Annotated in this window: 48 protein-coding genes and 9 pseudogenes (1 of these 57 cut by a window edge); 31 read left to right on the top strand and 26 right to left on the bottom strand. The window is 68.6% G+C overall.

What is annotated here, in order from left to right; all coding sequences use genetic code 11:
• Both KDK95_RS06735 and KDK95_RS06730 read left to right on the top strand, forming a co-directional pair.
• Positions 1–1,440: the 3' portion of a thiamine pyrophosphate-dependent enzyme gene (locus tag KDK95_RS06735; protein ID WP_212517144.1), read on the top strand. The gene continues 87 nt to the left of window position 1, outside the view; the window shows 1,440 of its 1,527 coding nt (coding positions 88–1,527); its start codon lies off the left edge, out of view; its stop codon occupies positions 1,438–1,440.
• Entirely contained in the window at positions 1,437–2,483 is a 1,047-nt protein-coding gene (locus KDK95_RS06730; protein WP_212517143.1) for a UTP--glucose-1-phosphate uridylyltransferase, read from the top strand. Before KDK95_RS06735 ends, KDK95_RS06730 begins: the two co-directional genes overlap by 4 nt.
• Positions 2,484–2,530: 47 nt before the next feature.
• Here KDK95_RS06730 and KDK95_RS06725 read toward each other — a convergent pair whose 3' ends face one another.
• From KDK95_RS06725 to KDK95_RS37610, 3 genes are all read right to left on the bottom strand, one after another.
• Positions 2,531–3,373 (bottom strand): LmbU family transcriptional regulator, encoded by an 843-nt coding sequence (locus KDK95_RS06725; protein ID WP_212517142.1) that lies wholly within the window; start codon positions 3,371–3,373, stop codon positions 2,531–2,533.
• A 467-nt stretch (positions 3,374–3,840) separates the two neighbouring features.
• On the bottom strand, positions 3,841–5,604 hold the full coding sequence (locus KDK95_RS37615) for an ABC transporter ATP-binding protein (RefSeq protein WP_212517141.1): 1,764 nt from the start codon (positions 5,602–5,604) through the stop codon (positions 3,841–3,843).
• Positions 5,601–7,466: an ABC transporter ATP-binding protein gene (locus tag KDK95_RS37610; protein WP_212517140.1), complete on the bottom strand. Its 1,866-nt coding sequence runs from the start codon at positions 7,464–7,466 to the stop codon at positions 5,601–5,603. The genes KDK95_RS37615 and KDK95_RS37610 overlap by 4 nt, the downstream gene beginning before the upstream one ends.
• 487 nt (positions 7,467–7,953) lie before the next feature.
• Here KDK95_RS37610 and KDK95_RS06710 point away from each other — a divergent pair, with 487 nt between their 5' ends.
• The 8 genes from KDK95_RS06710 (at position 7,954) to KDK95_RS06675 (ending at position 16,033) form a co-directional block, all read left to right on the top strand.
• Positions 7,954–9,000 carry a pyridoxal phosphate-dependent aminotransferase gene (locus KDK95_RS06710; protein ID WP_249160489.1) on the top strand — a complete coding sequence of 349 codons (1,047 nt, stop codon included), beginning with the start codon at positions 7,954–7,956 and terminating at the stop codon, positions 8,998–9,000.
• Between the two features lie 4 nt (positions 9,001–9,004).
• Complete coding sequence (locus tag KDK95_RS06705) at positions 9,005–10,714, top strand: thiamine pyrophosphate-binding protein (protein WP_212517138.1); 1,710 nt, start codon at positions 9,005–9,007, stop codon at positions 10,712–10,714.
• Positions 10,715–10,717: 3 nt separating this feature from the next.
• A complete protein-coding gene (locus KDK95_RS06700; protein ID WP_212517137.1) occupies positions 10,718–11,455 on the top strand; it encodes an SDR family NAD(P)-dependent oxidoreductase in 738 nt (245 codons plus the stop codon).
• A 3-nt stretch (positions 11,456–11,458) separates the two neighbouring features.
• Positions 11,459–11,812, top strand: coding sequence for a cupin domain-containing protein (locus tag KDK95_RS06695; protein ID WP_212517136.1), 354 nt, complete (start codon positions 11,459–11,461; stop codon positions 11,810–11,812).
• Positions 11,809–12,528 carry a hypothetical protein gene (locus tag KDK95_RS06690; RefSeq protein ID WP_212517135.1) on the top strand — a complete coding sequence of 240 codons (720 nt, stop codon included), beginning with the start codon at positions 11,809–11,811 and terminating at the stop codon, positions 12,526–12,528. Before KDK95_RS06695 ends, KDK95_RS06690 begins: the two co-directional genes overlap by 4 nt.
• 44 nt (positions 12,529–12,572) lie before the next feature.
• Positions 12,573–13,997, top strand: coding sequence for a 4-hydroxyphenylacetate 3-hydroxylase N-terminal domain-containing protein (locus tag KDK95_RS06685; protein ID WP_212517134.1), 1,425 nt, complete (start codon positions 12,573–12,575; stop codon positions 13,995–13,997).
• Between the two features lie 254 nt (positions 13,998–14,251).
• Positions 14,252–15,259, top strand: a complete 1,008-nt coding sequence (locus tag KDK95_RS06680; protein WP_212517133.1) for a radical SAM protein — start codon at positions 14,252–14,254, stop codon at positions 15,257–15,259.
• Between the two features lie 12 nt (positions 15,260–15,271).
• On the top strand, positions 15,272–16,033 hold the full coding sequence (locus tag KDK95_RS06675) for an SDR family NAD(P)-dependent oxidoreductase (protein WP_212517132.1): 762 nt from the start codon (positions 15,272–15,274) through the stop codon (positions 16,031–16,033).
• A gap of 81 nt (positions 16,034–16,114) precedes the next feature.
• Here KDK95_RS06675 and KDK95_RS38800 read toward each other — a convergent pair.
• Positions 16,115–16,231, bottom strand: a pseudogene (locus tag KDK95_RS38800) (IS982 family transposase); the annotation flags it as partial.
• 138 nt (positions 16,232–16,369) lie between these two features.
• Between KDK95_RS38800 and KDK95_RS06670 the strand changes: the two are divergent.
• On the top strand, positions 16,370–17,407 hold the full coding sequence (locus tag KDK95_RS06670) for a zinc-dependent alcohol dehydrogenase (RefSeq protein ID WP_212517131.1): 1,038 nt from the start codon (positions 16,370–16,372) through the stop codon (positions 17,405–17,407).
• A 139-nt stretch (positions 17,408–17,546) separates the two neighbouring features.
• Here KDK95_RS06670 and KDK95_RS06665 read toward each other — a convergent pair whose 3' ends face one another.
• A complete protein-coding gene (locus KDK95_RS06665) occupies positions 17,547–17,759 on the bottom strand; it encodes a hypothetical protein (RefSeq protein ID WP_212517130.1) in 213 nt (70 codons plus the stop codon).
• 81 nt (positions 17,760–17,840) lie between these two features.
• Here KDK95_RS06665 and KDK95_RS06660 point away from each other — a divergent pair, with 81 nt between their 5' ends.
• Positions 17,841–18,194, top strand: a complete 354-nt coding sequence (locus KDK95_RS06660; protein ID WP_212517129.1) for a hypothetical protein — start codon at positions 17,841–17,843, stop codon at positions 18,192–18,194.
• Positions 18,195–18,222: 28 nt separating this feature from the next.
• Here KDK95_RS06660 and KDK95_RS06655 read toward each other — a convergent pair whose 3' ends face one another.
• Positions 18,223–18,993: an SDR family NAD(P)-dependent oxidoreductase gene (locus tag KDK95_RS06655; RefSeq protein WP_212517128.1), complete on the bottom strand. Its 771-nt coding sequence runs from the start codon at positions 18,991–18,993 to the stop codon at positions 18,223–18,225.
• A gap of 275 nt (positions 18,994–19,268) precedes the next feature.
• On the opposite strand from KDK95_RS06655, the gene KDK95_RS06650 reads away from it, so the two are divergent.
• Both KDK95_RS06650 and KDK95_RS06645 read left to right on the top strand, forming a co-directional pair.
• Entirely contained in the window at positions 19,269–20,126 is an 858-nt protein-coding gene (locus tag KDK95_RS06650; protein WP_212517127.1) for an NAD-dependent epimerase/dehydratase family protein, read from the top strand.
• 122 nt (positions 20,127–20,248) lie between these two features.
• Complete coding sequence (locus KDK95_RS06645) at positions 20,249–21,136, top strand: LysR family transcriptional regulator (RefSeq protein WP_212517126.1); 888 nt, start codon at positions 20,249–20,251, stop codon at positions 21,134–21,136.
• Positions 21,137–21,470: 334 nt separating this feature from the next.
• On the opposite strand, the gene istB is transcribed toward KDK95_RS06645, so the two are convergent.
• The 4 genes from istB to KDK95_RS06625 are packed head-to-tail and all read right to left on the bottom strand — an operon-like array spanning position 21,471 to position 24,716.
• Positions 21,471–22,244: an IS21-like element helper ATPase IstB gene (gene istB / locus KDK95_RS06640; protein ID WP_212517125.1), complete on the bottom strand. Its 774-nt coding sequence runs from the start codon at positions 22,242–22,244 to the stop codon at positions 21,471–21,473.
• On the bottom strand, positions 22,244–22,435 hold the full coding sequence (locus KDK95_RS06635; protein WP_212517124.1) for a hypothetical protein: 192 nt from the start codon (positions 22,433–22,435) through the stop codon (positions 22,244–22,246). Before KDK95_RS06635 ends, istB begins: the two co-directional genes overlap by 1 nt.
• Positions 22,432–23,928 carry an IS21 family transposase gene (istA, locus tag KDK95_RS06630; RefSeq protein WP_212517175.1) on the bottom strand — a complete coding sequence of 499 codons (1,497 nt, stop codon included), beginning with the start codon at positions 23,926–23,928 and terminating at the stop codon, positions 22,432–22,434. The genes KDK95_RS06635 and istA overlap by 4 nt, the downstream gene beginning before the upstream one ends.
• The gene (locus KDK95_RS06625; RefSeq protein WP_212516610.1) at positions 23,910–24,716 is read right to left on the bottom strand and encodes a transposase family protein; all 807 of its coding nucleotides are present in this window, start codon (positions 24,714–24,716) and stop codon (positions 23,910–23,912) included. Before KDK95_RS06625 ends, istA begins: the two co-directional genes overlap by 19 nt.
• 643 nt (positions 24,717–25,359) lie before the next feature.
• On the opposite strand from KDK95_RS06625, the gene KDK95_RS06620 reads away from it, so the two are divergent.
• Positions 25,360–26,487, top strand: coding sequence for a glycosyl hydrolase family 8 (locus KDK95_RS06620; protein WP_212517123.1), 1,128 nt, complete (start codon positions 25,360–25,362; stop codon positions 26,485–26,487).
• Positions 26,488–26,538: 51 nt separating this feature from the next.
• Here KDK95_RS06620 and KDK95_RS38795 read toward each other — a convergent pair whose 3' ends face one another.
• Entirely contained in the window at positions 26,539–26,754 is a 216-nt protein-coding gene (locus KDK95_RS38795; protein WP_443612917.1) for a DUF7455 domain-containing protein, read from the bottom strand.
• 376 nt (positions 26,755–27,130) lie between these two features.
• Between KDK95_RS38795 and KDK95_RS06615 the strand changes: the two genes are divergently transcribed.
• Positions 27,131–28,141: a PucR family transcriptional regulator gene (locus KDK95_RS06615; RefSeq protein ID WP_212517122.1), complete on the top strand. Its 1,011-nt coding sequence runs from the start codon at positions 27,131–27,133 to the stop codon at positions 28,139–28,141.
• 62 nt (positions 28,142–28,203) lie between these two features.
• Entirely contained in the window at positions 28,204–28,887 is a 684-nt protein-coding gene (locus KDK95_RS06610; protein ID WP_212517121.1) for a TetR/AcrR family transcriptional regulator, read from the top strand.
• 98 nt (positions 28,888–28,985) lie between these two features.
• Here the strand turns inward: KDK95_RS06610 and mhpA are convergent, their stop codons facing one another.
• From mhpA to KDK95_RS06590, 4 genes are all read right to left on the bottom strand, one after another.
• The gene (mhpA, locus tag KDK95_RS06605) at positions 28,986–30,506 is read right to left on the bottom strand and encodes a bifunctional 3-(3-hydroxy-phenyl)propionate/3-hydroxycinnamic acid hydroxylase MhpA (RefSeq protein WP_372463272.1); all 1,521 of its coding nucleotides are present in this window, start codon (positions 30,504–30,506) and stop codon (positions 28,986–28,988) included.
• Positions 30,507–30,662: 156 nt separating this feature from the next.
• Positions 30,663–32,534: an acyl-CoA synthetase gene (locus KDK95_RS06600; protein ID WP_372463274.1), complete on the bottom strand. Its 1,872-nt coding sequence runs from the start codon at positions 32,532–32,534 to the stop codon at positions 30,663–30,665.
• A 26-nt stretch (positions 32,535–32,560) separates the two neighbouring features.
• Entirely contained in the window at positions 32,561–33,502 is a 942-nt protein-coding gene (locus KDK95_RS06595) for a fumarylacetoacetate hydrolase family protein (protein ID WP_212517118.1), read from the bottom strand.
• Positions 33,503–33,578: 76 nt separating this feature from the next.
• Complete coding sequence (locus KDK95_RS06590) at positions 33,579–34,709, bottom strand: VOC family protein (protein ID WP_212517117.1); 1,131 nt, start codon at positions 34,707–34,709, stop codon at positions 33,579–33,581.
• A gap of 133 nt (positions 34,710–34,842) precedes the next feature.
• On the opposite strand from KDK95_RS06590, the gene KDK95_RS06585 reads away from it, so the two are divergent.
• Positions 34,843–35,496: a TetR/AcrR family transcriptional regulator gene (locus KDK95_RS06585; RefSeq protein WP_212517116.1), complete on the top strand. Its 654-nt coding sequence runs from the start codon at positions 34,843–34,845 to the stop codon at positions 35,494–35,496.
• 191 nt (positions 35,497–35,687) lie between these two features.
• On the opposite strand, the pseudogene KDK95_RS06580 reads toward KDK95_RS06585, so the two are convergent.
• Positions 35,688–36,094, bottom strand: a pseudogene (locus KDK95_RS06580) (ricin-type beta-trefoil lectin domain protein); the annotation flags it as partial.
• Between the two features lie 15 nt (positions 36,095–36,109).
• Positions 36,110–36,831: pseudogene (locus KDK95_RS06575) on the bottom strand (IS5 family transposase); the annotation flags it as partial.
• On the opposite strand from KDK95_RS06575, the pseudogene KDK95_RS06565 reads away from it, so the two are divergent.
• Both KDK95_RS06565 and KDK95_RS06560 read left to right on the top strand, forming a co-directional pair.
• A pseudogene (locus KDK95_RS06565) lies at positions 36,823–38,307 on the top strand (IS1182 family transposase); the annotation flags it as partial. The pseudogenes KDK95_RS06575 and KDK95_RS06565 sit on opposite strands and share 9 nt — an antisense overlap.
• 205 nt (positions 38,308–38,512) lie before the next feature.
• The gene (locus tag KDK95_RS06560; RefSeq protein ID WP_212517115.1) at positions 38,513–38,908 is read left to right on the top strand and encodes an alpha-L-fucosidase; all 396 of its coding nucleotides are present in this window, start codon (positions 38,513–38,515) and stop codon (positions 38,906–38,908) included.
• A gap of 110 nt (positions 38,909–39,018) precedes the next feature.
• Here KDK95_RS06560 and KDK95_RS36740 read toward each other — a convergent pair whose 3' ends face one another.
• Both KDK95_RS36740 and KDK95_RS06555 read right to left on the bottom strand, forming a co-directional pair.
• Complete coding sequence (locus KDK95_RS36740; protein ID WP_282971246.1) at positions 39,019–39,147, bottom strand: hypothetical protein; 129 nt, start codon at positions 39,145–39,147, stop codon at positions 39,019–39,021.
• 179 nt (positions 39,148–39,326) lie between these two features.
• The gene (locus KDK95_RS06555; protein ID WP_212517114.1) at positions 39,327–40,112 is read right to left on the bottom strand and encodes a TetR/AcrR family transcriptional regulator; all 786 of its coding nucleotides are present in this window, start codon (positions 40,110–40,112) and stop codon (positions 39,327–39,329) included.
• 128 nt (positions 40,113–40,240) lie between these two features.
• On the opposite strand from KDK95_RS06555, the gene KDK95_RS06550 reads away from it, so the two are divergent.
• The 3 genes from KDK95_RS06550 (at position 40,241) to KDK95_RS06540 (ending at position 47,020) form a co-directional block, all read left to right on the top strand.
• Complete coding sequence (locus KDK95_RS06550) at positions 40,241–40,834, top strand: flavodoxin family protein (RefSeq protein WP_212517113.1); 594 nt, start codon at positions 40,241–40,243, stop codon at positions 40,832–40,834.
• 57 nt (positions 40,835–40,891) lie between these two features.
• The gene (locus tag KDK95_RS06545) at positions 40,892–42,373 is read left to right on the top strand and encodes an aldehyde dehydrogenase family protein (protein WP_212517112.1); all 1,482 of its coding nucleotides are present in this window, start codon (positions 40,892–40,894) and stop codon (positions 42,371–42,373) included.
• A 1,239-nt stretch (positions 42,374–43,612) separates the two neighbouring features.
• Positions 43,613–47,020: an arabinofuranosidase catalytic domain-containing protein gene (locus KDK95_RS06540; RefSeq protein ID WP_212517174.1), complete on the top strand. Its 3,408-nt coding sequence runs from the start codon at positions 43,613–43,615 to the stop codon at positions 47,018–47,020.
• A gap of 82 nt (positions 47,021–47,102) precedes the next feature.
• Here KDK95_RS06540 and KDK95_RS06535 read toward each other — a convergent pair.
• Positions 47,103–47,606: pseudogene (locus tag KDK95_RS06535) on the bottom strand (IS5 family transposase); the annotation flags it as partial.
• Between the two features lie 79 nt (positions 47,607–47,685).
• Here KDK95_RS06535 and KDK95_RS06530 point away from each other — a divergent pair.
• A pseudogene (locus tag KDK95_RS06530) lies at positions 47,686–47,970 on the top strand (transposase domain-containing protein); the annotation flags it as partial.
• Position 47,971: 1 nt separating this feature from the next.
• On the opposite strand, the pseudogene KDK95_RS36735 reads toward KDK95_RS06530, so the two are convergent.
• Positions 47,972–48,262 (bottom strand): annotated as a pseudogene (locus KDK95_RS36735) (LysR family transcriptional regulator); the annotation flags it as partial.
• A 110-nt stretch (positions 48,263–48,372) separates the two neighbouring features.
• Between KDK95_RS36735 and KDK95_RS06520 the strand changes: the two are divergent.
• The 6 genes and pseudogenes from KDK95_RS06520 (at position 48,373) to KDK95_RS06500 (ending at position 52,067) form a co-directional block, all read left to right on the top strand.
• Positions 48,373–48,909 carry an ATP-binding protein gene (locus KDK95_RS06520; protein ID WP_212517109.1) on the top strand — a complete coding sequence of 179 codons (537 nt, stop codon included), beginning with the start codon at positions 48,373–48,375 and terminating at the stop codon, positions 48,907–48,909.
• 25 nt (positions 48,910–48,934) lie between these two features.
• Positions 48,935–49,525 carry an NADPH-dependent FMN reductase gene (locus KDK95_RS06515; RefSeq protein WP_212517108.1) on the top strand — a complete coding sequence of 197 codons (591 nt, stop codon included), beginning with the start codon at positions 48,935–48,937 and terminating at the stop codon, positions 49,523–49,525.
• 3 nt (positions 49,526–49,528) lie between these two features.
• Positions 49,529–50,077, top strand: coding sequence for a hypothetical protein (locus tag KDK95_RS06510; protein WP_212517177.1), 549 nt, complete (start codon positions 49,529–49,531; stop codon positions 50,075–50,077).
• Positions 50,047–50,637 (top strand): annotated as a pseudogene (locus tag KDK95_RS35575) (amidohydrolase family protein); the annotation flags it as partial. The gene KDK95_RS06510 and the pseudogene KDK95_RS35575, both read left to right, overlap by 31 nt.
• Before the next feature lie 74 nt (positions 50,638–50,711).
• A pseudogene (locus KDK95_RS06505) lies at positions 50,712–51,065 on the top strand (transposase); the annotation flags it as partial.
• Positions 51,066–51,077: 12 nt separating this feature from the next.
• Positions 51,078–52,067, top strand: coding sequence for an amidohydrolase family protein (locus KDK95_RS06500; protein ID WP_212517107.1), 990 nt, complete (start codon positions 51,078–51,080; stop codon positions 52,065–52,067).
• A 125-nt stretch (positions 52,068–52,192) separates the two neighbouring features.
• Here the strand turns inward: KDK95_RS06500 and KDK95_RS06495 are convergent, their stop codons facing one another.
• The 3 genes from KDK95_RS06495 to KDK95_RS06485 form a co-directional block, all read right to left on the bottom strand.
• Positions 52,193–53,074 carry an LLM class flavin-dependent oxidoreductase gene (locus KDK95_RS06495; protein WP_212517106.1) on the bottom strand — a complete coding sequence of 294 codons (882 nt, stop codon included), beginning with the start codon at positions 53,072–53,074 and terminating at the stop codon, positions 52,193–52,195.
• 95 nt (positions 53,075–53,169) lie between these two features.
• Complete coding sequence (locus KDK95_RS06490; RefSeq protein ID WP_212517105.1) at positions 53,170–54,099, bottom strand: alpha/beta hydrolase family protein; 930 nt, start codon at positions 54,097–54,099, stop codon at positions 53,170–53,172.
• 155 nt (positions 54,100–54,254) lie between these two features.
• On the bottom strand, positions 54,255–54,842 hold the full coding sequence (locus tag KDK95_RS06485; protein WP_212517104.1) for a TetR/AcrR family transcriptional regulator: 588 nt from the start codon (positions 54,840–54,842) through the stop codon (positions 54,255–54,257).
• Between the two features lie 224 nt (positions 54,843–55,066).
• Here KDK95_RS06485 and KDK95_RS38150 point away from each other — a divergent pair, with 224 nt between their 5' ends.
• On the top strand, positions 55,067–55,486 hold the full coding sequence (locus tag KDK95_RS38150) for a hypothetical protein (RefSeq protein WP_372463273.1): 420 nt from the start codon (positions 55,067–55,069) through the stop codon (positions 55,484–55,486).
• On the opposite strand, the gene KDK95_RS06475 is transcribed toward KDK95_RS38150, so the two are convergent.
• Both KDK95_RS06475 and KDK95_RS06470 read right to left on the bottom strand, forming a co-directional pair.
• A complete protein-coding gene (locus tag KDK95_RS06475; RefSeq protein ID WP_212517102.1) occupies positions 55,441–56,052 on the bottom strand; it encodes an aldo/keto reductase in 612 nt (203 codons plus the stop codon). The two genes, KDK95_RS38150 and KDK95_RS06475, sit on opposite strands and share 46 nt — an antisense overlap.
• Before the next feature lie 91 nt (positions 56,053–56,143).
• Positions 56,144–56,383, bottom strand: a 240-nt coding sequence (locus tag KDK95_RS06470; protein WP_212517101.1) for a hypothetical protein, incomplete at its 5' end; no start/stop codon positions are given.

Here is a 56,383-nt window from a genome sequence, read left to right as displayed (position 1 = left end):
GCGGTAGCGGGTGCGCCGAGCACGCACGTCGCCGAGATTCTGGCCGAGCACGGCGCGGAGCGCTTCGAGTGGGCGGTCAACGAGAAGTCCGCCGTCGAGGAGGCCGTCGGCCTGTCCGCCGCGGGCGTGCGCTCCGCCGTGGTGTTCAAGCACAACGGCCTGAACATCGCGCTGGACTCGCTGCTGAACGCCACGGTGCACTCGACCGGTGCCGCCGTGCTGCTCGTGGTGGGCGACGACCCGGACGCCAACGGCTCGACGTCGGTGCAGGACTCGCGGCGGTTGGCCGAGATAGCCGGGGTGCCGGTGCTGGAACCGACGTTGCTCGGCGATGCGGATCACCTGGTTGAGAGCGCCGTCGAACTCTCCGAGCAGGCTGGGGTGCCGGTGCTGATCCGGATCACCCCGACGCTGCACCGGGACTGCAGCGCTCGGCCCGAAGCTGCTCCCGCCTCGCCGATCAGGGTGCCGACCCGTTCGCCGGCTCCTCGCCTCGACCCGGACGTGGCGCACAAGCTGACGAAATTCGGCCGCCATCAACGCCGCTTTTTGGTCACCGCGCCGCTGATCCGCTCCTTCGTCGACCGGGCCGGTCTGATCCTCGACCGTTGCGGCGGGGACTGCCGGACGGCGGTGATCGCCGTCGGCGGAACCGCGATCACCGCCGTCGAGATGAACTGCTGCGTGCTCGCGGTCGAAGCGACGGTTCCGCTGCCCGCCTCCGTGGTGGCGTGGGCGGAGGCGCACGACCGCACGATCGTGGTCGAGGAGCCGGACCCGGTGGCCGAGCAGTGGCTGGCCGGCCGGATGGCCGATCCGGGCCGGCTGCGCGGTCGGCTCACCGGCCATCTGCCGTTGTGGGGGACGGTCACCAGGGCCGACCTGTTGAAGGTGATCGAGACCGATCAGACCTGCTCGTGGACGGATATCGAGCGCAAGTCCGCCGTGGTCCCGCCACTCGGCCCGTACGAGCAGGTCTTCCACGCCATCGCGGAACTGCATCGCGGCGGCGCGTTCGTGGCGGCCGATGTGGGTTCCTCGATCAGGCTGTGCTACCCGCCGTACGACGCGGTGGACGTCGCGCTGAGTCTCGGCTCGGCCATCGCGGTGGCGGGCGGGGCGGCTCGCGCGGGCCGCCGGTCCATCGCGGTGATCGGCGACTACGCGGTCGTGCACAGCGGGCTCGGCGGGCTCGTGTCCGCCGCCGAGCACGGTCTGCCGCTGCTGAGCGTGGTGCTCGTGAACGGGGTGCAGGCCAAGACCGGCGGGCAGCCACTGCCCGCGGTCGACCTGGCCGGGCTGATCCGGGCCTGCGGCATCGCGGTGTGCGACGCCTGGCACGTCGACGAGCAGGGCGAGCAGGGCGCGGACCGTCTCCGGACCCTGCTCGACGGCCCGCTGCCGGCGGTGGCCATGGTGCAGAGCACGGTGCGACCGTGAACGTGGCAGAGGACTTCAGTGAAGCGGTTGCCCGCGGACGGCTTTCGGCGGCGGCCAACGTGGTGCTCGGCGCGTTGGCGCCCCCGGAGCCGGAGGACGTCGTCGACCTGCCGCCGCCGGGCTCGGCGGAGCACGCGGCCGCCGAAGCGGCCGGCACCGCGGCCCTGAGCCGCGGCGAGGTCGCGGTGGTCGTGCTCGGCGGGGGGATGGCGACACGCTTCGGCGGCGCGGTCAAGGCCACGGTCCCGGTGCTCGACGGTCAGACGTTCCTTGAGATCAAGCTTCGACAAGCGCAAGCCGCCGCCGACCGGTACGGCGGCGCGGTGCCGGTCGCCGTGATGACCGGGTGGGCGACGCACGAACCGATCCGTGCGCACGTGGCCGAACTCGGACTGCCCGAACCCTTTCTGTTCCAGCAGGGTTTCGCACTCCGGCTGACCCCGGACGGCGAGGTGTTCCGGACCGGCGACGGGGAGGTCTCGCCGTATCCCACCGGGCACGGCGAACTGCCGGGGGCGCTGGTCCGGTCCGGTGTGCTGGACCGGCTGCGCGGGTCCGGCGTACGCCACCTGCTGATCTCGAATCTCGACAACCTGCTGGCCCGGCCGGATCCGCTGGTCGTCGGCAGCCACCTGCTCCGGGGGCGCAGGGTGAGCGTGGAAGTGGTCCGTCCGCCCAACCCGGCGAGCTCCGGCGCGCGGGTGGTGCGGCTCGACGGCCGTCCGCTGCTGCTGGACGCCGCGGAACTCGGCGGGCGCGCGGAACTGCTCCCGCCGTTGCCGCTCAACACGAACACGTTCATCCTCGACACCGACGTCACCGACGACGATCTGCCCTTGCCGTGGCGCTATTACGAGAAGGACGTCGAGGGGCGGGTGGCGGTGCAGATCGAGTGTCCGCTGCACCACCTGGCGACCCTGCTCCCGGCCGCCTTCCTGGGCGTTTCGGAGCGGCGCTTCCTGCCGCTGAAGACGCGCGCTGAGATGGTCAGGCACGAGGCGGTCCTGCGCACCGCCCTGGAGGATCTGCACGGAACGCACTGAGGGGCGTTCCCGGCTGCCGCCGAAACGCCCCGCGGCGTACATCAGCCCTATGCGTCGGGCCGCTCCCGGTCACCGCCTTTCCCGACGGCGCTGCGCGCGGCCTCCTTCAGCAGGATCCTGGCGGCCCAGGTGTCGACCGGCACCTGGGCGCAGTCGGCGGCCTGGCGGATGGCGGCGAGTTGCTGGTGCGTCAACCGCACGCTCAGCCGTTCGGCCGGCGGGGGGTCGTCCGCCTCGTGGGGGAGCGGCGGCAGGCGGCCGGGCGCGATCGCGTGCGGCGCCCCGTCGCGGTGCCGGGCAATCGGTGACTCCTCTCGCTCGCGCAGGCTCTCCCGGACGATGCGCCGGAGTTTATTGCGCGACCAGGACAGCGTCGCCGCCTTGCGCAGCCAGAAGTCCTGCTCGGGTGCCGCCAGCGCGGCGACCTCGGCGTGGTGGCCGAAGCTGAGCGTCTCGTGCCGGCGGTCCGGCGGGAACCTGCGCGCGACCCAGGCGTAGTTGCGCAGCGTCTTGTAGTCGAGCGAGGTCTGCTCGATCGCGTTCCGGTACCGGCCGGTGAAGGCCGCTTCCCCGTAGATCAGCCAGTCGCCCAACCACCAGGCTGCGGAACTGGTCGTCGTCGACAGGTCTCGCCCGATGCCGATCCATCGCTCCAGCGTGAGCTTGTGCGGTAGCCGGAGGCTGGTCAGCGAGGCGGTCGGGCACCGGACCGAATCGCCCGGCAGGGCATCGACGGTCCCCGGCGGGTGCCGAGCCTCCTTGCCCGCCGCACAGTGCTCCGGGCCCCGCGGCGCCCCATGCGTGGCCCGCACGCCCCGCGGCCGCGTGCGAAGGATTTCGGGGGAGAGGATTCCGCGGTCCGCGGCCTGAACTGCCATGCGGGTGGCCACAAGCTGTTCTCCTGACTTCCCATCAATTCGAAATGATCGTCGACATGTGTACGGATGGCATAGGAATTCAAGGAAACGCGCCGAATCGGGGGCGTGACACGTTGTGGGCAAGCCCCGACAGAGCTCATGGTGTGTGTATTCCAGCCGTGGATGTACCTCCCCGTCTGAGGATGATGAGTCCTGAGTTGCCTGAGAACCCCGTCGTGCGCCCGTGGGATGGCCAGCAAGACTCCCCCCCTGGTCATCATTCTATAATCCCCACCGTCGTCAAGGTTGTCTAGTGGGGTGCGTGTGGCGAAAACGCCCTTGCCTGAGGGTCCGAGCCGGGAAAGATCATAAACAGCACACTTACTCGGTCCCGTGTCCCGCCGGCGGGACACGGGTTAGGTTCCGGAACCAACCGGCTCGCGGTGGACACTCGCCGAATGGCGGGAAGGCCATGCGCGAAAGGGGTGGAAATGAAGCCGTCAGACGTCGGCGTAGGCCCGGGCCTGCATGGTGTAGAGCTCGGCGTACGTGCCGCCGGCGCGCATGAGCTCGTCGTGCGTGCCGGCCGCGGCGACCCTTCCGCGCTCCATCACGACGATGAGGTCGGCCATCCGTACGGTCGAGAACCGGTGCGAGACGTAGACGGTGATCGCGCTGCGGCGCTCCTGCGCCCCCGCGGCCACCGCGAACCGCTCGAAGAGGGCGTGCTCGGCCGTCGGGTCGAGTGCGGCCGCCGGCTCGTCCAGCATCAGCAACGCCGGGGACTCCGGCACCAGCGCACGCGCCAGGCCGACGCGCTGCCACTGGCCGCCGGACAGTTCCGCGCCGTCGGTGTAGTGGGTGCCCAGGATGCCGTCCAAGCCGTCGGGCAGGCGGTCGACCAACTCCGTGGTGTCCGCCCGCTCCAAGGCGGCGTGCACCGCGCCGTCGTCCGCGGGCTCGGCGCCCCGGCACTTCCCGATGCCGATGCTGTCGCGCAACGACAACTCGACCCTGGCGAAGTCCTGGAAGAGGGCTGCCACCGACATCTCGCCCGTGTCGACCGCGTGCCCGTTGAGCGAAATCCGGCCGGAGGTCGGCTGGTACAACCCGCACATGAGTTTGACGAGGGTCGTCTTGCCGGCGCCGTTCTCGCCGACCACCGCGACCCTCGCGCCGGGCGGGATCGACAGGTTCACGTCCCTCAGAACCGGCTCGGCGCCCCCGTGGTAGCTGAACGTGACGTGCTCGAGGCGCAGTCCGGCCCCGGGGATCGGCTCACGGTGCGCGGGGGCCGGGCCGGGCTCCGCGTCGGCCAGCCGGGTGATCCGCCCGATCGTCACCGACGACTGCTGCAGCACGGCCAGCAGGGTCACCGCAGTACTGATCTGCATGGTGGTCTGCACCGCGAGCGCGAGCACCAAGACGAAATCGCCGACCGTGGCCGTGTCGCCGGCGATCTGCCGGAACACGAAGATCAGCGCGCCCGCATATCCGAGGGCGAAGCCGAGCTGACCCAGGCTCTTGATCAGCGCCGCCCGGCTCTGGCCGCGCCACATCTGCCGGGTGGTCGCGTCCCACTCCGCCGTGTGCCGCTCCACCACCTCGTCCTCCAGGCCCAGGAGCCGCAGCTCGACCAGGCTCTCCGGGGTGGTCGCCAGGCGCAGGAAGTGCCGGGCCCGGCGGGCCGGCTCGGCGGCCCGCTCCTCCGAGAGGTTGACGGCCCGCTGCGCCCGCGCGCTTGCGAGGATCAGCAGTACCGACAGGCACGGCACCAGGACGAGCACCCAGTTCAGCCGGGCCAGCAGAAACGTGCTCACACACAGCTGGACCAGGAGGCCGCCGAACTGGAGGGTGGCCTCGAGCGCGCGGTTGAGGTTCCACGCCCGGGACTGAGTGACCTGCAGGTCGTTGGCGTAGTCCGGCTGCTCCCGGCGGGCCAGCGACACCACGGAGTTGGTGGCGGTGAACAGGCGGTGCTGCAGGTGGACCTGGGTCATCTCGCCGAGCTCGAAGTACGACAGATGGGCGAAGTGGGTGCCCATCAGCTCGAGCATCAGCAGCACGGCGAGGAGGAGGCCGAGCAGCGTGGCCCGGTCCGCTTCGCCGGCGAGCAGGCTGTTGGTGAACGCACGCAGGCCGAGCGCGGCCAGCGGCGTGGCGAGGAAGCCGCCGCCCAGCAGCACGGCCGCCTTGACCATCTTGACCCGGTCCATCCGCCAGGCCATGCGCAGGATCTCCCCGGCGCTGCGGATGCTGTTCACCGGTCATCCCCCCGGCCGAGCGCCGCGGTGAACCTCTCGCGCTGCACGCGGAACATCGAGGCGTAGGTGCCGTCCGCGTCGAGCAGCTCGTCGTGGCTGCCCGATTCGCCGATCCGGCCCTCGGACAGCACCGCGATCCGGTCGGCGCGGCGGACGGTGGAGAAGCGGTGCGAGATCACCAAAGTGGTCAGTCCCTCGGTCAGCTCCAGGAATCGTTCGTAGAAGTCGACCTCCGCGCGCACGTCGAGCTGGGCGGTCGGCTCGTCCAGCACGAGCACGGTGGCACCCTGTCCGACCGCGTAGAACGCGCGGGCGAGGGCGATGCGCTGCCACTGCCCGCCGGACAGGCCGGTGCCCCGGGTGTACTCCGGCGACAGGACGGTGTCCAAGCCGTGCGGCAGGCGGTCGGCGATGTCGGTCGCGCTGGCCCGGGCCAGCGCCGCGTGCATCGCGTCCAGGTCGACCGGACGGTGCGCGGCCCCCAGCAACAGGTTCTCCCGCAGCGTCAGGTCGAACCGAACGGAATTCTGGAAGATGACGGCCACCTCACGCCGCCACCCGGCGGGGTCGAGTCCGGCCAGGTCGCGTCCGTCGACCGTGATACGGCCGCCGGTCGGCGCGTACAGCCCGGAAAGCAGCTTCACGACCGTGGTCTTGCCGGCGCCGTTGACCCCGACCAGAGCGGTCGAGCGGCCGGCCGGCAGTTCGAAGTCGAGTCCGCGCAGCACCTCGGCGCCGCGTCGGCCGTAGCCGAACCTGACCTCGCGGAACCGGATCGCGTGCAACGCGCCCGGTTCGACCGCCGCCGCCGTCGGCCGCGCGCCGGGCTCGGGCCGGGCGACCGGACGGCCGACCGACGCGCGGAACTCGGCGATCGTGGACTGGCACTGCATCCCGTACTGCGTCTGCATGTCGCATTCGGGGAAGTAGGTGCCGAAGCGCAGCGGCACCAGGATCGCCTGGATCGCGACGGCCAGGAACACCACGCCCTGCGCGGGCTCGAAACCCTGCCCGAGCAGGACGAAGGCCGTCACCGCGATGAGGAAGCCGATGCCGGTGTAGACCAGGAACGGGCGGAAGAGCACCGCGCGCCGGCGACGCCACAGCGGGACCAGGTATCCCTCGACCTCCCGGTCGTAGCGCTGCCGCAGCCAGGGCAGCAGGTTGAGGACCCTGATCTCCTTGGCCGCGCGTGGCTCGATGCCGAGCATCTCGATGTAGTTCATTCGGCGCCGGGCACCGGCGAGCTTCGCCCGCTCGGCGGCGAACTTGTCCAAGGACCCACGCTGTCCGTACCGGAGGATGACCGCGCCGATGAGCAGCAGAACCGCCACCCCGACCGAGATGGTGACCGCGACCAGTACCACGGCGCTGACGAGTTGCAGGTAGCGCCCGGCAAGCTGGGGCAGCGCGGCGGCGGCGACGCCCGGCGTCGGAGCGTTGCGGACGAAGGCGTCGCTCACCTCTGCGACCGCGTCTACGGCTCGCTCGTCCTCCACGTGCTCCAGTGGGGATCGCAGCGCGGTGCGCAGGACGTCCGCGAGGGTGTGCCGGTCGATCCGGCGCGCGGCCAGGACCGCGACCGCTTCCTGGAGCGGCGTGAGCGCCTGCTGCAGGACCAGCGCGGCGAAGCCGATCTTGAGGTCGGTGCCTGCCCTCGAGAGGATCTCGGCCGGGCTGATGCGCGCGACCGGGCCGGCGGTGAGCGTGCGCACCACCAGGCCCATCGCCACGGTGAACACCGACGGCAGCACACCGTACGCGAGGGCCAGCACCCCCATGGGCAGGTAGGCCGTGGGTCCGGCCAGCGGAATCAGTCGTGCCAGGCGAAGCCAGGCCAGGACGCGATCTCTCTTCCCCACCCGCGTATTCCTCCAGCATCCCGGTAGATAACGAGCCCATCGCCGCCGACGATGTCGGGTGATCCGGAAATCACTTGGGAAGCGTAGCGGCTGCGATGACGGGCTCATAGTCGGAGGCCGGCCGTTCCCGGTTCGCTACTGTCACAGGATTTTGGTCCGGTTGGACGGTGCGGGCCTCGGACCCGAAGTCAAGGCGCCGAAGCCATGGGTCAACCGATGGCTACCAGCGGCAGCCGCGAGGTTCACAGGGGCCTAAGTGAGTGATATTCTCCGCTAGAGCCCGGGGGCAGTAAGGGCTCTCCTATCTGGCCTCTCGTCCCGTGGCGTCACCATCTCCAAGCTCTGCGAACGCCCGGGTTCACCCGCTCGAAGTCGCCGAGTTAACCTGATTGACCGTCGCCTCGCACCGTTTTCTTCGCCGGTAATTGGAGGATTGGATGATGACGACCAGCGATCGGATACCGCGAGACTGCACCGCGTGGTGTCCATGCAGGTCATAGCTTCACCCAGCGACCCGATCGCGCGGCTCAACCTGAGCGAGAGCGGGTTCGGCTGCAGCCCCCGGGCCCGGCAGGCGGCGCTCGACGAGGCCGACAGACTCAATCGCTACCCCGATGCCGCGGCGGCGCGGCTTGTGGCCGCTATCGCCGGACGCGAGAATCTGACGCCGAATCACGTGATCGTCGGAAACGGCATCGATGAACTCCTGTTGATTTCGGCTCTGGCTTTGGTCGATCCGTCCGCCGGGGCAATTGTCGGCGACCGAACATATCCCGGACACGTGAACGCCGTCCGCGCGGCCAGGCAATCCCCGATCATTCTTCCGTTACGGGATCTGAGGATGGACACCGAGGCCAGCGCGAGTGCGATGCGCTCTCGGAGCGTCGTCTACATATGTAATCCGCATAATCCGACGGGCGTTGCGCTGGATCCGGCCGAGATCGAGTATCTGGCCCGGGTCGCGCACCAGCGCGGCGCTGTTCTCGTCATCGACGAGGCATACATCGAATTCACGGATCCGGACGAAGCCACGTCGGCGATAACGCACGTGCGGGCCGGCCTGCCGGTGATCGTCCTGCGCACCTTCTCCAAGATCCACGGTCTCGCCGGCCTGCGCTGCGGCTACGCGATGACGCGGCCCGACATCTGCGAGCGGATGCGGCGCCTCAAGGATGTGCTGGTCTTCAACGTCAACCGGGTAGCGCTGGCCGCAGCCGAGGCGAGTCTGGCCGACGCCGAGTTCACCGACGTCGTCCGCGGGCACACTCGCACAGCCGTCCGCAGCTTCGAGGCATGGCTGACGACCCAGCCATGGGCCGAGGTGAATCCGTCGGTTACCAACTTCACGCTGGTCAAGCTGCCCTGGCCGGCCCACGTCGTCAGCGAGAGGCTGGCCGTTCACGGCGTGCTCGTCCGCGATCTCACCGACATGGGGTGGCCGGACCACGTGCGCATCAGCGCCGGACACGCGGACGAGATGGACAGCATCCGGACGGCGCTGGAAAAGGTCGCGCAGGAACTGGAAACGGGGTGAGCACGTGATATTGACGGGCTATCTGCACCAGCAATTGGCCGCTGCGGGGGTGACCCGGGCCTTCGGCGTGCCGGGCTACTTCGTGATGCCGGTATGGCACGCGTTCCGGAAAGATCCCCAGATCATCCTGGCCCGCCACGAGGGCGGCGCCGCGTTCATGGCCGACGGTTACGCCCGTGCGACCGGAAACCTCGGCGTCGTCCTGACGACGTCCGGCCCCGGCGTCACCAATACGGCGACCGGCGTGGCATCGGCCTATCAGGATTCCGTGCCCATGCTGGTCATCTCGGGCCAGGGCTCGCCCACGACCTTCGGCCGCGGAGTGTTCCAGGAGTCTTTCCTGCTGGACCGATCGGCCTCCCCGGCCGCCCTGCTCGCGCCCATCACCAAGACCGCGCTGGAGATCGTCGCCCCGGAGAACGCCGCGTTCATGATCGACACCGCGATCACGTTGGCGCTCAGCGGACGCCGGGGCCCCGTGCACCTGAGCATCCCCCTGGACCAGCAGCAGCTCGACATCCCGGTTCCGCCGTCGCGGTCGGCCTCCCCGCCGACCGTCGGCGACGTGCCGGCCGCGCCATGCGTCCTCGCTGCGGCGGAACTGCTTCGCTCAGCGCGCCGCCCGCTGATTCTCGCCGGCTGGGGCAGCATGCTCGCCCGCGCGCAACCGGAGATCGCTCGACTGTCCACGCAGTTGGGAGCGGTCGTCGTGACGTCGACGAAGGCAGTGTCCTGCCTGCCTCGCGATCACCCCATGCTGCTCGGCCACTTCGGTCCGGGTCAACGGTCTGACATCGCCCAAGCGGTGTCGTCCTACCAGCCGGACGTCGTCCTTGTCGTCGGCGCCAGCCTGTCGCGCTACTACGCGAACCCGCTGGCAGCGGTCCTCGAGAACGCCGCGACGATTCGCATCGACATCTCCGCCGAGCAGGTCGGCTTCCGGATGCGGGCCGATATCGGCATCGTCGGAGACGCGCGGGAAGCCGTGTCGGCGCTGACGTCGGCCATAGCCGCAGGCGGTACCGACACCGCCGCAGAGCCGGATTGCTCCGCAGCCGAGCTTGTGTCGGCCTTCCAGAAGCGCGCCGAGCGAGCAGCGCTGCGTCAGAAGCCCGAGTCGCACGGGATGCCGTCCGTGGCCGGCACGATTTCCCGGCTGAGCCGGATGCTGCCTCCGGACGCCGTGGTCATCCCGGACGCCGGCAACCACTGGCTCGACACGATCTCGCTGTGCCGCGCCGGCCGAACCGGTGGAGTACAGCTCAACTGCGGCGTGGGCGCCATGGGCTGGGCGATCGGCGCGTCGGTCGGCATGGCCATGGCGGCCGGTCAGGAAGGCGCCGCAGGGCGAGGGCCGCTCACAGTCTGCGTCACCGGGGACGGCTCCATGCTCATGCACGGCGCCGAACTGACCGTCGCCGCCGAGCACGAACTCAACCTCCTCGTCGTCGTCTTCAACAACCGCAGCCACGGCCGCGTCCGCCTCGGCCAGCGGTTGGACTTCGATCGCGAACCCATGGGAACCGACATCCCCAGCATCGACTTCGCCCAGTGGATGAGCGCGATGGGGCTTCGCACCTTCCGTATCGACCACGCCGACCAGGTCGACGAGGTGCTGGCGGCCGCGCTGGCGACGCGCGGAACGGTCGGCGTAGAGGTGCTCTGTCATCCGGACGAGGTGCCGGCATGCCTGCGCGGCTGGATCGAAGACTGACGCATGAGGCCGACAGCGATCATCACAGGGGCCTCTCGCGGGATCGGCGCGGCGGTGCTGCGCCGATTCTCCGACAGCCACGACTGCATCGTGCTCGGGTTGACCCGGCCTCAGCACTGCGCGATGTTCATCAAGGCGGACCTCGCCGAGGGGTCGACGGTGGCGGCCGCGTGCCAGGAGCTGGCCGAGTACCTGACGTCGCGCGGGGTCACGCCGGAGGTGCTGGTCAACAACGCCGGGGGAGCCCAGCCAGCGACGGCCATCGCGATCACGCCCGACCACATCCAGCACGACCTCACGTTGAACCTCGTCGCTCCGATGATGCTCACGCGCGTCGTCGTCGAGCCGATGCGCGCGGCAGGTCAGGGCTCCATCGTGAACGTGTCGTCAACCGCTGCGAAACCGGGCGTCGCCTACCTGCCCGCCTATAGCGCCGCGAACGCCGGTCTGATCGCCTACACCCAGAGTCTGGCCGCGGAGGTCGGTCCGTTCGGGGTGCGGGCGAACTGCGTGTGCCCGGGGGCGGTGGACACCGCCGGGGCGGACGACGGGCGCCGCGAGATCTCGCGGCTGCACGGTCTGCGTCCGGATGAATACCAGGCCGCGATGGCCCGTCGGACCGGGCTCGGGCGCCTGTTGGAGCCCGACGAGGTCGCCGACGTCATCCGCTGGCTCGCCCTGGCCGGGCGCGCGGTCAACGGCCAGGCCATCAACGTCTGCGGAACCCTGACGATGGGATAGAGCATGTTTCAAGCACTGAAGGTCAGCGATGAGATGCGACCCGTCCTGACCGCGATGTTGGACGCATTGGGCGAGCCGCCCCAGGTGCTGACGACCGACAGCCCGCATCCCCTCGTCGTGCACCGGATCATGGGACAGATCACCTTCGTGGCGGCGGGCACCGGCCTGGCCTCGCTGGCCGGGCAGGCGGTGGAACTCAATCCAGGCGACCTGTTCATCATGTCGCCCAACTGCGAACACGCCTTCCGGTGCCAAAGGGACGCGCTGGAACTGCGGCACTGGCACTGGCCGCAGTCCCTCCTCCAGACGGATCGGATCGTGCTGGTCGAGGCCTTCGACATCGAGGCGCCGCGATGAAGCTGCACCTCATCGACGACCTTCCGCTGTTCGGCGTCTGCGACGACATGGCGGGCATGGAGAGGTCGCTCCGCCACCGCATAGACAGCCTCACGCGAACGGCTCCGGCACAGGTGAGCTACATCGACTTCGCCGGATTCCGGAGCCTCTGGGAAGCCACCGCCCACGGCGCCTGCGCCACCGCGCTGGTCGTCGGCACGCGCCCGCGGATCCTCGCGGCGCGTTTCGCGCACGCGAGTCGCGACTGCGCGGTCATCGCCGTTCATCCGAAGCGAAGACACGGTACCCACGGCGAGACGGCCGCCGTGGAGGTTGAGGAAGACCTTCAGGTTCTGCCGCTCGCCGGCGGGCCGCTCACAGTGCTCGACGACATCATGTTCTCGGGCAAGACGGCGGTGTCAGTCCTCTCCTCCCTGCCGCCCGCGTCCTGGCGTGGCCCGGTGTCGGTCAGGACGGTTCTCGCCACGAGAGAGGCGATCAACTTCGTAAAGACCGCATGCCCCCAGGCACAGGTCGTCTCCCAGATCGTCGCCGACTACGCGCCCGTCACGGAGGGGACGGCGATCTTCCTCTGGGACCTGCTCTTCGGAACGCTGGGCGGCCGGCCTTTCCTGAGCCGGACCGATCTGCTGGCGCCGTTCTTCGGCGACGATCTGGCCGGGCTCCTCGGCATTCGCGACGATGTCGACGCGACGAGCGGGTGGCGAGTGCTGTGACGCGCACATATCAGCCTGTCCGCTGAGGACGGAACGGAGGAGCATTGAGGAATTCGCGTGACTACTTCGCGGCCATCGACGACGACCGGAGGATCTGGCTGAACGGCCGGCTGGTCGACCGGGTTCTCGGCTCCGAGCACCTTCGGGGCAATGCGCTGGAGATCGGTGCCCTGTACGACCTGCAACTGCGCGAGGACCTGGCCGGGCAGTTGGCGTACGACGATGGGGCGACGCGCTATCCCGCGGCCTTCCGTCCACCCGTCGACGCTGCCGCGCTGAGCGCACGGGGCCGTGCGTACGAGATTCTGGCGGAAGCCACCTACGGATTTCTCGGACGAAGTCCTGACTACCTGCACACGTGGGTGGCAGCGATGAACGCGCACAGCGACTGGTTCGGAGAATACGCAGACAACGTCCGTAGGTTCCACGAGCACGTGAAGTCCGGCAACCTGTTCGTCACGCACAGCTTCACCAACCCGCAGACGGACCGCTCCCGCGAGTTGGGCGACCTCGTCACCCGCGAGCGTCCCATCGCACTGCAGTACATCGGGGAGAACTCGAACGGCGTGCGGGTGAGCGGTGCCCGGATGATGGCGACGTCGGCCCCGCTCGCCGACGAACTGCTCGTGATGGGCGCCGGGCGCATCCTGCGCGAGGACGACTACGATCTCGGCCTGGGGTTCTCGGTGCCGGTCGGGACCGAGGGCCTTTCGTTCGTCTGCCGCGGCTCGTACGCGGGCCCGGACCGGCAACTGGCCCGCCGGTTCGATGAGATGGACGCGGTCGCGGTCTTCGACCGGGTGCTGATTCCCTGGGAACGGGTCTTCATCTTCTCCGATCCCTACAAGAGCAACCAGTTCAAGGCGGAGTGTGGATTCTTCGAGCACGTCGGACAGCAGGTGCTCACGCGCCAGCTGGTGAAGGGGCGCTTCCTGCTCGCCGTCGGCACGGCGGTGGCTCAGGCCATCGGGATCACCGGATATCCGAACATCACCGAGAAGCTCGGCCGGATCAGCACCTGGCTCGACGTCACCGAGGCCTGTCTGACCACCGCGATCACGCACGCGGAGCCGAGCGGACCCACCGTCCGGCCGCAGTCCCGGTCCATCAGCGCCGGGCTCCGCTACTTCAACGACTTCTATCCGACCGCGCTCACCATGCTGGAGGAGATCGCAGCGGGCGGCCTGATGCTCACGCCGTCCGTCGAGGACGCGGAGGAAGAGGTCCTGGAAACTATCGAGCACTATTTTCAAGGCGCGACGATCGGAGGTCTCAGCCGGGTGCAGTTGTTCGCAATCGCCAGAGAACTCACCGGCTCGTCCTTCGGCCGGCGGCAGAGCCTGTTCGAGCGCTACTTCGCTGGCGAACCGGCCCGGGCGTATTCCTCGGCGTTCAACAGAATGGATCTGGCGCTGGTGAGAAAGCCGGTCGACAAACTGCTCACGGCCGCCACTCCTGTATTCGCCTGACCGCCCGGCCAACTGACCAGCGCGATCACGTCCAGCCGAGACAACCGGAAATCCACGAGAACCAGGCCGGGCGGCCACCCAACGATCACTCCTACCCGAAAAAAGAATGCATGGACCGGATCGGGCGAGAAATCAACCCACTGAACCCCGAATGATGATCCCGTCTTGCAGAGTCTACGCAATTCAGGGTAGACACTCATTGAACCACATGTTAGAGTCCATATTCACAATGAAACCAGAAGGGAGTCGTTGACATGATCAAGAGGCTGCCCAAGCTACGCGTATCGATCACGGAAAAGTGCCAGCTCCATTGCCAGTTCTGCGGTGGTCCCCCGGAGGCGATGGAGAATTTCCAGCCGGATTACCTCTTCGGCACCAGCCTCGAGCGCGAGCAACTGCTCAAGGTGCTCAGGGCCTACGTGGCGACCGGCGGAGAGTACGTCCAGTTCACCGGCGGCGAGCCGCTGCTCTTCCGCGGCATCGCCAAGCTGGTGGAGCAGGTGCGTGAACTGGGCGCTGTGCCGGAGATCAACTCCAACGGCGTGACCATGCGTCCGGCCCTTGTGCGCGACCTGGCCTCGGCCGGACTCAACGTCCTGAAGATCTCGCTCCCCTCCTTCACCCGCGAGGGCTTCGCCGAGAGCACGGGGCTGGACCGCCTGCCCAAGGTCCTGGACAACATGCGGATGGCGCAGGAGTTCCTGAAGATCCGGGTCAACACGGTCGCGGTGCGGTCGAAGATCGACGAGATCCCGCTCGCCATCGAGACATGCCGGTCATTCGGGATTCCGGAGATCCTGTTCCTCGAGCTGCTCTACTATTACGACCGGGATCAGTCGGCCTCGCGGGAGTACTTCTTCTCAGAGTACGTCGACCCGAAGGAGGTCCAGGCCATCGTCGCCGCGAACCTCGGGGGTGAGTTCTCGACGTTCGGGTTCTTCGAGGAGTACGGCGCTGCGATCGAGTCCTGCACGTCCCCGCGCGACGGCTTCACCGCCTACACCAAGAGCGCCGCGACCTCGCTGCGCCTGCCGGAGTGCGACGGGTGCCCGTTCTACTGCCAGGAGGGCCTGTACCAGCTCCGGCTCTCGACCGGGGGATACCTCAGCTTCTGCAACGTCCCGAACATGAACGGGCACGAGACCAGGGACATGAGCGGCAGCGAGGTCGAGAACATCTTCACCGGGTACCTGAAGCGGTTCGGCTCCGAATCCTTCGCGATCCGCTCCGAGGATTTCTTCGCACGGATACAGACGTCCTGAAGGGGGCAGCGCGTGCGCGAGTTGTTCGACATCCGCTCGAGCAGGATCATCGTCACCGGCGGTGGATCCGGCATCGGCGCCGAACTGGCCTGGGGCCTGGCCGAGCTGGGCGCCTCCGTGGCGGCGACGTACCACAGCCGCCTCGAAGCGCCCAGCGGGACCTACACCGTCGCGGGCCCGAAGATGTACCGGATGGACCTCGAGGGCATCGTCCGAGACGATCTGCAAGCGCTGTGGCGCTTCGCGGAGGACTCCCTCGGGGGCAGCCCGAACGTGCTCGTCAACTGCGCCGGGATCAACCTCCGGGAGTGGATGTGGGACTACTCCTGGGAGGACTGGAACCAGGTCCTTGATGTCAATGCCAGTGCCGTCTTTAAGCTGGCCCAGTTCATGGCGCAGAACTGCAAGGCCCGCGACGCGCGCGCGAAGATCATCAACATCTCCTCGCTGACCTCGATCACGGGCGGCCGGCGCTGCATCGCCTACACCGCCTCGAAGCACGCGGTCGCGGGTCTGACGAAGGCGCTCGCCGCCGAGCTCGGGCCCTTCGGCATCACCGTCAACGCGGTTGCCCCCGGCTACATCCACACGGAGATGACCGACCAGCTCATCACCGACGAGGCGCTCAGCGCGCCGTTCCTCGCCCGGATTCCGCTCGGGCGGTGGGGATCGGTGGCGGACATGGTCGGCCCGGTGGCGTTCCTCGTCTCGGCGGCCTCGGACTACATGACCGGAACGACCCTCGTGGTCGACGGCGGCTACCTCAGCGCCTAGACGATTGATCGGGTTTCGTTGCCTAGGGGTGGCGCGGTCGCTGGTGCTGGTCGGGCCGATGGCTCGTGGACGAAGACACGAGTCGGCATCGGTGACCTCCGGCGGGCGCCCGGGGCGGTCCGGGGCGGATTCCATCGAAGGCACGATGCGGTCGGTCAGTTCCACGGAGAGCGCAATCAGAAGGGTGCCCAGGTCGATGCCGGTAGCGAACGTCCAGGTCAGAGGCGTGCTTCTTTATACGGCCTGGACACACCCTTCGTGATCACCCGCCGCGACTCGACAGCTTCGCCACCCCCACGCAACGAAACCCGATCAGTCCTCCAGCTGGGAGAATCGATGTTGCCCAATCGGCAGGTCAACTACCTCGGTGAGGACAGCTTCGAGCTCGAGGTAGGTCTCCTCGACGAGGAGCTGGCTCCGTCCGAGGCGCTGGTGCGCGTGCTCTACTGCGGTATCTGCGGCTCCGACATGGGCTTCACCGCCGCGACGCCGAAGGTCGCCGAACCGATGGTTCTCGGACACGAGATGGTCGGCCAGGTCATATCCGTCGGCAGCGCGTCGGACCGCGCCCGGGTAGGCGACTTCGTCGTCGCCAACCCGGGGATTCCCTGCGGGCAGTGCGGGTACTGCCGGAGCGGCAAGCCCAATCTGTGCCCTCACTCGATTTTCGCGGGGTTCGGTGCCGCCGGAGGCTTCCTCCAGGACTACGTGAAGTACCCGGTCGACCATCTGCACCCGGTGCGGCTGTCGCAGCCGCTTCGAGGCGTACTGGTCGAGCCTCTCGCAGTCGGCCTGCACGCCCTGAGCCTCGGCCGGCCGCGCATCGGCCAGAGCGCGTTCGTCGCCGGCGGCGGCGGAATCGGCGCGTGCCTGGTGCTTCTGCTGAAGCAGTCCGGCGTCCACCCCCTCGTGGTGGCGGAGCCGAGAGCCGATCGGCGGGAGGTCGCCCTGAAGCTGGGCGCCGACCTGGTCGTGGACCCATCCGGCAAGAACGCCGAGAAGATCGCGGGGGAGATGCTGGACGCCGGCATCGGGCCGGTCGACCTCTACTTCGAGGCCGCCGGGGCCAGGTCGTCCCTGGGCAACGCCACGACGCTCACCGCCGCCGGCGGAAAGGTGATCGTCGTCGGGATCGCCGAGGACGACGCGCTTTCCCTCTCGCACTCCGAGGCGAGGAAGAAGGCGCTGACCATCAAGATGTCCAGGACGATCCGCAACACCATCCCGGAGGCGGTCGGGGTCGTCGAGCGCGAGGAGAAGCCTGACCTTCTGCTCGGCGACGTCATCTCGCTCGAGCAGTTCCCGGAGAGCTTCGCCCGGCTCCGGTCGGGTGGCGCCACCTCGTGCCGCGCCGTGGTCCGGATCGGCGGCTGAGCCCGTCCTCAAGGACGGTCGTGGTCATGCGCCGCACGTCCACGGCCGTCGGGCCCAGCCCGCGCAGCACCTCGACGCAAGGGCCGACGGTAGGCGGGATCTGAGCGCGGTGGGTGTCCCTGATCGTCCTAGGAAGACCTCAGCACTCCCTGTCCGCCTTGAATCCGACCTGGCCCGGGGGTTTCTTCGAGATGCGCAGCAGCAGTCCGAGGGTGTCCTTGGCCCAGGCGACGAGTTCGCCGCTGTAGCCCTGGTCGGCCCACACCTGGGTGATCCCGGGGTGCTCCAGGCACAGCTGGAGCAGGACCTCGCGGGCGGCGTCACGGTCGGTGACGTCGGATCGGGCCGCCACGGTGGGTTCGGTTCAAGCCACTCGAGCCTTGGGAGTATAGATTCGCTCGACGTGTCAGTGGACTTCCCTATCTTAGCGGCCATGGCTGCGGGAGTGAGGCTGACGAATGCTCAGGCCGAGGATGAGATGCGGGCTGCAGGCTTCGAGCCCATCGGCTCCTACCAGGGCGTCGACAGGAAGTGGCTTGTCAAGTGCATGACCTGCAAAGAAGAGCTTGAGCGGACGCTGAGCAACGTACGCGCGGGCAAGGGCTGCAAGCACTGCAAGGGCCTCGTGGTCGATGCCGCTGCGGCAAGGGCGGAGATGCTCGCCGCGGGCTTCGAGCCCCTCGGGGAGTACCCGGGGCCGAACGCATCGTCGAGCGTCACGACGTGGCCGCCGGTGATCAAAGTTTCGTTGGGCATGACGAGTGCTCCGATATCTGATGCGTGTTAAGTTGCCTGATTCACGCTTGCTGATTCAGCTACTTGATCGCGGTACCGGTGAGTTCGGCGCAGTAGTCGAGCAGGGCGTCTTGGATCGCGGGCTCGCGCGCCTCGGCGGAGACGGAACGCTCCTGGCGGTGGTAGAAGTGCCGGCCGGTGACCTTCGCGGCCTCGTCATCGCTGACGGCGAGCCACGCCTGCGTCACCGGGCCCTGATCCAGGTCGTCCGGCGCGCCGGGACCGCCCATCTTCGTCGGCACCCACCCGGGCTCCACGGAGTTCGAGCTGACCTCCGGCCAGCGCCGTGCGACACCGAAGGCGAGCAGGACGTCGAACAGCTTGCTGTCGCTGTAGGCCTGTGCCCCGTTCCAGCGCCGATGGGTCCACTGCGGATCGGTCAGATCGGGATCTCCGCTACGGGCCATGCCCGAGCTGAGGTAGACCAGCCGACCGGGGCGCGTCATGAGCGCGGTCAGCAGGTAGGGGGCGAGCACATTCACGGTGAACAGTTCGGACAGGCCATCGGCGGTCTCGACGCGGCGCGGTTCGCGGTAGCCGATGCCCGCATTGTGGATCGCGGCGTCGAACCGGGCCGCCGCGTTGGCCGCGTCGGCCAGCCCACGGATCCCGTCGAGCGTGCGCAGGTCTGCCACCAGCACGTCTTCGGCGGCGGGCAGCGCCGCACGGGCATGTGCGGCCCGCTCGGTGTTGCGCGCGTGCAGAGTGACCGTGTGGCCTTGGTCGGTCAGCAGGCGGCCGGCCATCAGGCCGAGGCCGTCGGAGGATCCGGTGATCAGGACGTGAGCCATCGTCATACCTCCCGAGGGGTGTTAGAGGTTGCTTCGGGTGTCGGTTCCACATTCGGTCCGGCGGTGGGCCGCTGTCCAAGACCTGTTGCTCGCCCTGTGGTGCCCTCGCGGCATCAGCGCGGCTCAGGCCGCATGTGATGCCCTGCGGGTATCACAAAGGGCGGAACAGGTCTTGGACGGTGCCGTTGATCAGGCCGCATGCTGGACGCGAGCCCGGTGGACGACGAGGGCCGCCGCGGGCCGACGATCAACGACCGAGAACGACGAGGGACGACATGAGGATTTTCCTGACCGGTGGATCCGGCTACATCGGCCGGGCCACGATCGCGGAACTGGTGCGGCGCGGCCACGTCGTGCAGGCGCTGGCCCGCGGCGAGCAGTCGGCGCAGGCCGTGACCGGAGCGGGTGCGGCTGCGGTACGCGGCTCACTGACCGACCTGGACGTGCTCAACCACGCGGCGGCCGGCGCCGAGGCGGTGATCCATCTCGCGCAGGCCGATTCTCCGGAAATGGATCTCGCCGCGGCCGAGGCGATGCAGGACGGCGCGGGGGCCGGGGCCTACGTGCACACCGGCGGCAGTTGGGTCTACGGCGACACCGATGGCGTGGCGGACGAGACCGCGCCGTGGAACCCGCCGAGCGTGGTGGCGTGGCGACGGCCGGTCGAGGACGCGGTCCTGGCGCGGGCCGCCGATGGCGCCCGTCCCGTCATCGTTCAGCCGGGGCTGCTCTACGGCGGCGACAACCGGCTGATCGATCACTTCTTCATCACGCCCGGTAAGCTGAACGGTGCCATTCCGTATATCGGCAACGGTGCGAACCGGTGGGCGCTCGTGCACGTCGACGACGTCGCCACGCTCTACGCCGCAGCGATATCGGGCAAGGCGGGATCGGTCTATATCGGAGTCGGCGAGGGCCACCCGACGATGAAGCAGGTCGCCGAGGCGGCGGCGCGCGGTGCCGGACTGGAGGGCAAGACGGCCTCGATCACGATCGAGCAGGCTCGCGCGCAGATGGGGCCCGTCGCGGACGCGTTCGCGCTCGACCAGCGCCTGAGCGCGGCCAAGGCCCGGCGCGAGTTGGGCTGGGCGCCGACGCACGCCGACCCGCTCGCCGATCTCTCCTGCCGCTGAGCACACAGATCGTCAACGCCGACCGGGACCGCCGGACCGGACCGACCAGGGCAGCTGCGCAAGCCGGAGCGCACGGAGCACCCGGAAAATCCAGACCACCCGCACCCCCTCCGAGGAGCCGCATGGACGTCGACCTGCGCAAGCTTCGCTACTTCCTCGCGGTCGCCGAGGAGCTCCACTTCGGGCGCGCCGCGGAACGGCTGCACATCGCGCAGCCGGTGCTCTCCCGCCAGATCCGGGCGCTCGAAGGCGAGTTGGGTACGGAACTGTTCATGCGCGACCGCCGGCACACCGAGCTGACCCCGGCCGGCGAGCAACTCGTCCGCGACGCCAAACCCCTGCTGGCGAACGCGGACGCGTTGCTCCGGCGGGTGCTCGCCGCGGGCGAGGGCGTCGCCCGCTTCACGATCGGGTTCATGCCCGGGATCACGCTGACTCCCGTCATCAGCCGGCTGCGCGAGCGCCACCCCGGGCTCGACGTGCGGATGCTGCGCACCGGCTGGCACGACCAGGTCGACGTGCTGCACGACGGGCGCGCGGACGTCGGGATCCTCCGGCTCCCGATCGACCCAGCGGGCCTGGAGATCAGGCCGCTCTACGATGAGCCGCGCCTCGCCGTGGTCGCCTCGGGCCACCGCCTCGCCGGGAAGGAGGCCGTCCAGGTCGCCGACCTCGCAGCCGAGCATCTGCTGCAGGACCCGGACGCCGTCCCCGAATGGCGGGACATCGCGCTGGAGTTGCGCACCGGTGAGCGCCGCCCGGTACCGGCGATCAACAGCGTCGAGGAAAAGCTCGAACTCGTCGCGGGCGGCCAGGGCATCGCGGTCATCCCCGCGTCCACCGCGAACTTCTACACCAGGCCGGACATCGAAACGATCCCGGTCGAGGATCTCAGCCCCAACCACGTCGCGGTGGCCTGGCCCGCCGGACGCACCACCGCCCTCATCCGGGAATTCGTCGAAGCCGCCGTCGCCCTGCTGCCGCACCGGGAGGCTCGCGCGACCGACTGAAGAATACGCCTGGAATTGTCGACGCATTTCACATCTCCAAGAGCGGAGCGCCCACATCGGCAAGATCTTGGTGAGTCTGCGGCCGCAAGTCACACGCCGAACTTTGATCGGCCCAGCTGTCCCCATCGGGTCCGGTAGCGCGGTCTGGCGCGGGATCGGATGAGGACGCGTGACGCCCCGGGCCGCCGCCCCACTGTCGGCTCGCCCGCCTGTCAACGGCCACGAAGTGACCTTGTTGGGCGGACAGCGGATGGCGAGGCTGGCGGACAGCAGAAGTCCAGGCTGGTGCCCACCGATGTCCTGGTGGGCGGCCGTGGGGTTCCCGCTGGAGTGGTCAGGCCAACGGGACCACCCCCTTGCCGGCCAGGGCCTGGGCGAGGCGGTGCGAATCGCCGGAAGTCAGGACGAGATGCGCGTGGTGAAGTAGTCTGTCGACGGCAGCGGTCGCAATGGTCTTAGGCATGATCGTGTCAAAGCCTGAAGGGTGAATGTTGCTGGTCACGGCTATCGAGCGTCTCTCGTATGCGGCGTCTATGATCCGGTAGAACGCCTCGGCGGCCTCGGCTTGGACCGGGAGCATGCCGATGTCGTCGATGACGATCAGGTCGGCCCGGCAGATCCGGGCGACGGTGCGTGCGGTCGAGCCGTCGATCTTCGTCTTGGCGATGACGGCGTGCAGGGTCTCGAGGGTGAACCAGGCGACCTTCAGGTCTTTCTCGATCGCGGCGTGTGCGAGGCCTTCGGTGAGGTGGCTTTTGCCCGTACCCGAGGGTCCGGCGATTACCAGGTTCTCCGCGCGGCCGATCCATTCGAGGGTGACCAGCGCGTTCTGGGTCGCTTCCGGGATGGTGGACTCCTCCGGCCGCCAGGAGCCGAGGGTCTTGCCGGTGGGGAAGTTCGCGGTCGTGCGGCGTAGCCGCCGGGTGGCGGCGTCGCGTCCGACGACCTCCTCGGTGATCAGGACTTTGAGGACTTCGGCGGGGTCCCAGCGTTGGGCGCGGGCGGTGGCGAGGACGTCGGGTGCGGCTTTGCGCAGGTAGGGCAGGCGCATGCGGCGCAGCAGCCGGTCGAGGTCGTCGGGGATCGGCGGGGCTGAGGGGGTGGCCATCAGTGTTCTTTCTTCTCGTCGAGGTGGCGGGCAAGGCGCTGGGCGCCGTCGGCGCAGGCTGCGGCGATGCCGGTCGCGAGGCCAGAGGTCCGCCAGGGGTTGCGCAGGTACCGGTCGGCCAGGTCGAGTACGTCGCGGATGTAGAGCGCGTCCTGGCGTTCGAGCGGGACCGCGGTCGGGTTCGCGGTCATCGGCCGTAGGCGTCCCAGCCGAAGGTTCCGGGTTGCACGGAGTGGGCCTCGTCGGCGCGGGTGACCTCGCCAAGGCTGCCGAGGGCTGCGACGTGGTCGGCGATGGAGGCCAGGTCGCCGTCGGCGAAGCGCCCGGCTTCGGCCGCCATGTCCAAGGCGGTGTCGATCACGTCGGCGCCCAGCAGCGCGGCGAGTTCGAGAGCGTGGCCCATCTTGGCGCGGATGCGGGCGGCGCCGGTGGCCGCGGCGTCGGTCAGCCAGCGTTCGGCGCCCGGCCCGATCTGCAGGAACGCGATCTCCGCCGGGGTGCGCGGCCGCGGCCTGGGGGCGGTGATCGCCCGGCCGCCGGGGTGGTTGGGGTAGTGCGCATCGTTGATGCGCGGGTTGCCCGGGGTCGACAGACGGTGGCGGGTGATCTCGGTCAGGCCCGCATTGGTGTCCGCGGTGATGACCAGATCCTCGCCCACGACCCGGCAGTAGACGTAGGTGCCCACGTGTCCGGGCGGGGTGGAGTAGCGCACCGACCCGAAGCGGATCGTCTGCCCCTCGTCGACCAGGCGCTGTTCACCGGCGGCGAGGGCGAACGGGGCGTGCGGGACCCGGTGCAGCGTGCCGCGCTCGATCTCCAACCTGGCCGTCGGGGTCTTTCCGGTCTCCCGGTGCACCCGGTTGTTGACCCGGTCGCAGAACACTGCGCAGGCCTCGGCCAGGGCGTCGAAGGAGTCGTATCCGCCCAGCAGGTTCGCGCCGGTGGGCACCAGGTCCCACTTCGCGATCTTCACGGTGGCCTCGACCCCGCCCTTGGTCTCCGGGTCGAACGGGACACACGATTCGACCGAGCAGCCGTAGTGCCGGCCGAGCTCGACCATTTGTGGATGGCGCACCGGAACCCCGGCGACGTGCTCGAGCGTGATGGTCTTGGCGTTGTCCGAGAGCACGTACGTCGGAACCCCGCCGATCGCGCGGAACGTCGTATCCAGGTTCGACGCGAGCGTCCCGACGGTCGAGTCCCACACCGGGATCACGACCCGGAACCGCGACCAGGCCAGCCATGCGCAGAACAGCCAGGTCTTCCGGCCCTGAATCTCAGGCCCCTTGCCCCAGTCCACCTGCAACCAGAGCCCGGGCTCCGGGACCCACGGCCGGTAGGTGCGGCGCCGGCCCGCCTTCCAGGCGGCCTTCGCCTCGGCCACCGCCCGCCTCGTCGAGCGCTCGTTGCCCGCGAACCCCATGGCCGAAAGCTTGCGGTGCACCACGTCGGCGCGGATCTTCCCGGCCGACTCCTCCACCCATTGCTCGATCTTGTCCAGGAACGGGTCGATGGCCCGCGGCCGCCGCTCACGCTCGTACGGACTGCGACCGGCATCCCGTGCCTCGACGTAACGCGCGACCGTCTTCGGGTCGCAGCCCGCGAGCTGCGCGGCCGACCACACGGTCTGCGTCAGGTCGTATGCCCTGAGTGAGCCTTTCCGATCTACACTCGGGCAGGTGATGCTCGTAGCCTGATGACGGTGTGGATCGAGCGGGCGAGCGTGGTGATCCGGCACGGGCTGATGCGTACGCGGCGGAGCACTTTGAACACCTTGAGCTGGGCGAAGCCGCGTTCGCCTCGGCAGCGCACGCGGGCGTGCTCGCGGTTGGCGCGCTGGTCGCGTGGCGAGATGCCGCGTCCGGGCTTGCGCTTGACCGGAGTGCGCACCGTCCCGCCGACGCCGTGGTAGCCGAGGTCGGCGACCAGCTCAACGTCCGCTGCGTGCGCGGCCTCGATGATGCCGTCGGCGCGGGCAGCCGCGGTGTCATGGGTCGATCCGCACCGTGCCTCGCCCAGAAACAGCAGCTCACCGTCCAGTCCGATCACGCCCTGGACGTTGACGCCGTGCCGGTGGTGCTTCCCGGAGTAGTACGGATCCTGATTATCTCCGGCGGATCCGGCCGGGGCGGACGAGCAGCGGTCGGTGGCGATCAGCGTGCCGTCGAGCACCGCGTGTCGCTCCGGCCCGGCCTCGCTCAGGCCCTGCGCCAGATCCGGCGCCTTGTCCGCGAGGACCTCGGCGGTCTCGGTCGCGTACGCCCAGGCGCGATCGGTCGAGACGCCGAAATGCGCGCCGAGCTCGGCGAAGGTGAAATCGTGGCGGATCCACACCAGGTAGAGCACGGCCTGATCGAACGAGGTCAGCGCCCGCCACGGCGAGCCGATCTCACTCCTTCGAGTGGCAACCAGATTCTCGATGGCGGAAACCACGTCCGGGTCGACGTTCAGTCGGGCAACATAGGTGACCATCGAGGCTCCTCGGCTTGCGTTCTTCTTGGCAGACGAACAACAAGCGAGGAGCCTCGGCCGTCACGTCCCCCGATCCGGTGACGATCGGAAAGGCTCAGTATTTCCACGATCTCCCTGCCAGACTTCGTCACGGGACCTCTTCGGTGCGGTTGAGCTAATGCGTGCAAACATCAGCAAAACCCATCGGAGGGGTCTCTTCGCTAACGGATCAAGACGGGAACTCGCACGGTCACCGCGCGGCTACAGATGGCCGCCTACCCAGACTTCTCATGTCCGCGGATCGGGACTCACATGTCCGCCCACCACGACTCTTCCACGTCCGCCGTCACTCCAGCGAAGAAGGTGTGTCAGGGTTCAGGACAATACCTTTACCGTCTCCGGATCTCGTTTGAGACTACGCCTGTTCGGAGGGAATGAGAACAAGCCAAGAGCTCGCCGGTACAGCCGGACGTCCACAGGGCGAATATGGTCATTCCCCTTGATGTCGTGCTCCGGGTTCTCCCCTGAACCTGTTGTGTGGCCGCGAGATTCCGTCGCAGCGCTGCGCTGCTGCCTCCGTTCGCCTTCTCCTCGGAGCCGGAGCGGGTGGCAGACCAGTAACCAGTAGCGTTCGACGTCCAACACCTGAGGGAGGCCAGCACGGATGACCACACGACCGGCGCGAGGCATGGCTGCGGAACGGGTCGTTGCCCTCTTGTGTCCACTGCTCGTCTGCCTGCTCAGCGCATTCGCGGGCGCGCGCAGCGGCAGCGGTCCCATAGCCGACGGGGGCGGCTCCGTCGGTGCAGTAACGTCCGAGCCGCTCGCCTCCGGTCAGCCGCCGCCGGTGGCCGGCCGGTTCCTCGCCTCCTACGTGCGCCCCGACGGTCGCGTATGGCGTCCGGATCAGGGCGGCGACACGGTCAGCGAGGGCCAAGCCTATGGCTTGCTGCTGGCCGAGGTCGCCGGCCGAAGCGATCTATTCGTTCGCATCTGGGGTTGGACGCGGGATCATCTGCAACTGCCGGACGGCCTTTTCGCCTGGCATGCGGACGCGGCGGGCCACGTTCTCGACCCGGGCTCGGCCAGCGACGCCGACCTGTTGATCGCGTGGGCGCTGCTGCGTTACGAGGGGCCGGGCGCGGCCGGCCCGCATCAGGACGGCATGCGCGTCGCCGACGCGGTCCTGAATTTCGAGCTGACCACGGGCGCCGGTGGAATGTCCATCCTGGCAGCCGGCCCGTGGGCCACCGGCCGTCCCGCCACGCTGGACCCGAGCTACTGGTCGCTGCCCGCGCTGACCGGACTGGCCCGCCTCACCGGAAACGACCAGTGGCTGCGCATAGCGGACGGTGCGGTGGCCCTGGCTCAGCAACTGACCCGGTCCGGTGCGCTGTTGCCGCCCGACTGGGCAGGACTGGCGGCTGACGGCACGGTTTACCCTGAGGCTCAGTACGGGCTCGATGCCCAACGCACGGTCGTCTGGTTCGCCGCGTCGTGCCTCCCACAGGCCAGGACTCTGGCTGCCAAGTGGTGGGCGTTACTGCGGCTCCCCGGGCGTTCCAGCGCCCTTGCTCTGACGCTCGATGGCTCGATCCTGACTCCAACGGTCAACGCGCTGCCCTACACAGCCGCCGCTGCCGCCGCTGCCGCCGCCGGGGCCGCGGCCGCCAGCGACAGCCTGCTCAGCCGGGCTGCGAGCGAGCAGCGACGCGATCCCGGATACTACGGTGGCGCCTGGGCCGCGTTCGGCCAGACCCTGCTCGGAAGCCGCCTGCTGAACGGCTGCTGAATGAACCTGCGGGCTCGTCACTCTCCTCGAGGCCGGGCTCGGGCTTTGCCTTCATTCATTCGCGCCCACGTCACGCGGGGCGTCGTCCTGCTCGCCGGCTTGAGGCGCGAGCGTGGTGGCGTCGATTGACAGTATGCTCCAGCCCTGCGCGGACAGCGTGGGCCAGACGTCCAGCGCACAATGCCGGCACAGCGTGAGTTCCCCTTGCTCTTGCACGCGGTACGCAGCCCGTACCGCGGGTCCACACCGGTCGCACGTCTCGTTCATCTCGGCCTATCCGACGGCTCGCATAGATCGATCCGCGCTCTATGCCGATTTCCCGTCTATTGCGCCCTTTTGATGGCGGCTGCACTTCCAGCCGCGGACCGCTGTGGCCCGCTTGGACGTTCCAAGAATGATCACCCTGCTTCGGCGGATCACGCATCACGGCAATCGACAGTCGACCACTGAGGCTGGCACTACGTAGCCCACACCTGCCAGCCGGTAAGACGAGCTCTCGCGCTGTACAGCGCGCGATGCCAAGAAATGGTCGATCACAGTGATGGGCCGATTCGATGACCGCCGCCAAAATATCTCTGACCGCACCGACCGGTTAGCCTGGTCAAGACAATGCGGAGCTTTCCCCGAATACCAAGAGGGCGTAATGATTTTGGAGCCTCACGCTGATAGATATGAAGCCACGGGGACGTCTGCCGAAACGGCAGACTTTTCCGAAGACGCCGGTTTGCCGGCATCAGTGCTGGCCGCCAGGTGTGATGTGCTTGCCGAGGCCATAACGGACCAGATCATGAAGGAAGTTGCCGCTCACGATAAATATCCGGCACGTGAGGTCCTCGTGCGCACATGCCGCGCGCATCTCGACGCTTTGCTCCGGGTGCCGGTCCTGTCGGCGGACAAGCGGGCGGGGGAGAAGGCAGCAGCCCAAGAGCGCGAACGTTCGGCGCTCGTCGGCGCGATCCTTGACGGGCACGTCGAACGCGCTCAGACCCTGTGGGACACCGTGGAGGCACTGAGGCTGCCACATGACGGCCCATACGTCGTGGTGGCGGCGGAGACTTTGGAGATCGGCGAGCAGGAGGGGATCCGGGTCGTCGAACGCGGGTTGAGCGTCGCGGGTCTGCGGTCTGCCTGGTGGGTGCGGGCCGCCGGACACGCCGCGGTGGCAGGCGTGGTGGCGGTTCGCGGGACCGCATGGCTCGAGGCGCTGACAGATGTGCTCTCAACGGCATGGCCGCACCGAAGCGGGATCAGTCCGCGGTTCCAGGAGCTGAGCGGAGCGCGGCGAGCGCACCGGTTCGCCACGTTGGCCATGGTCAGCGCCCCGCGCGGGTCCGCCGTGGTCACAGCGTTCGAAAAGGCACCGCTCGCGGTGCTGGCCGCCAGCGCCCCGGACGTCATGGCGGAGCTGGCCGACGCGGTCCTCGGCTCCATCAACCAGTTGCCCGAAGAGGACCGGGCAGTGCTCCTCGGCACCCTGAGGACCTGGCTGGCGTGCGGGGGCTCTGTCGACACCGCCGCGCAGATGCTGTTCTGCCATCCGAACACCGTCCGGTATCGGCTCAACCGGGTCACCGAGCGCACCGGCAGGACCTTAGCCGACCCGCAGGCCGTATCAGAGCTGGCCCTCGCGCTGCAGGCCGACAACCTCGCCTGATCGGAGTGAGACGGATCGCGAGGAGCCGGTAAAGCGAATCTGATTCTGAGAGGAAGACTGCGATGACCCGCGCAGAACGGAGCGGATTCGTAGAGGCTGCCGATGGCGCACTCGTCCACTTCTTCGACGCCTCTGCTGGTTCCCGCTTCGAGCGTCGGCGCGCGCATACACGGAACGCCCTGGTCAAGGCCGCGCGGCAGATCCTCGCCGAGACCGGCGATACGAACGCGAGTATCCAGGAGATCGCCCAGCGGGCCGACGTGGGATTCGGCAGCTTCTACAACCACTTCGATACCAAGGCAGCGCTGTTCGAGGCCGCGGTCGCCGACGCGTTGGACGAGTACGGTCAGTTGGTAGACGAGCTGAACAGGGACATCGAGGATCCGGCCGAACTGTTCGCCGCCAGTATCCGGCTCACTCTGCGCCTGGCCGTCCTGCATCCTGAGATCACCCAGATTCTGCGGCTGCGCGGCCTCCAGTATGTGCATGCCGAGGTCGGCCTCGGCCCGCGAGCGCTGCGTGATCTGGTCAAGGGCCAGAAGGCCGGTCGTTTCCACATCGACAACCCCGCCGTCGCCCTCAGTGCCGTCGGGGGCGCCGTTGTCGGTTTGCTGCAGCTCAACTCTGTCGCCGATCTCGACGCCCACGCTGGTGAGGAGATGGCCGAGCTCGTGCTGCGGATGCTCGGCCTCCCGCTCGAGGAGGCTCGTAAGTTGGCCACTCGACCCCTGTCCGAACTGCCGTAACTCGCTCCCGCCCCTCGGGCGGCGATTCCCCGGTCGCCCTGGCCGGCGCATGTCCTCTCGCCGTGTGTCGGCCGCTCACTCGTTGGCATGCCGGGCGCTCAGATCCAGGCCGCAGTGAATCGCGGCAATGACCGGCACAGTTGGGACAGACTGTTGCTTGACCGAAGCGCTGTGCCGTCTGGGCGGACGATGGCGGCGTCGGTGCGGCCGGCGCGAAGCCAGCGGTCCAGCTCGCCGGAGCGGTGGGCGGTGATGAGCACCGCACCGCAGCTTTGTATCGCTGTTCGATCAGCCTCCGACGGCGTGAGTGCCGTGACGACGGCGAACCGGCCGGCTACGACGTCGTCGAGACGGCGTCCGTCGTCGAGAACGGTGTTGGGGCATAGATGCCCCGCCAAGGTTCGCCGCAGGCGTGGCCGCTCGATCAGGATCGACCGGCGCAGCGCGGGTGTCTCGCTGTCGAGGACGTGCGCGGCGAGGGCGGGAACGAGCGCCAGACGGGGCGCGACGACCTTCCGGATCAGATCCCCGAACCGGCCCCCTTCGGTCATGGCCTTGCCGATCAGCACGGCCATGCGGACCATGGCCCGGGCGTGCGGTTTGCGTTCCGCCTCATAAGAGGCGAGCACATCCTCCGGAAGGGTCCCGCCGATGACCCCCGCGAGTTTCCACGCCAGGTTTGCGGCGTCGCGCAGTCCGGCGCCCATGCCCTGGCCGATGAACGGCGGGGTCAGGTGAGCGGCGTCGCCGAGCAGGAACACCCTTCTATCTCGCCATCGGTCTGCGATCTGTGCGCGGAACGTGTACTCGGCGACGCGGACGATCTCCAGTTCGTCGGCCGGGACGTGCTTGGTCCACGGCGCGATGAGCGGATGCAGCCGGTCTCGTTCACGGAAGTCCTCGCCGCTTTCCCCTGGCAGCAACCGGAGTTCCCAGCGGTAGCGGGTCTTGCCGATGCGCATGTAAGTCGCGGCGCGTTGCGGGTTGCAGACCTGGTGCACACCCTCCCACTCGCCGAGGTCGGTTCTCGTGGCGACGTCGACCACGAGCCAGCGCTGATCGAACCGCAGATCGGTCATCATGGCGCCGATCGATGCCCTGGCAAGGCTGTTGGCGCCGTCACAGCCCAGGACGTAGTCCGCGTGGATCGTCTCGCGCGCGCCGGTGACGCGGTCGGTCACCTCGACCCGCACCGGCCCGGTCTCGTTCTGGGTGATCGAGGTGACCTCGGTGTCGCCGCGCGGGGTGATACCGCCGATCGCTTCCAATCGCGATCGCAGCAGCCGCTCGAGGTCCGGCTGGTCGAACATGTTCGCCTGCGGGTAGCCGTGGCGGCCGTCGCCCGGGGCGCGACGGAATTCGGCGAGCACTCGTAGGCCCGGATCCAGCAACCGCAGACCATGGCACGGCCAGGACACCGCGGCGAAATCCTCGGCCAGCCCGAGTCGCCCGAGGATGCGGTAGACCTCGTCGTCCAGGTGCACGGCGCGAGGCTGCGGGTAAACCGCTCCCCACCGCTCCAGCACCACGCATTCGACGCCGTACCGGGTGAGCAGCGCCGCGGCGGTCAGCCCGGTGGGACCCGCACCGATGATCACTACTCGCGGGTTCACGACCACATCCCCACAGTGGAGAGACGGTCTGCGCCGAGCACGGGAAGCGCCGCGGCTATCGGGGTCGACTTCGTTGTCAACACAATCACGATGAGTCCTTGAGGTCAGAAGGTCAGACCGGAGACGACGGGAGGGAAACGGAACAAGTCCGGCTTTGGGAGGTCACGGCCGTGACTCCAGTCGCGAGGCGATGGCGTAGCGGTCCAACACGTCTTTGACCGCGGATCCGTCGAGTGCGGAGGGCACGCCGACCCTCGCCACCACGGCGCCGTTCTCGATCACCGCGTCGACGGTTACGCCGCTGAAGCCGGCCAGTGCCTTGCCGATCGCGCGGCGGGCGGCATCGGCGCGCAGCGGGAGCTTGTAGGGCTTGCCGATCGCGGTGACGGGCAACGCGTCGAGCACCGTGACCGCCTTCGGCGCGGCGGGCCGTTCGGGCGCGCGGTTGGCGGCCCAGGCCAGTAGGTCCTCCTCGGTGGCTTTGGTCCCGGGGGAGAGGGTCACGTACGCGACCGGCACTTCGCCGGAGTGCTCGTCTGGGGCGCCGACCGCGCAGGCGGCGGTCACCGCGGGGTGAGCTAGCAAGACGTCCTCGATGATGGCGGGGTCGATGTTGTGGCCGCCGCGGATGATGAGGTCCTTGGCCCGGCCGGCCAGGCGTACGAACCCGTCACCGTCGACGCGGGCCAGATCGCCGGTGTCCAGCCAGCCGTCGTTGAGCTTGGCGAGTCCGTCGAGAACGTGACCGTGCTCGTCACGTGCGACGACGTATCCGGGGAAGACGGTCGGACCGCTGATGGCCAGCACGCCGACTTGGCCGGGCGGCACCTCCTCCCAGGTGCCCGGGCGCAGCACCTTCATCTGCTGGTACGGCATGCGCTGGCCGAGCGTGTCCGGTCTGGCATCGTCGGGGAAGCTCCGAGCGCTGGCACACGTGGCCTCGGTGAGCCCGTAGCCCTCGAGGAGCGCGACGCCGGTGCGGGACTGGAACTCCGCCCGGACCGCGGCGGGCAGAGGCGAGGCGCCGACCATGGGCAAGCGCAGACTACTGATGTCGGCGTCGACAGGGCACTGCGCGAGTGCCGCGTACACAGTGGGCACCGCGCTCATCGCGGCGATCCGGTAGTGCTCGACGATCTTCCAGAACTGCGCGTAGAGGGCCGGATCGCGGTAGCCGAGCGGACCCGCCCACACCGTCTGCTGGCCCTTGAACAGCGGCGTTAACAGGGTGACAACTAGGGCGTTGACATGGAAAAGCGGCAGGCCTGCGAAGACTACTGAGTCTCCGGCCATCAATGAGTTGAGAGCTAATGACCACGCGTCGGCGACTTCATTGGCATGTGTGTGCGCGGCGAGCTTGGGTGCACCGGTGGTTCCGCCCGTGTGGAACAGCGCGGCCAGGTCCGACGACTGCGGTGGCCGCCCGGCGAAAGTGTCAGGATCCGCCCCGGCGGCGAGTTCGTCGAGGTAGCCCACACGCACGCCGTCGAGGGCGGGCAGCGCGGCCCGAGCGCCTGTGGCGCCGGTCGGGCGAAGTACGAGGATCGCGTCGAGCAGCCCCGCCAGCGCCATCGCGCGGTCCCACATGTCCGGTGCCAGTTCCGGCCCCGCAGTGATCAGGACACGTGCGCCGGACAGGCGGAGCAGTTCCGTGAGATGGTCGCGGGCCAGGCCGCCGTTCAGCGGCGCGGCAATGCCGGCCAGTTGAGCGGCCAGAAGAGCCGGTACCAGTTCGGTGCAGTTGGGCGACATCAGCGCGACCGCGTCACCGCGCCGAACACCCAGTTCGAGCAGCAGGTTCGCATAGCGGTTGACGTCGGACAGCAGGCCGGTGAAGGTCCGGTCGACGGGTTCGCCCCAGCGGGCGGCGTCGGGCAGTACGCGGACCGCCGTGCGCTGCGGCCACAGCCTGGCGGCACGGGACAGCAGTGCGTAGGTCGACTCCGGCAATGCACGGTCGGCGAGCGGAATCGCCTCGATCGCGAGGAGGTCGGCGGGTTCGGCGTAGCGCGGCCAGAGCAGATCCTCGATCATCGGGGTTCCGCTCGTCAGGGTTCCGCTCATCGCGCGTACCGCACCATCGTGCGCTGAGTACCGAGGTCGATGGCGCCGTCGTCGGTGGCGACGCGGGCCTCGACGAAGTCGCCGTCGGCCAGGTACTTCGGGTTCTTCGCCTGTCCCTTGAAGAACATGCGCCACTTCATCGCCGGGGGCAGCAGCCCGGCGATCTTCTCCACGGCCTTGGGCGGCGCGGAAAGCGCGGTGCCGGCAGGCGTCCCGGTCAGGACCAGGTCGCCGGCGTCCAGCCGCTGGAACCGGGTCAGCGCCCGCAGCGCCTCCAGCGGCCGGTAGATCATGTCTGTGCCGACGAGCGCGTTCTGCCGCAAGGCCCCGTTGACCGAGAGCGTCAGCCGGAGGTCGGTGAACCGTTTGAGTTCGTCGGCCTCGAGCAGGACGAGCGCCGGCCCTACCGGGGTGAAGCTCGGATAGGACTTCGCCTCGTAGAACTGGGTCTTAGGCAGTTGGACGTCGCGGGCCGAAACGTCGTTGGTCACTACCAGGCCGGCCACGTATTCGTGCAGGCTACCGGCCGTGATCGTAGTGCCGACCGGGATGCCGCGGCCGACGACCAATCCGATCTCGACCTCGTAGTCGAGCAGGGTGACGTGCGCGGGCTTGATCACGTCGTCCGCCGGGCCGCTGATGGACCCGGAGGCCTTGCGGAAGAACGTCAGCGGCACGGTCTTCGGGTCCATCCCGGAGTCCGTCACGTGGGAGGCGAAGTTGGTCATCTGGGCGACCACACGGCAGGGCGCGGTCACCGGTGAGACCAGCGCGAGATCCTCGACGCGGTCCGTGCTCGCGCCCGCGGCGGCAGCCGCGATGGCCGACCGGTCGGCCAGCAGTTCACCGGTCGTCCGGGCGCCGGTGGCGATCTTCACGGCCCCGCCGGTGGTGGCGACATACCAGGCGTCGGCAGTGCGCAGGATCGAGGTACTCAACGGTTCTCCAGGAAACGGGCGGATTGGGCGGAGTTACACGTCGGCGCGTGAACCGACGTGGGGGAGAGGGCGCAGTTCACGAGCGGGCTACCTTCAGCAGGCCCAGCAGGCGGCGTACGTCGAACTCGTTGTCTTCGCGCAGCGAATGGAGCGTCGCGAGCAGTTCACGAAGCGATTCCTTGCCCGGTTTGATACCGAGGAAGTCGGCGGTGGCCGGCGGGCCCCACTGGGCGAGACCGGAGGCGCTCATCGGGGCCCAGCCCGGTTCGAGCGTGTTGTCGAACAGATCGCCGTCGCTGAAGTGCTCGACCATGAACCCGTCCGGGTCGCGCCAGTAGTCGAAGAGCTGGCTGCCCTGGATGTGTCGCCCGATACCCCAGGAGTGTTGGTAGCCGCAGTCGCGCAGGTACTCGCCGCCCGCGGCCAGGGTGTCCAGGTCGGCGACCTGGTAGGCGGAGTGCACGTACCGGTTCGCGGGGCCGAGCGTCAGCGCAAGCGTGTGGTGATCGGCTGGGGTGGCACCGCGGTCGCAGCGAATGAAGCTCATCACGGGACCGCGTTCGCGCTGCCCTGGGTAGTAGAGGAAGTCGCTGACGAGCAGACCGAGGTGCTCAAGGTACCAATCCAGCGTCTGGCGGTACTTCGTCGATTGCAGCACGACGTGCCCGAGCCGTTGCACATGCGCGGGCTCACGCGGCGGACGCTGCGTGGCGTTGGTGCGCCGTGCCTCGTGGCCGAAGTTGAGTGTGAGCGGCACCTGCGGCGGCAACGCGGGCAAGTCTCGTGCCCCGGCGACGACCCGGACGCGCAGACCGCTGGGATCGGTCAGGTCGACAAAGCTTCCGCCCAGTTGCTCCGGCAGTTCGGTGACGCGTTGCCCGGCGGCCTCCGCCAGCCGCTTCACGTCACGCGGCTCGGCCGCCCGGAACGCCGGGCCGAGGAACGCCGACCGAGTGCCCCTGCGGATGATCACGCATGCCGAGCCCGGATCGGTACCGCGCAGGTGCAGTTCGTTCTCGGTGCGCAGCGACGTGGTTAACCCGAACGCCGCCGCGAACATCGCAGCGCGCTCCAGATCGGGCTTGACGAACTCCAGCCAGGCCAGGTCGCAAACCTTGATCACCGGGTTCCCGGCGCGCCCGGGGTGCTCGCCGGCGCGCGCGCCGTGCTCGCTGTGCAGACCGGTGTGCGGATCTTCGTCGATCACGGGGCCACACTCCTTCGTGTAATTGACGATATCGTCAGTCACGCTCGTGTCGTCAGTCAAGGACTTCTGACGAATTCCTCATCAGTGACTGCTTCCGCTATGCTGAGCCGGTCGGATTCGGAGGGAGGACGCCATGCCCGAGCAAGCCGTGAGCCGACTGGAGCGACGCAAAGCCGGAACGCGCTCGGCACTGATCCGGGCCGCTCAGACGCTCATCGCGGCCGGCCGGACGAACGCGCCGATCCTGGAGATCACCCAGGCCGCGGACGTGGGGATGGGGTCGTTCTACAACCACTTCGAGAACAGGGAGCAGTTGCACCGGGCGGCGCTGGATGCCGCGCTGGAAGCCCAGGGTGCGCTGCTGGACGAGCTGACCGCGGGTCTCGAAGACCCGGCGCACGTCTTCGCGCAGAGCTTCCGCCTGACCGGACGACTGCACCGCAGGCAACCGGCCCTGAGCAAGGTGCTGCTGCACTACGGCTTCGCGCTGACCACCTCGGACGACGGTCTGGCGCCCCGCGCGCGGCGCGACATCGAGGCCGCCGTCCGAGACGGCCGATTCACCGTGCGCGACCCCGAACTGGCGCTCGTGACGGTCGCCGGCGCCGCGCTGAGCCTGGGCTGGTTACTGCATGATCAGCCGGAGCGCGACGATGCGGCGACCACCGACCTGGTGACCGAAGACGTGCTGCGCATGCTCGGCCTCGGCGCCGCCGAAGCACACGAGATCTGCACGCGGCCGCTACCCGACCTCGACACCACCGTCGGCAGGCTCGGCGCTGTGTGAGGTCGCTGGAGCCGGTGTGCCGATCATTGAGCGTCCGCGGCCAGTTGGCGCCGGAAGGACGCGCTACGAGGGCGGACGCGAGTGGGCCTTGCGGTAGGTCGGCGGTGCGGTCCGTATTCCATGCGCGGTGAGCGCACGGCGGATCGGCTCGAGGCCGTAGACCTTCCGGTACTCGTCGTTGAACCCGACGATCATCGGGGTCCCGGGGCCGGTTCCCGCGCGAAACAGGCCGTGCTGCGCGGTCCTCGAAACGACAGCGCGCCGTCGGCGGTCGACGCTCCGGTCACATCGAGGCGGAGCCCTGACTGCACTCCGGTGACGGTGCCGTCGGAGTCGAACTGCCACTGCTGGTTGCTCTGGCCGTTGCAGGGCCAGATGATCACCTTCGTGCCGGGTACGGTGCCCTGGACGTTAGCGTCCAGGCAGTCGCTCATGCCGTTATTGGTGACGGTCAACTGGCCCGACGAGGTGTGCGTCCACGTCTGGTCCGCCCGCCCGTTGCGGCCCCAGATCTGCATCTGCCACCGGCCGTACTGCCGTTCGGGTCGTCGAGACACTTGCTCGCGCCATCCGCCTGCAGGGCTCCGGTGTTAGGGCCTGTATCGAGTTCGGATCATGTGGCGGGCCTTAGGCTGCGGAGCCAGATGAGCGAGCCGCGCAGGTGCAGGCCGGCGCTGTAGCTTTCAGGCGTCTTGTCGTAGCGGGTGGCGATGCCGCGCCAGGACTTGAGCTTGTTGATGCAGCGTTCGACCGTGTTCCTGTCCTTGTACAACTCGGAGTCGAAGGCGTACTCGCGTCCGCCGAGCGAGCCCTTCTTCTTCCGGTTCGCGGCCTGGTCGGCCTTGACCGGGATCACGCCCTTGATGCGCCGCTTGCGCAGGTAGGCGCGGTTGGCCTTCGAGGAGTAGGCCTTGTCTGCCGCAGCGGCCTGCGGACGGGTGGCCGGGCGCCCGACCGGGCCGCGCACCCTGACCTTCTCCAGCACGGCACGCAACTGCGGGCCGTCGGCGCTCTGCCCGGGGGTGAGGACGAACGAGAGCGGTCGGCAGGCCCGGTCCGCAGACAGGTGGATCTTGCTGGTCAGTCCGCCTCGGGAGCGGCCGAGTCCGGCAGCGTGCGCCCGGGCCTTTCGCCGTCGGCGCGTACGGCGGCGCTCCTCGCGCGCCGGATCGCTTGCCGCGTCGGGCGCGTCGGGACCGGGCGCGCCTTCACCACCCGGTACCGAAAACTCACCTGTTGTTCGAGCGGAACCCCTTTTTCCTCGGTGAACGCCGCCTCAAGCGCGTCGAGCACCTCACCCGACACGGCCATCCCGGCCCCCGGGAGCTGATTCCGCCCTCGAGCGTGTTCGCGTTTTTGGCCGAGCATCGGGAGGCGCTGTTCCCGCCTGCGATGTTCGCGGACATGTATCCCTCGCGCAACGGCCGTCCCTCGATGCCGCCGCAGATCCTGGCGGCCGCGGTCACCCTGCAGGCCCTGCACGGCCACTCGGATATCGAGACGGTCCAGGAGTTGCGCTGCGACCTGCGGTGGAAGGCCGCATGCGGACTCGGGCTGTATGACACCGCGTTCGACTCCTCGCTGCTGGCCTACTTCCGCCGCCGTCTGTCGCGCTCGGCCGACCCGCAGCGCATCTTCACCGCCGTGCGGGCCGTGGTCTCGGAGACCGGCGTGCTCAAGGGCAGGGTGCGCCGGGCACTGGACTCCACGGTGCTCGACGACGCGGTCGCCACCCAGGACACCGTCACCCAGATCATCGCCGCGATCCGGCGCGTCGGCCGCGAGGTACCCGGGGCCGACGAGGTCATCGCGGCCGTGTGTATCGGACACGACTACACCGACCCCGGCAAACCGAAGATCGCCTGGAACGACCAGGCGGCCCGCGCCGACCTGGTCGACGCGCTGGTCACCGACGCGATCCGGCTGCTCGCAGCCCTGCCCGAGCGCGAGCAGGGCCCGAAGGCCGCCGACGCGCTCGGCCTGCTCGCCCTCGTGGCCGGCCAGGACGTGGAACCGGCAGACGGCTCGGACGGGGGTGACGGACGCTGGCGCATCACCCGCGGCACCGCACCGGACCGGGTCATCTCCACCGTCGATCCCGAGGCCCGGCACGTGCACAAGACCCGAAGCCACAAGCAGGACGGGTACAAAGCCCACCTCGCGATCGAGCCGGAGACCGGGATCTACACCGCCGTGGCCATCCGCGCCGGCGCCGGAGCGCAGCATCACGAGGCCACCGTCGCGCTCGACCTGCTCGACCAGGACGATCAGACAGCCGACCTCGAGATCTTCGGCGACACCGCCTACAGCAGCGGACAGGCCGGCGCCACACTCCGCGAGCGCGGACACCACCTGTTCCTCAAACCCGCACCCCTGACCACGGCCGTGCCCGATGGATTCAGCCTCGACGAGTTCGCCATCGACACCACCGCAGGCGTGGTGACCTGCCCCAACGGGCACACCGTCCGCCTCACCCCACCCGGTGGAATCCACCGGCAGCGCAAAGTGGTCTTCGACCAGTGCCCCACCTGCCCACTGCGCGAGCGATGCACGAAAGCCAAGGCCGGGTGCGTCCTGACCATCCGCCCCCACCACGACCAGCAGGCCGCCGCCCGCCGAAAAGCCGCCACCGACCCCGACTGGCAGACCGCCTACCGCCGCTGGCGGCCACCGGTCGAGCGCGCCGTGGCCTGGCTCGTCGCCCACGGCAACCGGCGCCTGCGCTACCGCGGCACCACCGCGAACAACACCTGGATCCACACCCGCGCCGCCGCATTGAACCTACGCACCCTCGTCAACCTCGCCTTAACCGCACCCACGGGCGCTGGAACCTGCCGACACCAGCGTGAACAGGAAAGCAGCGGGCCGGCTACGCCGACCCGCCGAATCAGAACACGAAGATTTTCATCAGACTTCTAGTGCCGCTGCCGGGGGCGTATCCGGCAGCGTCGATGTCGGCTTGCACGGCGTTTGGTGCAACAAGCTGCACGAGGCGGTCGCCGGCCATTAGCCGGACGTGATCTGGCAGGACTTCGACCTGAGCGGGGTGGAGGAGTCCTACCGGCTGCAGTTCCTGGCCGACTACTACAACGCGGCGGTGCCCTGGAACAAGGACGTGGTGGCCACGTACAAGGACGGGTTCGACAGCCTCGGCGAGGTCTTCGACTACGAACGCGGCGGCGCCGGCAGCATCCTGACTCCGTACTGGCTCACCGACGACAGCGTCTACGCCTCCACGTGGTGCTACGTCACCGGCATCACCCTGTACGACACCCAGACGATGCTGCACTCGCTCATCGACCACGTCAGCATCCGGCGCATGTCAAGGGTCTTCTCGGGCGTGAGACCGATGTGCTGGACGCAGTGTGGCTGTGCCGCTTGGCCGAGTGCGGACTGGTCAAGGCGTCGTTAGTGGCGCCGGAGCCGATTCGGCAGTTGCGTGATCTCACGCGGCATTGTGCGAGTCTGCTGGGGGAGCGGACGCGGCAGGTTCAGCGTCCTGAAGAAGATGCTGGAGGACGCTCAGATCAAGATCTCGATCGTGCTGACAGATCTGCTCGGTGCCTCGGGGCGCTCGATGCCGGAGGCGTTGATCGCGGGGGAGCGCGATGCGGTGGTGCTCGTCGGCCGCGCGAAGGGGCGGTTTCGCATCCGCATATCCGGACCGGTCGCCGCCCTCGATGGCCGCTTCACCGAGCATCATGCGTTGAACCCGTTCGGGAGACTCAGCCGCAGAAGCCACTGGCAGGCAGGATGCAATCGCTCAGGGGTATTCGAATCACGACGCTGTGGCCTTTCATCGTGCAGTGCGCCAAGTGGCATGTGTCGGGCTACTCAGCGCCGCCACCCTGCGCCGGGTCGCTGCCACCGGCGGATCGTTGGGCGGCCTCCTCGAGCCGGGCGAGCCATTCGCGCAGCAGGCCGGCTTCGAAGACGCTGAATCCGGCGTCGGTCACGGGGTCGGTGCCGCCGGCCGGGGTGATGATCCCGAGCAGCGCCTGGGCGCGGTCGGCGATGGGGGAGCGGTCGTCGCGCGATGCCGTCCGCTCCGTCACGGCGTCGAGCACGATGTCGCGCAGCGGCCGGATCAGCCCGGCGTGCCGCGCCTGTTCGGGCAGGGCCAGGAGAAGCAGCACCGAGCCGGTCGTCGAGGCCTCGATGGCCACGGTGGCCGTCTCGACGGGCACGCGGAGCAGGCCTTGCGCGTTGGCGCGTTCGAGCATGGCGCGCATGATGGCGCGGTTCTCCGCAGCCGCGGCGGGTCGCCGCCCGGGCTGCGCGTTCCCGTACATCAGGGTGTAGATGGCGGGGTTGGCCAAGCCGAACTGGACGTGCACGTCCCAGCCGCGCCGCAGGTCGTCGATCGGGTCGTCGCTGGTCTCGAACGCGCGCTTTTCGGCCAGGTAGCTCTCGAAGCCGAAGTCGGCCACGGCGTCGAGCAGTCCGTCCTTGTCCGCGAAGAGCCGGTACAGCGTCGGCGTCTGCACTCCGGCTGCCGCCGCGACCGCCCGGGTGGACAGGCCGGACGGCCCGGCCTCGGCGAGCAGATTCACCGCCGCGCTCAGAATGAGCTCACGCTGCCGGTCCGGCCCGCCGCGTCGTTCCTCTGGGTTCATGTGCCAATGATAACGGAGATCCGTTGACGTTGACAGCTACAGTGTCACGCCTATAGCGTTATCAACGTCAACAACGAGCGGTCCGCGTCAGTTCCGACCGCCGATTCCGCACGACGAAGGAGCCCGACATGCCCCACATTCGCGTAGCCATCGCCTACTACTCCGGGTACGGACACACCCTCGAGATCGCCAAGGCCGTCCGCGACGGCATCGAGTCGGTGCCCGCAGCCCGCGCCACCCTGGTCGACGTGGCCGACATGACCGACGAGAGGTGGACGATCCTCGACGACAGCGACGCGATCATCTTCGGAACGCCGACCTACATGGGATCGGCGGCCGGGGCGTTCCACGCGTTCGCCGAGGCGACCTCGAAGCGCTGGATGACCCGGCAGTGGCAGGACAAGCTCGCGTCCGGGTTCACCAACTCCGGATCGATGAGCGGCGACAAGCTGCACACCCTGCAGTACCTGTCCATGCTCGCCGCACAGCACGGCATGCACTGGATCAGCCTGGGCCTGCTCCCCGGGTGGAACACCACCACCAGCACCGAGCACGAGGACAACCGCCTCGGCTTCTATCTGGGCGCGGGCGCCCAGACCTGGAACGACCAGGGCCCGGACGCCGTGCACGCGGCCGACCTGACCACGGCACGCCACCTCGGCGCCCGCGTCGCAGAGATCACCCGCATCCACCAGGCCGGCCGCGCCACGCTCGCTGGTTGATCGACGTCTTGTGTGACGTCACGGACCGCGCGGCACATACAAGCCTGGAGACACGAAATGAGCACCCAGACACACACCCATGAACAGCGCCTGCTGATCGCCGGCCAGTGGCAGTCGGCCGAGGGCGGCGCGACCTACGAGGTTCGGGATCCCTTCACCGGCGCGGTCGCCTCAACGGCCGCCGCCGCCGCGCCGGCCGACGTCGTGCGCGCGGTGGACGCCGCCGACGCCGCCTTCCAGAAGTGGTCGGCGCTGCTGCCGGCCGAGCGCAGCCGGTACCTGCTCGCCGCTGCGGCCGCGCTGGAGGCCAGGGCCGGGGAACTGGCTGAGTGGACTACGGCAGAGATGGGCGGCCCCGCGGCGTGGGGCGCGTACAACGCGCGCTCGCTCGCGGGGAAACTGCGGTACGCCGCCACCGCGGTCTACGAGGGACTGACCGGCGAGGTGATCCCGTCCGACAACCCGGGCCGGACCTCGCTGGCGATCCGCCGGCCGGTCGGCGTGGTCGCGAGCATCGTCCCGTGGAACGCTCCCGCGCTCCTGGTCGGCAGTTCGGTCCCGGCCGCCCTCGCGCTGGGCAACACCGTCGTGGTGAAGGCATCTGAGCAGACACCGCGCACCCACGGCCTCGTGGCCGAGTGCTTCGCCGAGGCCGGGCTGCCCGAGGGCGTGTTCAACCTGGTGACCAACGCGCCGCGGAACGCTCCCGAGGTCGTGGACGCGCTGATTGCCCACCCCGCGGTGCGGCGGGTGCACTTCACCGGCTCGACCCGGATCGGACGGATGATCGGGGAGAAGTCCGCCGCGCACATGAAGCAGGCCGTGCTCGAACTCGGTGGAAAGGCTCCCGTGATCATACTGGCCGACGCCGACCTTGAGCACGCCGTCAGCGCCGTGGCCTTCGGAGCTTTCGCCAACTCCGGCCAGGGCTGCCTGTCGACGGAGCGGGTGGTGGTGGACCGGGCCATCGCCGAGGAGTTCGCACAGCGCCTCGCGAAGGTCGCCACCGGCATCGCCTACGGTGACCCGCGTGAGCCCGGCACCGTCATCGGCCCCGTGGTCAACACCGCGTCTCTGCAACGGCTCACCGAACTGACCGAGGATGCCCGCACGCATGGGGCGCGAGTTCTGGCCGGTGGCACGGCCGACGGTCCGTGCTTCGTCCCGACCGTGCTCGCCGACGTCACGGCGGAAATGCGCGTCTACCGTGAGGAATCGTTCGGTCCCATGGTCACCATCGTGCCCGTGGACGGGCCGGAGGAGGCCCTGCGTGTGGCCAACGACAACGACTACGGCCTCACCTCGGCGGTCTTCAGCCGCGATGTCGCCCTCGCCCTCGATCTGGCCAAGCGCATCAACACAGGGATGTGCCATGTCAACGGGGTCACCCTCGACGACGAGCCCCAGGCCCCGTTCGGCGGCGTGAAGAACAGCGGCTACGGCCGCTCGGGAGGCCGCGCCGGACTCACCGAGTTCACCGAGATCCAGTGGATCACCATCGAAGGCCCGCAGACCCCCCGCTACCCCATCGCCGAATAGCGCCCAGAACCAGCAGACCCGGACCCCGCGCCCGCCGCCTTCCTTCTCCTCGGAGCGGCGGCGGCTCCGTGTCCGGTGTGGTTTGCCCGACAAAACAAAAGCCCTGCTATGCCTCTGCCGCACCACTGCGAGTATGCCGCAGATCTTCCTCGCGGCCTCTCTGACAGCTCGTGCCGACCGCGGCGAGCCGGCAGCGCGGGCGGATCGAGAGCCGACAGGCTCTTGAGCCCTGACTCGATCCACATGCTCCGCTCCACGGGCCCTGATGTGCCCGTTCGCGTAGCGCAGCGTCCAGCGATGGTCGGCAAAACGCTCCACAGCGCGGTCGATCGACCGACAGGAAGTACGGCGGCTAATTCGGCGTATCGCGGCCGCCGACCACCCTGCGGGCTGCAAATCGGCCTAGCCCCTTTGTTAATCACAGGAGAATGGAGAATCGCGGTGCGAATAAACCGAGGGATAAGACGGCCCTTCGGGAGCTATCATCGCCCGGTCGCGATCCTGGCAGCACTGCTGCTCGTGACGGGGCTCATCACAGTGCCACCTGCGCGGGCGGCCGACGCAAGTTTCACGCTCACCCTGAGCGCGTCGGACATCGGCATCGACGCGTCCTCCTTGCAGGAGGCCGTGAGTCAGGTCAACACGGAGGACGCCAGGGAGCACGTCAGCCTGAGCGATCAGGTCAAACGAGAGGTCGAGGAGTACGGTGGCACTGGCGCCGTGACGTCGGGCTGGGTGGAGACCGACTTGTCGGCGAGCATGACCTCCGACGGCTCCGGCGTGAACCTCACCGTGACGGGCCCAGATGTTCAGACGAACCAGACCACGTGGCAAGAGACACTCGGGGTGGTGCTTTCCACCGCGGCCTGGTTCGCGGCCAGGGGCGCATGTATCACGGGCCTGACGGTTACCGGGGTCGGGTCCGCCGTGATCCCGCTCGTCTGCACTCCGATCGGCGGTGCGACAGGGGGCTTCTTCCAGTCGGTCTGGCAGCACTATTGGGATAACGACCTCGGGACCTCGACGGCTTGGACCGATATTCTCATCAAGACGTCGGCTGGCGCTCTCTCCGGCTATCTCTGGGAGAAGTACGGCAGCCCGTTCTTCAAGACGAGCCTCCCGACGTACATAGGGAACTTCGGGCGTTGGCTGTACAACTATGTATCGCCGAGGTTCGGAACATGGTTCGGGCCCACGTTCGCCAACACCGTCAGTGCGATCGGCGAAGAGTGGATCGAGATGGAGGAGCTCCTCCCCGGCAGGGTGGTCACGTATGATTCCAACCTCCCCGCGGCGGGGCCGCTGCCCTGCGACGTGTACGACAACGATGGCGCCCCCTGCACGGCTTCGTACAGCACGGTCCGCGCGCTGTTCTCCTACTACGGCGGCCCGCTCTACCAGGTGCAGCGCGCCTCGGACAACGCGGCGGCCGACATCGGTCTGTTGGCGATAGGCGGCTACGTCGACGCCTCGCAGCAAGACAACTTCTGCAACGGCACCACCTGCACGATCACCCGGGTCTACGACCAATCGCCCCAGGAGAACGACCTCACGGTCGAGGGGGCCGGCGGGGCCGCCGGGGCGGATGGCCCCGCCAGCGCCACAGCCCTGCCCGTCACCGTGAACGGCCACAAGGCTTACGGCATCGACTTCACCGGGCAGATCGGTTATCGGGACAACAACACGACCGGCATCGCAACAAACGGTGAACCCGAGGGCATGTACATGGTGGCCAGCGGCACGCACGTCAACGACGGCTGCTGCTTCGACTTCGGCAACGCCGAGACCAACACGCGCGACACCGGCAACGGGCACATGGACGCGGTCAACTTCAGCACCACATGCTATTTCCCGCCGTGCACCGGTGGCGGCCCCTGGGTCGAGGCCGATCTGGAGAACGGCCTGTTCCAGGGCGGGAACGGGTCGAACACGGCCAACACCGGCCTGATCGGCGACGACTTCGTCACCGCGATGCTGAAGAACGACGGGCAGACCACCTACTCGCTCAGAGGCGGGAACGCGCAATCAGGGGGCCTGAGTACGTGGTGGGACGGGGGCCTGCCGGACCCTGCTCCTTCGGGTGGCGGCTACAAGCCGATGCAGCAGGAAGGCGCGATCGTCCTGGGCACCGGCGGTGACAACAGCAACTGGGCCGTCGGCTCGTTCTTCGAGGGCGTCATGACCGCGGGCTACCCCTCCGACGCGGCCGACGCCTCGGTCCAGGCCAACATCGTTTCGGCCGGGTACACCGGCGATTCCGGCGGTGCGGGCTCCGCCGCGGGGGTGACGCCGAATGCCGCCGGGCCCGCGGTGGTCCATGCCGCGGGAGCAACCGGTGCGGCAGCCAGTGGCTTCTCCAGCGTTTACACGGTGGACTCGGCCAACGGCCATTTACGGGAGAGCTACCTGACCGATATGGGCGCCGACTGGAGCACCCAGGACTTGTCGGCCGAGTCCGGGACCCCGGCGGTGATGCCGGGTACCGCGCCGGTTTCGATCGTGCATTGCGGCTACACCAGCGTCTACACGGTCGATGCCGCCAACGGCGATCTGCAGGAGACATACCTGCCGGCCATCGGGGGCAACTGGACGACGCAAGACCTCTCGGCCTACGGCACCCCGCCGACCGATGAGACTCCGACCGCGCTCGTGCATTCCGCCGGAGCGACCGGGTCGGCGTCGACGTGCGGCTTCACCAGCGTATACACGGTGGACCGCAATGGTGATCTGCAGGAAACCTACCTGCCGGTCCTCGGAGACGACTGGACGACACAGGATCTGTCGGTGAACTACGGCATTCCGCAGGTCCAGCCAGGAACCTCCCCGGTGGCGATCGTGCACTGCGGCTTCTCGAGCATTTACACCGTCGACGCGGCCAATCATGATCTGCAAGAGACGTACCTGCAGGCCATCGGCGATCCTTGGCGCTCCCAGGACCTGTCGGCCAACTTCGGCACCCCGAAGACCGACACCACGCCGACCGCGGTGATGCACTCCGCAGGGGCGTCCGGGGCGACCGCGGCCTGCGGATTCACCAGTGTGTACACCGTCGATCAGTCGAATCGGCACCTCGACGAGACTTACCTGCCGAACGCCAGCTTCCCCGGTGACCCCTGGGTCACCCAGGACCTGTCGGCGACATACGCGACGCCGGCGGTAGCGCCGGGAACGGCGCCGGTGGCCCTGGTCCACATGAACTTCACCAGCGTCTACACCGTCGACCAGGGCAGCGACCAGTTGCAGGAGACTTACCTGGACTCCATCGGCAACCCATGGAAGACCCAGAGCCTCTCGGCCGGCTACGGCACCCCGGCCACCGATCAGACCCCCATCGTGCTGTTGCACCCGGACGCCGGCGGCAACCTCGACTGGACCAGCGTCTACACGATCAACGAGCTGAACAACGACCTGCAGGAGACCTACCTGCCCAACACCGGGTTCCCCGGTAATGCGTGGGTCACCCAGGATCTGTCAGCCAAGTACGGCACCGCGACCGTCGCCGTCCAGCAATCGTCCCAGTCGAGTTGGACGGTGGACCACGACGGCTACACCAGTGCCTACACCGTCGACGGCATCAACGACTTGTGGGAGACCTACCTGCCGGCCATGGGCGCGAAGTGGGCTACCCAGGACCTGACGTCGCAGACCAAGTCCCCCGGCGTGGCGGGCGGTTCCGCGCCCTCGGCGCTGTTCCACGACGGGTTCGACAGCGTCTACACGGTCGATGACGGCAGCGGCGACTTGCAGGAGACGTATCTGCGGGCCCTCGGTGACACCTGGCTCAGCCAGGACCTGACTAAGGACGCCGGGACCCCGGTGGTCATGGCGGACACGTCCCCGTCCAGCTTGTTCCACGACGGGTACGCCAGTGTCTACACCGTGGACGCGGACGGCGAACTGCAGGAGACTTATCTGCCCGCAGCCGGCTTCCCCGGCGACGCGTGGCACACCCAGAGCCTGTCGCTTGCTTCCGGCACCCCGAAAGTCCTGCCGGGGTCATCCCCGGTCGCGATCTTCCATGACGGCTACACCAGCGTCTATACCATCGACGCGAATGGTGACCTGCAGGAGACGTACCTGTCGGCGATGGGCGGCAAGTGGATCACTCAGGACCTGTCGGCGAACCTTCACATCCCGCCCACGGTCACCACGCCGACGGCCGTCTTCCACGACGGTTACACCAGCGTCTTCACAGTCGACAGCGGCAGCGGCGACGTGCGGGAGACCTTCCTGCCGGCCATCGGCGATAACTGGACCACCCAGGACCTGACAGCCAACTACCACGTCCCGGCTGCGGACCAGGATTGGGCCACAGGCAACCCCACGGCGCCAGCCGCGCTCTACCACACCGGCTACACCAGCGTCTACTACCTCGACAAGTCCACCGGCGGTGTGGACGAGGCCTACCTGCCGGCCATCGGCGGCGCCTGGAGATTCCAGAACCTGTCGACCAACTACGGCACCCCGGCGGCCAGCCAGACCGTGTCCCCGCTCGTCCACTACGCGGCCAACGGCGGCTTGACCTGGACCAGCCTCTACACGGTCGACGAAGGGACCGACGAACTTCAGGAAACCTTCCTGCCCGGCATCGGCGGCAACTGGACCACCCAGGACCTGTTCAGCATCGCCGGCACCCCGCCCGTGTAAACGGACGTCTCACCCGCCGGCCGTGGCCGTGCCCGCCGAACCCGGCACGCGGTCACGGCCGGCTGGGTCGACGGACCAGTCGTCAAAGCCAACGGAGATCGAGGTGTTCGGAAAGCCGCGGGTCGAGTGTCCAACACAGACGGATCACGTGTCGTAGTGCGATGACGCATACACCGAGCTTGAGGAAGGCTTCGTGGATGTCGGCCCGGCGTTCGTAGCGGACCCGGAGACGGCGCATGCCGTGCAGCCAAGCGAAGGTGCGCTCGACGACGCGGACCTTGCCCAGGCCGGAGCCGTGCGGGGCGCCGCGCTTGGCGATCTTCGGCTGGATACCGCGGCGCCACAGCCTGCGACGGAAGACGGGGTAGTCGTAGCCGCGGTCGGCGTACAGGGTCTTCGGCCTGCTGCGAGGGCGACCGCGGCCGCCAGTGCGGACCCTGGGTATCGCGTCGATCAGCGGGAACAGCTGAGTGCTGTCGTGCCGGTTGCCGCCAGTGAGGCTGGCTGCCAGCGGGATGGCCCAGCCCTCCACGATCAGGTGGTGCTTCGAGCCGGGGCGCGCTCTATCGACCGGGCTTCTAGGCCCAACGCCGTTCAGTTAGGCGTGGTGGGTGCGTGTCTAGGCCTGTCGGTAGGCAAGGCAGCGGAGCTCCTGTAGAAGAGGGCTGTCACTCCAAGACATCCTCGGAACAGGGGCTCCGCTGTTGGACCAGGTTTCCACATCGCGTTCGATTCGGGTAGCGGGCGGGGCGTTCGCGCCCGGGCATCTCGGTGAGCTGACTCGTCTCGTTCCGTTCGAGATGGTCGATGACGTGCTCGAAAGTACCGGGAGGGTGCAGTCGCGGGTGCGGGTGCTGCCCGCGCGGGTGGTGGTCTATCTGCTCCTGGCCGCCGCGTTGTTCGCGGATCTGGGCTATACGCAGGTGTGGGACAAGCTGTGCGTCGGCCTCACTTCACGGCGAGCACGAGCCGGGGGCGCTTGTCCGCGGCCTCCCGCGTACGCCGTTCGGCTGCGGCGACCGTGCTGAGGATCGTGCGTGCCTCGGCGAGCAGGACGGCCCCGGCCTCGGTGAGCGTGACCTTCCGGCTGGTGCGCTCGAACAGCGCGACGCCGAACTGCCGCTCAAGCCGGGCGATGGCGCGCGAGACCGGCGGCTGGGCGATTCCCAGCCGCTCGGCGGCCTTGCCGAAGTGCAGTTCCTCGGCGACCGCGACGAAATACCGCAGTTCGCGTAACTCCACGCCCCCACTGTAGACCCGTCGGGCCGGGCCGTCGATCGATGCCGCTCGCGTATCGCCGCAGTACCGAGACGGTGTTGGCCCCCGCGCGAAGCAGGATCAGACTCGATTTCATGAGCGAGAAGGCGATCGCACTGGTCACCAGAGCGAACAAGACGACCGGTTGCCCGGTTGCCTCGCGCCTGCCGCGCCCGATCGATCGCCGTCTGTCGTCACAGGCCGATTTCGCCGCGATTCCCGGCGTGACCGGACTCTCCCGCGGCTGGCTCGGAGGAGTCCTGGACCACTGGGATGCGGACGAGGAGAGCATCGAGATCGCGCTGCTTCTGGTCTCGGAACTGGTCACGAACGCCGCGATCGCATCCGGCCGCGTCACCGGGCCGCCCGTGCCGCTGCCCGGCGAGCGCGTCTCCACGATCGTCGTGCGCGCCACCGCCGCCGCGACGCGGCTACGCGTCGAGGTGTGGGACAGCAGCCTGACACTGCCCACAGTCAAGCACGTGGACGTGGACAGCGAAGACGGCCGCGGCCTGTTCCTCGTGGAAGAGCTCTCCCATGAATGGGGATGCAGGCCGGGTGCGATCCCGCCGCGCGAGGAGCCCGGAAAGATCGTGTGGTTCTCGCTCAGTCTTGCCCGACCGCTGATATAACCGACTACTCTGACGGGATTCGTGAATGTCCAAGCTCCTGATTGTGATCGGCAGTACCGGGCCGGGCCGGGTCGGACTGCCGGTGGCTCAATGGTTCGCGGCACGCGCGGTCGCGGACGGCCGCTTCGAGGTCGAGATCGCCGATCTGGCCGAGCTCGACCTGCCGCTGTTCGACGAGCCCGGTGCGCCGTTCATGCGTCAGTACACGAAGGAGCACGCGCTTGCGTGGAGCGCGACCGTCGAAGCCGCCGACGCGATAGTCATCGTGACCGCCGAGTACAACTACGGATACCTGGCCCCGCTAAAGAACGCGCTCGACTACCTCTTCCACGAGTGGCGTCGCAAGCCGCTGGGATTCGTGTCCTGTGGCGGCATGGCGGCGGGGACCAGAGCCGTCCAGCAGCTCCAGCAGGTGGTGACGGCTCTTCAGATGGTCCCGGTGCCGACCGCTGTGCACGTCCCGTTCGTCGCCTCCATGCTCGACGACGACGCGTGCTTCGTCGCGAACGAGCTGATCGAGCAGGCGGCGGGCACGATGCTCGCCGAGCTGGAGGCCCTCAACGAGGAGCTGGCACCGCTCCGGGCCGCCATTCACTCGGCAGCCGAGGGGGTCTGAGCCATGAGTACGTTTGCGGTCACGAATGTCCGCGTCTTCGACGGCGAGACCGTGCTCGACGCGGATACAGTGAGGTGCACCGACGGTGCAATCGTGAGCGTCGGCCACGGGGCGCCGGCGGGAGTCGAGCTCATCGACGGTTGCGGTGGGATGCTGCTGCCCGGTCTCATCGACGCGCACGTGCATCCGACCGACGATGGGCTGCGCCAGGCGTTGTCGTTCGGCGTCACCACGGTGTTCGAGATGGGCGGGCCGCCGCGTAGCCCGGAGGACCGGGCGCGGATCGCTGCGGACGACGATTTGGCCGATATCCTCTCGGCCGGTCTCCCGTTGACGGCCGTGTGCGGCCATCCGAACGAACTGTTCGTCAGCCGGGAGGAGCTGTTCGAGCCCGAGGTGCCTGCCGTCCTGAGGCGGCGCCGATCCCCGGCCTGGCCGATCCCAAGGACCTGCCGGGATTCATCGCCGGTCAGGTCTACGCAGGTGCCGACTTCATCAAGCTGCTCGCCGAGGAGGGCAGCGTGCTTGCCGCGCCCGGCCTTCCCGAGCTGAGTGAGGAGGTGTTCACGGCCGCGGTCCGTGAGGCGCACGCGCACGACAAGCTCGTGGTCGCCCACGCCCTGACGTACGACGCCACCATGCGGATGCTGCGGACCGACGCCGACGGCTTCACCCACATCTTTCTCGACCGGCCGCCGACCGACGAGATCGTGAACGCCATCGCCGAGGCAGAGGTCTTCGTCATCCCCTGCCTGGTCCTCAACCGCTCGATCACCGGAACGACCGGCGAGGACCTGGCGGCCGACCCGCGCGTCTCCCTCCGCCTGGACGAAGCCTGGCTCCGAGCACTGAACGGCTCGTTCAACACATGGCCTGAGGGCGACTTCGAGTTCTCACTGCAGACCGTCGCCGCGCTTCACCGTGCCGGAGTGCCCATCCTCGCGGGCACCGACGCCGCCGGACCCGACGAGCACCACGGCGGCCTCGCCCAAGGAGCCAGCCTGCACCACGAACTGCAGTTCCTCGTCCGCGCGGGCCTCACTCCGGTCGAAGCCCTGCGCGCCGCGACGTCCGTGCCCGCGAGTTACTTCGGCCTCCACGACCGCGGCGTCATCCGCCCCGGAGCACGCGCCGACCTCCTGCTCGTCCACGGAGACCCGGCCAGCACGATCTCCGACACCCCCGCCACGACAGCACGCAACTGTTCGCTCTGCTCGACGCGATACCCCGGGTGCGCGGACGTGGCCGCGGGCGCCCCCGCAGCAAGCCGAAGACCGTGTACGCCGACCGGGCCTACGAATTCCCGGTCTTCCGCCGCAGGATGCGCCGCCGCGGCATCCAGCCGAAGATCGCGAAGCGCGGTGCGCCGCACGGCTCGGGACTGGGCAAGGTCCGCTACGTCGTCGAGCGCACCTTCGCCTGGCTTCACGGCATGCGCCGTCTCCGAATCCGCTACGAACGCCGCGCCGACATCCACGAGGCCTTCCTCAACCTCGGTGTATGCGTCATCGCACTACGACACGTGATCCGTCTGTGTTAGAGCTTCTAATTCATGAAGATCATCTGCCTTGAAGAGCACGTATCCACGCCGCCGCTGGTCAACGCGTGGACTGCGCGTTCCCTGCGATTCGGCGGGGGACCGCTGCGCGACAAGCTCGCGGATCTGTCCGAGCTCCGTCTGGCCGACATGGACGACGCGGGCGTCGATGTCCAGGTGCTGTCTTTGTCGGCACCCGGACTCGAGACGCTGCCCGCCGCCGAGGCCGTAGCCCTAGCCGTCGACGCCAACGACCGCATCGCCGAAGCCGTAGCCGCTCACCCCGACCGCTTCGAAGGCTTCGTCAACCTGCCCACTCCCGACCCGGCCCGGGCCGCCGCGGAGCTGCGTCGCGGCGTCGAACAGCTGGGCTTCCGCGCCGGCTTCATGTTCGGCCGAGTCGGCGAGCGCAACGTCGACCACCCCGCCTTCGACGATCTGTGGGCCACGGCCGCGGAGCTCGGCACGCCCATCTACATTCATCCCTCCGAACCGCCTCGCGCCGTCAAGGACGCCTACTACTCCGGCCTCGGAGACCAGGACGCCGACTTCATGTTCTCCTCGGGAGCCATCGGCTGGCACTACGAGACCGGCATCCAACTGCTGCGCCTGATCTACGGCCGCGTCTTCGACCGCCACCCCGACCTCCAGGTCGTCGTCGGCCACTGGGGCGAGCTCGTACTCTTCTACGCCGAACGCATCGCTCTGCTCGACCGATCGATGCGCCCCTCTCTAGACCGACCGCTGATGGATTACCTGCGCCAGAACGTGTCCTACACGTCGAGCGGCATGTACTCGCAGCGGTACCTCGAGTGGACGATCGACCTCGTCGGCATCGACCGAATCATGTTCTCCACCGACTACCCGTACATCCCGACCATCGGCGGCGGCGCCTCACGCGCGTTCCTGGAGAAGACGCCACTCCTCAGTGATGACGATCGGCGCAAGATCGCCTACGGAAACTGGGAGAAGCTGACCGGCAAGGTCAAGTCTCCCGCCTCCTGAGGTAGACAGGTCGACATGCAGACGACCCGCGCGCATTGAGCGTGCGGGCCGTCGGCGTACCGCGATTCACGCGTCACATGAGCCTTCGACCGTAGAGGCGCACCCGAGCGCCGCGGCCGGATAGCTCAAGAATCGAGCGAGGCGGCGATGATCTCATCGGCGACGAAACGTGCGACGCCATCGGGATAGGGCGACGGAAGCCCGAGGACGATGTGCCGGAAGCCTGCTTCGGTCGCCTGGGCAACCATGTCCCTGGTTGCGTCTGGACGACCGTAGAAGACCGGCAGCACGATCGAGCGGGTGATGGCGGAGGGATCGCGTCCGATCTCGGTGCAGTAGCGGTCCAGCCGCGCACTGCGCTCGATGGCGTCTTCGATCTCGCCGCCCGGCATGTTCCATATATCGGCGTGCTCGGCGACCACCCGCAGCGTGGCGGACGAGCGACCGCCGATCAGGATCGGCGGGTGGGGCCGCTGGATCGGCTTGGGGTTGCCGAACGCGCCGGTGAGGCGATGGTGCGCGCCGGCGAAGTCGAACGGCGCCGGCTCGGTCCACAGCCGCCGGATCAGCGCGCAGGCTTCGGCGAGGCTCTGCACCGCATCGCCGGAGTCTTCGAAGGGCAGCCCGTGTGCCTCGTATTCGCGGCGAGCCAGCGGATGGCCGGGTCGTGAGCCGACGCCGATGCCGAAGTCGAGGCGGCCACCGGAGACGATGTCCACGGTCGTGGCGATCTTGGCCAGCAGCGCGGGCGGCCGGAACCGGTTGCTGGTCACCATCACGCCGAGGCGCAGCCGCCGGGTGTGCGCGGCGAGGGCGGAGAGCAGCGTCCAGCCCTCGTAGGCCGGACCGTTCGGGTCGCCGCCGATCGGCATGAGGTGGTCGAACAGCCAGGCGTGCTCGATCTCGGGGATCTGGTCGGCCTCGTGCCAGACCCGGAGGATGTCGCGGTACTCGACCTGCGAGGGCGCGGTCATGATGCCGAAGCGCGCAGTGGGCTGTTGCGTCATGGGGCGTTGCGACCTTTCACGATCGGCGGTGCCGGCAGGGGCGTTTCCTACCGCCTGCCGGCACCGTCTGTCCGGAGACGAATATCAGCTGCCGCCTACTTGCTCTGCACCTTGCCGAGCGGATCGGCGTCCTCATCCAGCGCGGCGGCCGCCGCCTTCCAACTCGTGTCCTCGGGCGAGAGGGCGCTGCGCAGGAACGCGGTGCTCAGTCGTTGGAGCAGGGCCACGCGCGCCGGGCTCTCATCCGTCGTCTCGGCGACCTCGTAGCCGGGGATGCCGCCGAGCGAGTGCTCCGCCCCGTATAGCGTGAGCAGGCTCTTCGGGCCGGGGCTGTACGTGTAGGGGTCGGTGAACCAGTCCGGGCCGCGGGTGGAGAGCTGCGACTGGTCGTGGTCCCCGGCGACGATGAGTGCCGGGGCGTTCATCCCGTCGAACGACGGCCGCATGAACGGCAGGTGCTCGATGGCGAACGGGGTCAGGCTGTCACCCAGGCCGGTCAGGGCGAGCAGCACCCCGGCCGTGACGCGCGGGTCGGTCATGTCCTCGCCGGGTACGCCGTCCGCGTCGACCACGCGCGCACCGAGCAGGGTGCTCGCCGTCTGGGCTCCCCAGGAGTGGCCGGCCACGGCGATGCGGCTGCGGTCCACGCGCCCCGCGAGTCCTGGAACGGAGGACTCCACCGTGTCGAGGCCGTCGAGCACGCGGACCAGGTCCTCCACCCGGATGCGCCAGATCCGCGGGAAGCGGGGATCCTCGTGCGGCATGCCGATCGACCTGGAGTCGAGGTGGGTCGGCTGCACGACGACGAAGCCGTTGGCCGCCCAGTAGTCGGCCAGCGGGGCGTAGCCGTTCATCGACCAGCCGAACCCGTGGGAGAAGACCAGCACGGGCAGGTCGCCGCCGGTCGCGGGTGCGGAGACGCGGACCTGGAGGTCCTCGCCGCGTCCCGGAGCCGGCAGGATGACCGGCTTCGCGGATATGACCGTCGTGGTCGCACTCGCGTTCGCGGTGTTGGAAGCGGACATGGAAGTGCCTTCTTTCAGATTCCTTGCGTTCCCCGGGATGGCGGGATCGGCGTCGTTCATCGCCGAAGAGTAAACGGAACGCTGTTCCGACAACGATACGGAACGATGTCCCGTTTTTCAACCCCGGAACCCGCAACCGTTGAGCCGCGCCGCGTTCAGCTCGGTCGGCGCAGTCCGGCGACGAGGAAGTCGACGAGGCGGCGGGCGTCGTAGCGCGGGTCGCTCTCGGCGCCGATGCAGAGGTTTCCGACGCCGCGCATGAGCTCGTAGGCCTCGAGGTCGGGCCGTATCTCCCCGGCGGCGGCCTCGCCGATCAGGCGGGTGCACACGGGTAGCAGGCGGTCGAGGAAGTGGGCGTGCAGCGCTTCGAAGCCGGCCTCGTCCGATCGGAGGGCTGCGGCGAGTCCGTGCTTGGTGACTAGGAAGTCGACGAACTGGTTGATCCAGCGGGCGAGCGCGGCGTACGGCGTCGGGCTGCTGGCCAGCAGGCTCGGCTCGGCCTCCGCGAGCGCTTCGATCTGGTGCCGGTAGACGGCGATGATCAGGTCCGCCCGGGTGGGGAAGTGGCGGTAGATCGTGCCGGTCCCGACGCCCGCCCTGGCCGCGATGTCCCGCACCGGCGCATCCACGCCCGCCTTGACGAAGACCGCGGCCGCCGCGTCGAGCAGGGTCTCCTGGTTGCGCCGGGCGTCCGCCCGCCGCGGTCCCGCCGCTCGCGCCGTGTCCGCGCTGCCGTCGCTCACCGCGCCCGCACCGTCCTTCCCTTGCACCGATTGCTATCCGGAACTTCGTTCCGTATTGTTATCGGAGCGAGGTTCCGCTTGCTCCATGATGCCAGAGCGCGGAGCCGACGCCGACTGTAGCCTCGGGAATAGGAGTAACTACCTTGTCCACCTGGACACCGGAAGCCCTCGCCAGCATCGCCGCGACCGACGACTTCCACGTTGCGCCGTACCGGGAGGACGGGGTGACCCCGGGAACATCGATCTGGGTATGGTCGGTCGTCGTGGGCGACGACGTGTTCGTCCGGTCGGCCACCTCGGGGTCGCGCTGGTTCGCCGCGCCGTTCGCGAAGGCGGCGGCCTGGTCCGCACGCAGCAGTACAGCGGGACGGTCGCCTTCGATCTGGTCGTCGACGAGGCCCTCAAGGATCAGGTCGACGAGGCGTATCGCGCGAAGTACGCGGGTGATCCGTATCTTTCCGCGGACCTGCTCGAGCGATCGCGTCATCAGATCGCGCGGGTGCGTCCCGTCGCCGACCTCGCCTGATCCCGCGTCACCGCACGCGTGCTACGGCGGGCTCGGGGCAGCGGCCCCGAGCCCGCCCTTTCGCCGGGTGGTTCAGCGGCGGCGCAGCGACGGGTCGGTCACGGCGGGCGGGGTGTAGTTCTTCTCGGCCGGCGCGAGGTCGGTTCCCGGGGTGACGATCGCGTCGATAGCGTCCAGCACGTCGGTGGAGAGCACGGTGTCGGCGGCGGCAACCTGCGAGTGCAGGTGCTCCATGGTTCCGAAGGAACCGATCTTGCCGGCGCGCTGCAGGTCGGTCAGCGGGGAGAGGGTCTCCTCGTCGCCGGTGCGCGGGTCCCAGCGGTGGATCTGGTAGAGGTCGATGTGATCGACGCCGAGTCGGCGCAGGCTCTCGTCCAGCGCAGTGACCAGCCAGCGTCGCGAACTGCCCTGGCGGCCGAGCCCGTCACCCATCGGCGGGCCCGCCTTCGTGGCCAGCACCACCTGGTCGCGGCGGCCGGCGACGGCCTTGCCGACCATCTCCTCCGACTCGCCGCCGCTGTAGACGTCCGCGGTGTCGATGAGGTTGATTCCGGCTTCGAGGGCGGCGTCGAATATCGCGGTGACCTCGTCTTGGGTCGTGCGTCCGATCGAGCCGAAGTTCATCGCGCCGAGCGCGAGGGAGCTGACCTGGATGCCGGTGGTGCCCAGTGTGCGGTACTGCATGACCGTGGTTCCTCCATGGCGGACGAAATAAACGGAACAGAGTTCCGCCATGATATGGAACTCTGTTCCGCTTGGCAATCTGGGCCCGGGGCTAGGGGGCGAGGCGGCCGGCGGTCTCCGCGGGCATCGGAGCGGTCAGTGCGGCGGCCAGCATTTCGATCAATCGATCAACCGCGTCTGGCGTCGGCGACGAACCGCTGGCGGCTAGGGACTGTTCGTAGTTCAGATCTTTGATGCGGTTTGCTGGGCGAGTGGTCGTGGCTGGTAGAACTCGGGTGTGGCGCGTTTCGATGTGACCGATGCCGAGTGGGCGTTGATCGAGCCGTTCCTG

Origin of the sequence: Actinospica acidithermotolerans (assembly GCF_018139625.1) — a bacterium.
Classification (GTDB): domain Bacteria; phylum Actinomycetota; class Actinomycetes; order Streptomycetales; family Catenulisporaceae; genus Actinospica; species Actinospica acidithermotolerans.
The sequence above is the reverse complement of the archived record's forward strand: the minus strand, read 5'-3'. Positions and strand labels throughout refer to the sequence as shown.

What these genes read in the sequence shown, in the direction of transcription:
- KDK95_RS38795 (WP_443612917.1), bottom strand. Translation starts at nt 26,754, where the DNA reads ATGAACGAGACGTGCGACCGGTGTGGACCCGCGGTACGGGCTGCGTAC.
- KDK95_RS06655 (WP_212517128.1), bottom strand. Translation starts at nt 18,993, where the DNA reads ATGGCTCACGTCCTGATCACCGGATCCTCCGACGGCCTCGGCCTGATG.
- KDK95_RS06555 (WP_212517114.1), bottom strand. Translation starts at nt 40,112, where the DNA reads ATGAACCCAGAGGAACGACGCGGCGGGCCGGACCGGCAGCGTGAGCTC.
- KDK95_RS06515 (WP_212517108.1), top strand. Translation starts at nt 48,935, where the DNA reads ATGTCCAAGCTCCTGATTGTGATCGGCAGTACCGGGCCGGGCCGGGTC.
- KDK95_RS06650 (WP_212517127.1), top strand. Translation starts at nt 19,269, where the DNA reads ATGAGGATTTTCCTGACCGGTGGATCCGGCTACATCGGCCGGGCCACG.
- KDK95_RS36740 (WP_282971246.1), bottom strand. Translation starts at nt 39,147, where the DNA reads ATGCGAAACCGCCCCTTCGCGCGGCCGACGAGCACCACCGCATCGCGC.
- KDK95_RS06680 (WP_212517133.1), top strand. Translation starts at nt 14,252, where the DNA reads ATGATCAAGAGGCTGCCCAAGCTACGCGTATCGATCACGGAAAAGTGC.
- KDK95_RS06635 (WP_212517124.1), bottom strand. Translation starts at nt 22,435, where the DNA reads ATGACCGCGAACCCGACCGCGGTCCCGCTCGAACGCCAGGACGCGCTC.
- KDK95_RS06520 (WP_212517109.1), top strand. Translation starts at nt 48,373, where the DNA reads ATGAGCGAGAAGGCGATCGCACTGGTCACCAGAGCGAACAAGACGACC.
- KDK95_RS06545 (WP_212517112.1), top strand. Translation starts at nt 40,892, where the DNA reads ATGAGCACCCAGACACACACCCATGAACAGCGCCTGCTGATCGCCGGC.
- KDK95_RS06540 (WP_212517174.1), top strand. Translation starts at nt 43,613, where the DNA reads ATGGAGGAGCTCCTCCCCGGCAGGGTGGTCACGTATGATTCCAACCTC.
- KDK95_RS06610 (WP_212517121.1), top strand. Translation starts at nt 28,204, where the DNA reads ATGACCCGCGCAGAACGGAGCGGATTCGTAGAGGCTGCCGATGGCGCA.
- KDK95_RS06695 (WP_212517136.1), top strand. Translation starts at nt 11,459, where the DNA reads ATGTTTCAAGCACTGAAGGTCAGCGATGAGATGCGACCCGTCCTGACC.
- KDK95_RS06700 (WP_212517137.1), top strand. Translation starts at nt 10,718, where the DNA reads ATGAGGCCGACAGCGATCATCACAGGGGCCTCTCGCGGGATCGGCGCG.
- KDK95_RS06710 (WP_249160489.1), top strand. Translation starts at nt 7,954, where the DNA reads ATGCAGGTCATAGCTTCACCCAGCGACCCGATCGCGCGGCTCAACCTG.
- KDK95_RS06500 (WP_212517107.1), top strand. Translation starts at nt 51,078, where the DNA reads ATGAAGATCATCTGCCTTGAAGAGCACGTATCCACGCCGCCGCTGGTC.
- KDK95_RS06690 (WP_212517135.1), top strand. Translation starts at nt 11,809, where the DNA reads ATGAAGCTGCACCTCATCGACGACCTTCCGCTGTTCGGCGTCTGCGAC.
- KDK95_RS06620 (WP_212517123.1), top strand. Translation starts at nt 25,360, where the DNA reads ATGACCACACGACCGGCGCGAGGCATGGCTGCGGAACGGGTCGTTGCC.
- KDK95_RS06475 (WP_212517102.1), bottom strand. Translation starts at nt 56,052, where the DNA reads ATGCAGTACCGCACACTGGGCACCACCGGCATCCAGGTCAGCTCCCTC.
- KDK95_RS06490 (WP_212517105.1), bottom strand. Translation starts at nt 54,099, where the DNA reads ATGTCCGCTTCCAACACCGCGAACGCGAGTGCGACCACGACGGTCATA.
- istB (WP_212517125.1), bottom strand. Translation starts at nt 22,244, where the DNA reads ATGGCCACCCCCTCAGCCCCGCCGATCCCCGACGACCTCGACCGGCTG.
- KDK95_RS06585 (WP_212517116.1), top strand. Translation starts at nt 34,843, where the DNA reads ATGCCCGAGCAAGCCGTGAGCCGACTGGAGCGACGCAAAGCCGGAACG.
- KDK95_RS06510 (WP_212517177.1), top strand. Translation starts at nt 49,529, where the DNA reads ATGAGTACGTTTGCGGTCACGAATGTCCGCGTCTTCGACGGCGAGACC.
- KDK95_RS06670 (WP_212517131.1), top strand. Translation starts at nt 16,370, where the DNA reads ATGTTGCCCAATCGGCAGGTCAACTACCTCGGTGAGGACAGCTTCGAG.
- KDK95_RS06645 (WP_212517126.1), top strand. Translation starts at nt 20,249, where the DNA reads ATGGACGTCGACCTGCGCAAGCTTCGCTACTTCCTCGCGGTCGCCGAG.
- KDK95_RS06660 (WP_212517129.1), top strand. Translation starts at nt 17,841, where the DNA reads ATGGCTGCGGGAGTGAGGCTGACGAATGCTCAGGCCGAGGATGAGATG.
- KDK95_RS06600 (WP_372463274.1), bottom strand. Translation starts at nt 32,534, where the DNA reads ATGATCGAGGATCTGCTCTGGCCGCGCTACGCCGAACCCGCCGACCTC.
- KDK95_RS06550 (WP_212517113.1), top strand. Translation starts at nt 40,241, where the DNA reads ATGCCCCACATTCGCGTAGCCATCGCCTACTACTCCGGGTACGGACAC.
- KDK95_RS06625 (WP_212516610.1), bottom strand. Translation starts at nt 24,716, where the DNA reads ATGGTCACCTATGTTGCCCGACTGAACGTCGACCCGGACGTGGTTTCC.
- KDK95_RS06615 (WP_212517122.1), top strand. Translation starts at nt 27,131, where the DNA reads ATGATTTTGGAGCCTCACGCTGATAGATATGAAGCCACGGGGACGTCT.
- KDK95_RS06495 (WP_212517106.1), bottom strand. Translation starts at nt 53,074, where the DNA reads ATGACGCAACAGCCCACTGCGCGCTTCGGCATCATGACCGCGCCCTCG.